The following is a 57,671-nucleotide window of genomic DNA, read 5'->3' as shown; positions in this document are numbered from 1 at the left end:
TCGCGGCAGTATTGCGGGTCTTCCCACGCTTTCAATGTGCAAAGCACCTGCGCCGCGAATGCCTCGTGAATTTCGTAGAAGTCGAAGTCCTGCAGCGTGAGGCCGGCCTGGGCGAGCATGCGTGGCGCGGCATACGCCGGCGCCATGAGCAGGCCTTCGCGTCGCGTCTCATCGGGATGAAAGAAGTCGACCGCTGCGGTTTGCGAGTACGTCAGATAAGCGAGCACCGGAATATCGTGCGCGCGTGCCCAGTCTTCGCTCGCGAGCAGCACGCACGAGGCGCCGTCCGTCAGTGGGGTCGAGTTACCCGCCGTGAGCGTGCCCGTGGCGCTGCGATCGAACACCGGTTTGAGTGCGCTCAACGTCTCCAGCGTGACGTCGGCGCGCAGGTTGTTGTCGCGTTGCAGGCCGCGAAACGGCGTCATCAGATCGAGGAAGAACCCGCGTTCATAGGCGGCGGCCAGATGTCGATGGCTCGCGAGCGTGAGTTCGTCCTGTGCGGCGCGCTCGATTTGCCAGCGCTTGGCCATCTGCTCGCAATGCTCACCCATCGACAACCCGGTGCGCGGTTCGCCGTTACGGGGTAACGCCGGCTTGAACAACATGCCGGGACGCGCCTTCGCGAGCGCACCGAGCTTGCCCCCCGCGCTGCGCTGCCGGTTGGCCTCCAGCAAAATCTTGCGCAGCGTCTCGTTCACGGCGATGGGGGCGTCCGAGGCTGTGTCGACCCCGCCGGCGATCGCCACGTCGATCTGGCCGAGCGCAATCTTGTTGCCGGTCAGGATGGCGGCTTCGAGGCCCGTGCCGCACGCCTGCTGAACATCGTAGGCGGGCGTTTGCGGGGCGAGCGTCGTCGACAGGACGGATTCGCGCGTCAGGTTGAAATCGCGCGCGTGTTTGAGCACGGCCCCCGCAGCGACTTCCCCCAGGCGCTGATCGTGCAGCGCAAACCGGTCGACGAGACCCTGAATCGCTGCGGTGAGCATGTCCTGATTCGACGCGGTGGCGTATGCCGTGTTGGCGCGTGCAAACGGGATGCGGTTGCCGCCGAGAATGGCAACGCGGCGCAAGGCGGGGGCGGGCGCGGTAGGGGTGAAGGCGCTCATGAAAGGTCCGGGTCGAGGAGAGAAGACGACACGGTCGGCGCGTGTTGCCACCGTCCGCGCAGATGGGGCACCGTGCCTGCCGCGTCGCGCAACTCGAAGGCGCCGCCGCGAGCATCGCGCCAGAGCGTGACATCCCCCGGCAGCGGCAGCGGCCTTTTGAACTCCACGAGCAGATCGAGGAACGGCACGTCGGCCGGTAACACGGCCGCGAGGCTTCGGGCGAAGCTCCACATGCCGTGAATGATGGGGTGCGGGAAGCCGAACAGTCGGGCCGTGACGGGCCAGAGATGGATCGGATTGTAATCGCCGGACACGCGCGCGTACAGGCGGCCAAGGTCGCCCGGCACATGCCATGCGGCGGTCTTCGCGAGCGACGGGTCGGCGCTCAACGCGGCGCGATACGGTGGGCCGAGCGGGTCGTGCACACCGGTGCGCAGGTATCCGCTCTCTCCCGACCATACGACCATCCCATCGCGTCGCGCCGTGGTGAGGACCGTGAAGACCTGTCCCTTGTCGTGGGCGAACAGCGAGCCGCACCGGACATCGAGATCGAGCCGCTCGCCGGGCGTGAGCGATGCGTGCTGACGAATGCGATTGTCCAGATGCACCATGCCGAGCATGGCGAACGGAAATGCGCGGTCGGTCATCAGCAACATATGCAGCGGGAAGGCAAGCAGATGCGGCCACGTTGGCGGCACCCCGTGCGCGGCGGTGAAGCCGCACAAGCGCGCGTAACGGGCGATGTCGTCTGCGTCGAGCGTGACGTTGCGTCGCGCGAACGCCAATGGCGGGAGCGGTTGCGCGCGCGCTGGTTTGCGGGACGACAGCAGTGCCCGCAGAAACAGCGGGAGCGGAGAGGGCAGGCGCGTGACGTCGATCGGGGCGAGCCCGGCGTCCGACGGCAACGCCTTGCCAAGCGGATCGCGAGGGCGGTCGTTGGGCATGGTCATGCGCCTAGCAGGCTCTGGCCGCACACGCGCACCACCTGTCCGGTCAATGCGCCCGATGCGGGGTGCGCCAGCCAGGCAATGGCCTGCGCCACGTCGACCGGCTGGCCGCCCTGGCCGAGGGAGTTCATCCGGCGCCCGGCTTCGCGAATGGCGAACGGCACGGCGGCGGTCATCTGCGTCTCAATGAAGCCCGGCGCGACGGCATTGATGCTGATGTGGCGCTCGGCGAGCACCGGCGACCAGGCTTCGATCATGCCAATCACCGCCGCCTTCGACGCCGCGTAGTTGGTCTGCCCCCGATTTCCCGCAATGCCACTGATCGACGCCACACCGACGATCCGGCTGTTGGCGCGCAGCACCCCGGCATCGAGCAGCGCCTGATTGAGGCGTTGCGGCGCACCGACATTGATGTCGAGCACGCTCTGCCATTGCGCTTCGCTCATGCGCACGAGCGTCTTGTCGCGCGTGATGCCGGCGTTGTGCACGAGGATGTCGAGGCCGCGTGGCGCGTGCGTGGCCAGATGGGCGAGCAGCGTCGCCCCCGCTTCGGGAGCCGCAATGTCGCATGTGAGCGCGCTGCCGTCGAGACGCGTCGCCACGGCCTCGAGCGCGCCTTGTGCTTGCGCGATGTCGACGCACACGACATGCGCGCCGTCGTGTGCCAGCACGGTGGCGATCGCTTCGCCGATACCGCGCGCCGCGCCGGTCACAACGGCGACCTGTCCGGCGAGCGGACGATCGTCGTGAGTCGGCGGCGTTGGGAATACCGGCGCTTGCAGGGTAATGGCCTGACCGCTCACGTAGGCGGCGCGCGGCGAGAGAAAGAAGCGCAGCGTGGAGTGCAGGGCATCCCGAGCGTGTGGCGAGACGTAGAGCAACTGCGCCGTGGCGCCGCGCTTGAGTTCCTTGGCGAGCGATCGCACAAAGCCTTCCAGCGCGCGCTGCGCCATGCTGGCCTGGGGTGTTGGCGCCAGTGTGGGCGGCAAGCCCAGCACGAGTACGCGGGCGCATTTGTCGAGGCAGGCGAGGGTGTCGTGAAAGAACATGTAGAGCGCGCTCAGGCCGTCGGTGCTGGCGATGGCGCTCGCATCGAACAACAACGCCTTGGCACGTACGCCTTCGCTGGGATTGAATCGTCCGCTCATCGTGCCCGCCTGGTTGGCGTGCGAGATCCAGTCAAGCCGCTCGGCGTGCGCAAGGCTGGGCATGCCGAGCCGATGCAGCTCGCGTGCGAGGTCCGGCAACAGCGGGGCGTCGCCCGCGCCGCCCACGACCGCGGGCCGTATGGGCATTGCGCGTGGCGACGCATCGGTGTCTGCGTCAGCGCGGCTGTCGTCGCGTGACGGCATCCGTTCGAGCGGCACGGGGCGCGGCAGCCCCAGCGCATTGGCCAGGCGGCTGCCCACGGCGGAGTTGGCGAAAGCCAGATATCGGTCGGACGTCGTCACGGCGCGGAAATCCTCAGAGTGATAGACATCAGTAGGCGGGCGGACTCACGGCGTGAGCGCTTCGTCGGCCGCTTCGTTTTGCTGGGCGTGCTGCATGTCGGCAAGGCGACCGAAGTCGGGCGGGAAGTCGTCGACGGCCACGGCCCGCGTCGCATAGTCGGCGTACTGCGCCAGCACCTGACGCTCGTCGTCGCTCACGAGATGCAGGTGCGCGGCGAGTTCCACCCACTCGGAGAATTCGGGCAGGCTTTGGGGCATCGTCGGCAGGCGGCCCTCCTTGACCGCCGTGCGCAAACGCTGTTCGATGGCGGTGACCTGCGGCGTCATCTGGAAAACGATCTCCCCGTATGCCAGACCGTCGATTTCGGGGCGCGGCGAATAGCTGCCGGTGACGAGGCGCTCGCGCGCGTCGCCCGGCGTTTGCATCAACTCGGCGACCTGGGTGGCCAACGCATCGGACGGTTTGGCATAGGGCAGGCCGAGCGGCATGAGTTTCCAGCGCATCCACCAGGCGATCGCGCGCGACGGATAGTTTGCGAGCACGCCCTCGAACGCCTCGCGTGCCTGCCAAAGCGCATCTTGCGCGGCCCAGTGCACCAGTGGCAGATCGGCGGTGGGGCGGCCTTCGTCTTCGTAACGCTTGAGCGTCGCCGTCAACAGGAACAATTGCGAGAGGATGTCGCCGAGCCGGCCCGTGAGGCGCTCGCGGCGCTTGAGCGAGCCGCCGAGTACCGCCATCGAGACGTCGGATGCGACGGCGAGCAGCGTCGATAGACGGTTCGCGGCGCGGTAGTACCCATGCAACTCCGGCGCGGCGTTCGACGGCACCGCGGAGAAGCGCGCATGCGTGATGCCGTGCAGGGCACCGCGCACGATGTTGCTCGTGACGAAGCTCAGATGGCCGAAGAGGGCGTCGTCGAAGGCGCGCACGGCCGCTGCTCGATCCGCCGTTTGCGCGGCGCTCAGCTCCTTGAGCACGTACGGATGGCAGCGGATCGCGCCCTGACCGAAGATCATCAGGCAGCGCGTCATGATGTTGGCGCCCTCCACCGTGATCGATACCGGGATCTGCTGGTAGGCGCGGGCAAGGAAGTTGTTCGGGCCCATGCAGATGCCTTTGCCCGCGACGACATCCATGCCGTCGTTCACCACTTTGCGGGCGCGTTCGGTCACGTGGTATTTCGCGATGGCGGAGATCACCGAGGGCTTCTCCCCAAGATCGACGGCGAGCGCTGCCATACGGCGTGCGGCGTCCATCGCGTAGAGGTTGCCGGCCATGCGCGCCAGCGCCTCTTGCACGCCTTCGAACCTCCCGATCGGTGTGCGGAATTGACGCCGCACCGCCGCGTAAGCCCCCGTGGCCCGCACGGCGAGCTTCGAGTAACCGACGTTCGAGGAGGGCAACGAAATCGCACGACCCGCCGCGAGACACTCCATCAGCATGCGCCAGCCTTTGCCGACCTGTGCTTGCCCGCCGATTACCCAGTCGAGCGGAATGAAGACATCCTTGCCGGCATTCGGGCCGTTCTGGAAGACGGCGTTCAGCGGCCAGTGGCGACGACCGATCACCACGCCCGGATGGTGCGTGGGAATCAGTGCGCAGGTGATGCCTGGAGCGTCGTCGTCACCGAGCAGATGGTCGGGATCGAGGGCTCGGAAGGCGAGGCCGAGCACCGTCGCGATCGGCCCCAGGGTGATGTAGCGCTTGCTCCACGTGACACGGAACCCAAGCGTTTCGCGGCCCTCGTGAACGCCTCGGCAGACGATGCCGACGTCGGGGATGGCGGCGGCGTCCGAGCCCGCGTATGGGCTCGTGAGTGCGAAGCAGGGGACTTCGTCCCCCTTCGCCAGACGCGGCAGATAGTAGTTCTTCTGGGCTTCGGTGCCGTAGTGAAGCAGCAGTTCGGCGGGGCCGAGCGAGTTCGGCACCATGACCGACACGGCGGCCGCCGAGCAACGCGAAGCCAGCTTCATCACCACTTGGGAGTGCGCATACGCGGAGAATTCGAGGCCGCCGTAGCGCTTGGGGATGATCATTCCCAGAAAGCCGGCATCCTTTGCGTATTGCCATGCCTTTGGCGGTAGGTCCTGCCAGACCTGGGTGCTTTCCCAGTCGTTGGACAGGTCGCACAGGTGCTCGACCTCGGTGTCCAGGAACGCCTGTTCTTCGGCGGACAAGGTGGGCGCGGGCAGCGCCATGAATTTTTTCCAGTCGGGGCGGCCTGAGAACAGATCGGCATCCCACCAGACGGTGCCTGCTTCGATCGCGTCTTTCTCCGTTTCGGACATCTCCGGCATGATCGTGCGGAATTTGGCGAGCAACGGTGCGGTCATCCACGCGCGACGCAGTGGGCCGATGCTCAGGACCAGTGCCGGCAAGATGAAGATGACAGCGAGTACGGCGGTCGCAACGGTCCCCGTCAGCCCGCTCGCCGCGCCTGCGCCCACCCACACCACGGCCGCCGACAACCACTGCCAGGCGTGCGCACGGTAAAAGAGCAGGGCGCTCACGCCCGCAACCCACGCAAGAATCCATAGAGCCATCATGCTGTCCTCCCTTTCGGTTCACCCTCCCGGTCCGAAGTGCCATGGCACCGGTCGGGGGCGCCTCAGCGCCGAATTGGCCTCGCCTCCCGGTCGGTTGTCGGGAGTCTGTTCAGGTTTGGGCTTCGTGTCCGATCGTCGTCGACCGGCTCGGACCTTCTCCGGCTTACGGTGATCTGTGTTCAGGCATTCGCGAGCGAGCGGTCGTCGGCGCCGGGCATTCGAGGCGTGGCATTCGCTTGCGCTGTTGACGTGAGCGGAGCGGCGACTTGTCCGGCTTCGCGTGGCGGCGTAATGTCCGCGGCCTTCGCCAGCGCGAAGACGTCGGCGAAGCTCGCCAGTTGTTCCTCGCCCGGCATCGGCGCCCTGAGCGCCGCGACCATGAGGGCGGTGAGTCGTGCCACGACCTGCAGGTCGCCCATCGCCTGGCCTTGGGCGAACGTGTCGATCAGTCGAGAGGTGTCGCTGCTTGCGAGCACGCCCGACAATGCCTGAAGCGCGAAGTGCAGACGCCAGCCCAATTCCTGGCGCGGCAACTGCGGCAACGCGCGGGCGAAGGCGTCGAAGAAACGCTCGAAGACGGGGGCGTAATGCTGCTGCAAATAGTCCCGGATGAACGGTGACGGATCGGCGTACACCCGCCCGAGCAGGCGCAGGAACGCGGGGCCGCCGATATCGCGATGATGCGAGATGGCAAGGGCGGGGATGAACATCGCCCCCAGCACGTGTTCGCACGTGAGCTGCGTTGCTGGCCACTCGGCTTCGGCGCGCGTCAGCAGCGCGAGCCGCTCGTCGTTGAGCCGGTCGAGCCGACGCGCCAGCATGGCCTGGAGCAGGGTCTCCTTGCTGCCGAAGTGATAGTTGACGGCGGCCAGGTTGACGTCGGCGCGCGACGTGATCTGGCGCAAGGACATCGCTTCGTAGCCGTATTCGATGAAAAGTTCTTCCGCGGCATCGAGGATGCGCAGCTTGGTGTCGCCGGCTTGCCGGCCGACGGAAAGGCGTGGGCTCACGAAGCACCTCCAGTGTGATGCGGCGCGAGGCCGCGCCATCGGATTGAACCGATGTTTCATTCAAACGTACGAATGAATCCTAAGCCGTAAGCGGGCTTCCCCCAAGATCTTTTTCTGGACGCGATCCTCTAAAGCGTAATGCCGGCCTGTACCGACCCGTTGCGACATGCCCGGCAGGGCGGGCGGGCGTTGGGAAGGCCCGTGAAGGCAAAATGGCCCTATTTCCCTGATATCGGGGCGGAAAGTCTGGAGGCGGGGCAATAGTTTGCTAAAATGTTCCGCTTTGTGTTCAAAACCGTTTTGGCGCTACCCCGCATGTCGGGGGCGGAGGGAAGCCGGCGTCGCAACGTCGGTTCCGGCCCAAGGTTGATTAACTGACAGGGTCCGCTTGTGGCATTCCCTCGCCGCAACACAGAACGACCCTCTGGAAGGACGAATATCCTCATGACTATCGCTGTTGAAAACCTCGGCAAGCTCGAGCGTCGCTTTACCATCGCCCTGCCCAAGCAGGAAGTCGAAAAAGAAGTTGCGGCACGTATTCAGAAGCTGTCGAAGACGGTGCGTATGCCGGGTTTCCGCCCGGGCAAGGTGCCCCTGAAGATGGTCACCCAGCAGTACGGTGGTCAGGTCGAAGCCGAAGTCGTGAGCGACAAGGTCGGCCAGCAATTCTTCGACATCAGCAAGGAACAGGATCTGCGCGTCGCGGGTCAGCCGCGCTTCGCGCCGAAGGTCGACGCTAGCGACGCCGAGTACGCATTCGACGCCACGTTCGAGATCTACCCGGAAGTCAAGATCGGTGATCTGGCCACGGCCGAGGTGAGCCGTACCACGACGGACGTCTCGGAAGCCGAGATCGACCGCACCATCGACATCCTGCGCAAGCAGCGTGTGCACTACCACGTGCGCGGCGAAGTCGGCGCCCACGGCGACGGCGGCTCGGTCGAAGCCAAGGACGGCGACCGCGTGACGGTGGACTTCGTTGGCAAGATCGACGGCGAAGCGTTCGCCGGCGGTAGCGCCGAAGACTTCGTGTTCGTGCTGGGCGAAGGCCGCATGCTGCCTGAGTTCGAGACGGCTACGCTGGGCCTGAAGGTGGGCGAGTCGAAGGACTTCGAACTCAAGTTCCCCGACGAGTATCACGGCAAGGAAGTGGCCGGTAAGACCGCCACATTCACCGTGACGCTGAAGAAGGTCGAGTGGGCGCATCTGCCTGAAGTCGACGAGGAGTTCGCCAAGTCGCTCGGTATCGCCGACGGCAGCATGGAAAAGATGCGCGCCGACATCAAGGAAAATCTGTCGCGCGAAGTGAAGCGTCGTACGCAGGCCTTGCTCAAGGATCAGGTGATGAACGCGCTGATCTCGGTGTCGGAGCTCGACGTGCCGAACGCATTGGTCGCTCAGGACCAGGAGCGCCTGGTGGCGATGGCCCGTCAGGACTTGACGCAGCGCGGCGTGCCGAACGCAGGCAACGTGCCGATCCCGGCGGAGATGTTCAAGGAGCAAGCTGAGCGTCGCGTGAAGCTGGGTCTGATTCTGGCCGAGCTGGTCAAGCAAAATGACCTGCAAGCCAAGCCGGAGCAGATCAAGGCCGAAGTCGAGGAGTTCGCGAAGAGCTACGAAGACCCGCAAGAAGTCGTCCGCTGGTACTATGGAGATCAGCAGCGCATGGCGGAAATGGAAGGTTTCGTCGTCGAGAACAACGTGGTCGAATTCGTCCTGGGTAAGGCCAAGGTGACCGACAAGCAGGTCAGTTTCGAAGAGCTGGCCGGCAACTCGCAAGCCTGATCGAACGCGACACGACCGATTGAACCGCCGCGGCCGCAAGGCCGTGGCGGTTCTTTTCCAAATGGCCCCCGGGCCTCCTCCCTGCGGCGCGCAAAACCATCTCGATAGAAGGGTCGAACCGATATGATTACCCGTTCCGAATTGCTCGCCCAACTCGCCTCCCCGACGCACAACTCCGCCCTCGAGACGCAAGGCCTTGGCCTCGTGCCGATGGTCGTCGAGCAAAGTGGTCGTGGCGAGCGCGCTTACGATATTTACTCGCGACTCCTCAAGGAGCGCATCATTTTCCTGGTGGGCGAGGTCAACGACCAGAGCGCTAACCTCGTCGTCGCCCAGTTGTTGTTCCTCGAGAGTGAAAATCCGGACAAGGAAATCTCGATGTACATCAACTCGCCGGGCGGTTCCGTCTCGGCGGGCCTGGCGATTTACGACACGATGAAGTTCGTCAAGCCGGCAGTCTCGACGCTGTGCCTGGGCATGGCGGCGAGCATGGGCGCATTCCTGCTGGCGGCCGGTGAGAAGGGCAAGCGCTTCGCGCTGCCAAACGCGCGCATCATGATTCACCAACCGCTGGGCGGCGCCCGCGGCCAGGCCTCGGACATCGAGATCCACGCCAGGGAAATCCTGCTGCTCAAGGATCGGTTGAATCGATTGTTGGCCGACAACACCGGCCAGTCGCTCGACGTCATCGCGCGCGATACCGATCGCGACAACTTCAAGTCGGCGGCCGATGCCGTCGAGTATGGGTTGATCGACCGCGTGCTCGAAAAGCGTCCCTGATTCGGTTTCGAATTCGAGGGCGCCCGACGACAAAAGGTTGGCGCGACACCCGGCGGTTTCATTGTTCAGGGCCGGGTAATCGCGCCAAGCCTTTGTCGTAAAAGGGAATTTATTGCCGATGCGGCTGGGTTACACGCTCGCGCGGCATGGCGTTACAATGGGATTCACGTATGCCGCGTTTGCCGCCCCCGGCGGGGGACGACCGGGGCGCAAATTGCTAGCAGGCTGACACACATATGGTGGATAAAAAAAGCACTTCCAACGGCGAAAAGCTGCTCTACTGCTCGTTCTGCGGAAAGAGTCAGCACGAGGTCAAGAAGCTCATCGCGGGGCCGTCGGTCTTCATCTGCGACGAGTGCATCGATCTGTGCAATGAGATTATCCGCGACGAGGCCGCTGCGGCCGAAGACGAGAGCGGCAGCGGCGGCAAGTCCGATCTGCCGTCGCCGCTGGAAATCCGCGAGAGTCTCGATCAGTATGTGATCGGTCAGGACCGCGCCAAGAAGATTCTGGCCGTGGCGGTCTACAACCATTACAAGCGACTGAAGCACCTCGGCGACAAGCGCGACGAGGTCGAACTCGCCAAGAGCAACATCCTGCTCATCGGGCCGACCGGTTCGGGCAAGACGTTGCTCGCGCAGACACTCGCCCGTCTGCTCAACGTGCCCTTCGTGATTGCCGACGCCACCACGCTGACCGAAGCCGGTTACGTGGGGGAAGACGTCGAGAACATCATTCAGAAGCTGCTGCAAAACTGCAATTACGAGATCGAGCAGGCGCAGAAGGGCATCGTCTATATTGATGAAATCGACAAGATCAGCCGCAAGTCGGACAATCCGTCGATTACGCGCGACGTGTCGGGCGAGGGCGTGCAGCAGGCGCTGCTCAAGCTGGTCGAAGGCACGATGGCGTCGGTGCCGCCGCAAGGCGGTCGCAAGCACCCGAACCAGGATTTCATCCAGGTCGACACGACGAACATCCTGTTCATCTGCGGCGGTGCGTTCGATGGTCTCGAGAAGATCATCATGAACCGTACCGAGAAGACGGGCATCGGGTTCGGCGCAACGGTCAAGACCGGTGAGGAGCGTGACGCCAGCGAGTTGCTGCGTGACGTCGAGCCGGAAGATCTGATCAAGTTTGGCCTGATTCCGGAGCTGATCGGTCGTCTGCCGGTGGTTGCCACGCTGGGCAAGCTCGATGAAGACGCGCTGGTGACCATCCTCGTCGAACCCAAGAACGCGCTGGTCAAGCAATATCAGCGCCTGTTCCTGATGGAGGGCGTGGAGCTGGAGATTCGTCCGGCCGCGATGCACGCGGTGGCGCGCAAGGCCATCAAGCGCAAGACGGGCGCGCGCGGGTTGCGCTCGATCATCGAGCAGGCGTTGCTCGAAGTGATGTACGAACTACCGTCGCTCAAGGGCGTCACCAAGGTGATCCTCGACGAAAACGCCATCAGCGGCGACGGGAAACCGCTTTTGATTTACCAGGAGTCGCCCAAGGTTGCCGGCTCCAATTGAACGGTCAACTCAGCGCTACCCGAAGCCGTTCATGGAAACATGGACGGCTTTTTTTCCTTCATACTAGTGCCGCGGGCAATGAAACCCCGAGCGGTGCAACTTACCGGCGAAAGGGCTGTTCCACTCCCCTTGTAATTCCCGTCGGCGGCCTCAATTAGCTGGAACACAACGGTATCGTTAAATATGGGGAACGAGATGTCAGGCACCCAAATCCTCCCGCCCGAAGCGATTCAACTGCCCCTGTTGCCTTTGCGCGACGTGGTCGTGTTTCCGCACATGGTGATTCCCCTTTTCGTGGGGCGTCCGAAATCGATTAAAGCGCTTGAAACCGCCATGGAAGGCGGCAAGCACATCATGCTCGTCGCCCAGAAGGCGGCGGCCAAGGATGAGCCCACGTCCAAGGATCTCTATGAGATCGGCTGCGTGGCGAACATCCTGCAAATGCTCAAATTGCCCGATGGCACCGTCAAGGTGCTCGTCGAAGGGATTCAGCGCGCCCGCACCCTGAGTGTGGACGAAGAGGAAACCCAGTTCACGTCGGAAGTGATGCCGCTCGAACCGGACGACGGCAACTCTCCGGAATCCGAGGCGCTGCGCCGCGCGATCGTGGCCCAGTTCGATCAGTATGTGAAGCTCAACAAGAAGATTCCGCCGGAGATTCTGACGTCGCTCTCAGGTATCGACGAGGCGGGTCGTCTGGCGGACACCATCGCGGCCCACCTGCCGCTCAAGCTGGAGCAGAAGCAGAACATCCTGGAAATGTTCCCGGTCATCGAGCGTCTCGAGCACCTGCTCGCGCAGCTCGAGAGCGAGATCGATATCCTTCAGGTGGAAAAGCGCATCCGTGGCCGCGTGAAGCGCCAGATGGAGAAGAGCCAGCGCGAGTACTACCTGAACGAACAGGTCAAGGCGATCCAGAAGGAGTTGGGCGAGGGTGAAGAAGGCGCGGATCTCGAAGAGCTCGAGAAGCGGATCAAGGCCGCGCATCTGCCCAAGGAAGCCAAGAAGAAGGCTGACGCCGAACTCAAGAAGCTCAAGCTGATGTCGCCGATGTCGGCCGAAGCGACCGTCGTGCGTAACTATATCGACACGCTGGTCGGTCTGCCGTGGCGCAAGAAGAGCAAGGTCAACAACGACCTGTCGAACGCCGAGAAGGTGCTCGACGAGGATCACTTCGGTCTTGAGAAGGTCAAGGAACGCATCCTTGAGTATCTTGCCGTGCAACAGCGCGTCGAGAAGGTCAAGGCACCGATCCTGTGCCTGGTGGGGCCCCCGGGTGTGGGCAAGACATCGCTCGGTCAGTCGATCGCACGTGCGACGAACCGCAAGTTCGTGCGCATGGCGTTGGGCGGCGTGCGTGATGAGGCCGAGATTCGCGGCCACCGTCGCACGTATATCGGGTCGATGCCGGGGAAAATCCTGCAGAGTCTGTCGAAGGTCGCCGTGCGCAATCCGCTGTTTCTGCTCGACGAAGTGGACAAGATGGGCATGGACTTCCGCGGGGATCCGAGTTCGGCGCTGCTCGAAGTGCTCGACCCCGAGCAGAACCACACGTTCTCGGATCACTACGTCGAGGTCGACTTCGATCTGTCGGATGTGATGTTCGTGGCCACGTCGAACTCGCTGAACATTCCGGCGCCGCTGCTCGACCGTATGGAAGTGATTCGCCTGTCGGGCTACACGGAAGACGAGAAGGTCAATATTGCCCAGCGTTATCTGCTGCCGAAGCAGAAGAAGAACAACGGGCTGAAGGAAGGCGAGATCGATCTGGCCGAAGCTGCGATTCGCGACATCATCCGCTACTACACGCGCGAAGCCGGTGTGCGTTCGCTCGAGCGCGAGATCTCGAAGATCTGCCGCAAGGTCGTGAAGATGCTGTTGCTCAAGAAGGTTGACGGTGCCTCGATCAAGGTCGACGCGGGCAATCTCGACAACTTCCTGGGCGTGCGCAAATTTGACTTCGGTCTGGCCATGAAGGAAAACCAGATCGGTCAGGTCACGGGTCTGGCGTGGACGGAGGTGGGCGGCGATCTGCTGACCATCGAAGCCGCGTTGATGCCGGGCAAGGGCAACATCATTCGTACGGGTTCGCTCGGCGACGTGATGAAGGAGTCGGTCGAAGCCGCGCGCTCCGTCGTGCGTTCGCGTGCGCGTCGCCTCGGTGTGACGGATGAGCAGTTCGAGAAGAAGGACATCCACATTCACGTGCCGGAAGGTGCGACGCCGAAGGATGGTCCGTCTGCCGGTATCGCCATGACGACGGCGCTGGTCTCGGTGCTCACTGGCATTCCGGTGCGTGCAAATGTGGCAATGACCGGTGAGATCACGCTGCGCGGTGAAGTGCTGCCGATCGGTGGTCTCAAGGAGAAGTTGCTGGCGGCTCACCGTGGCGGCATCAAGCTTGTGTTGATTCCAGAGGAGAACGTGAAGGATCTCGCAGAGATTCCCGACACGGTCAAGAACGCGCTGGAAATCATGCCGGTGCGCTGGATCGACAAGGTACTTGAGCTGGCGCTGGAGCATGCACCGACGCCGCTGCCCGAGGAAGAGGCGAAGGCCGCGCCTGTCACGCCGAATACGGATGCAAGCGGCAAGCAGGAGGTCATCAAGCACTGACGGTCATTTGTCGCGTGGCGTGCAACGGGTGATTTCGCCGTAGCACGTTTTGCGGGAAGGTGCGCAAAAAGCCCGGGGGGTTTCCCCGGGCTTTTTTTATTCAGGCGAAGGGCTCGAAAATGACGCTTGGGAAGCGCAGATTCAGGAGTGCTTCCTAAGCCGCCCAAAGGGCGCAAAACGGCTTGACATCAGGGTTTCCGGCTTGTCTAATGGCAAAGCCGACGGACCTAGCGGATCAAAGACAAGGCGCGCAAAGAGCGCCTCCGCGGCTCAATCGCCTACTATCCTTGCAAGGGGGTTACAGTGAACAAGACGGAACTGATCGATCATATCGCGGGTGAAGCAGACATCTCGAAAGCGGCTGCCGGTCGGGCACTTGAAGCATTGGTGGGTGCGGTAAAGAAATCGCTGAAGAAGGGAGACAGCGTGACGTTGGTCGGCTTCGGCACGTTCCACGTGGCCAAGCGTGCAGCCCGTACCGGACGCAATCCGCGCACGGGCGCCGCGATCAAGATCAAGGCAGCGAAGGTTCCGAAATTTCGCCCTGGCAAAGTGTTGAAAGATACGTTAAACTGATTGGCTTCCCTGTTTCGGCGGGGAGTTGCAGCAAGAACAACACTTGAATCGGGAACGGGTGCTTAGCTCAGTTGGTAGAGCGGCGCCCTTACAAGGCGTAGGTCGGGGGTTCGAGCCCCTCAGCACCCACCAGTTCCAGATCTTGGGGAGCGGTAGTTCAGTTGGTTAGAATACCGGCCTGTCACGCCGGGGGTCGCGGGTTCGAGCCCCGTCCGCTCCGCCAAATTGTGAAAAGGCGAACTTCGGTTCGCCTTTTTTGCCATATGGCGTCTTAAGACGCATCCAGACGACTATTCCGATTTCGTATGTTCGACTTCATCCGCCGTCATCAACGATTGGTTCTCATCTTCCTGACGGTGTTGATCGTGCCGTCGTTCGTGGTATTTGGCGTTCATGGCTGGCAGGAATACGCCGCAGACGCCAGCACCATCGCCAAGGTCGGCGACCAGACCGTGACGCGCCAGGAATACGACAGTGTGCTTCGCGCGCAGACCGAGCGCATGCAACAGATGTTTGGCGGCGCGGTCGATGCCAACCAGATCAACACCCCCGAAATGCGCGCCGCGGTGCTCGATAACCTGATCCAGCAGAAGCTGCTCACGCAGGAAACGCTGAAGAAGAATCTTTCGGTGCCCGATGCCCAGGTGCGTGAGGCGCTGCTCGCCATTCCGGCGATTGCCCAGTTGCGCCGTCCGGATGGTTCCATCGATGAAGCGAAGTACGCGCAATTGCTTTCCGCGCAAAACCTCACGCCACAGCGCCTTGAAGCGCAAATTCGCTTCGAGCTGGCGTCGAACCAATTGCCGTCGAGTGTGCAAGCAAGCGCCATGCTGCCAAAAACGGTGCTCGAACGCTTCGCGCAACTGCGTGCTCAACAGCGCGAGGTCTCGGTACTGACCTTCCCGGTCACCGACTACGCCGGCAAGATCGTTCCGACGCAGCCGCAGATTCAGGCGTATTACGATGCGCACAAGGCGGCCTTCCAGACGCCCGAATCGGCCGAGATCCAGTATGTCGTGCTCGACCCGAAGGCCATGCCGGCTTCGGCACAGACGCCCGCGAGCGATGACGTGCTGCGCAAGATGTACCAGGACAACCTGAAGCAATACACCACGCCTGAACAGCGCCGCGCATCGCACATCCTGATCGCGTCGCCCGCCGACGCATCGCCGGCCGATCACGCCAAGGCGAAGGCCAAGGCCGACGCTTTGCTTGCCGAGATCAAGAAGCATCCGGACGACTTTGCCAAGCTGGCCAGCGCCGATTCGGAAGACCCGGGCTCGAAGGCCAACGGCGGTGATCTGGGCTTCTTCGCACGCGACGCAATGGTCAAGCCGTTTGCCGATGCCACGTTCGCACTGAAGCACGAGGGTGACGTCAGCGATGTCGTGAAGAGCGATTTCGGTTATCACATCATCAAGCTGACCGGCATCAAGCCGGAGCAGACCAAATCGTTCGATGAAGTGAAAGCGCAGCTTGCCGATCAGTATCGACAGCAGGAATCGGCAAAGGCCTATGCGAAGTTGGCCGACCAGTTCACCAACGCCGTGTACGAACAGCCCGACAGCGTGCAGCCGGCGGCCGACAAGCTCAACCTGAAGGTGCAGACGGCCACGGTCACGCGGACGCCGAATCCGTCGCAGGCGAAGCTCCCGATCGGCAACGAGAAGCTGCTCAAGGCCGTGTTTGGCGACGAGGCGCTCAAGAACAAGCGCAATACCGAAGCGGTCGATGTCGGTCAGGGCGTACTGGTGTCGGCGCACGTGGTGAATTACCACCCGGCCGCCACGCCGCCGCTCGCGCAGATCGAGGCGCAAGTCAAAGAGAAGGTCGTGGCCGATCTGGCCGAGCAGGCCGCGAAGACGGCCGGCCAGGCCAAGCTCGAAGCGCTCAAGAAGGGGGGCGACGCCGCATTCGGCGCTGCGCAAACCGTTTCGCGAGACAACCCGGGCAAGCTGCCGGCGACGGCACTGGGCGCAATCTTCAGCGCCGATACGACCCGGTTGCCGGCGTATGTTGGTGTCGCTTTGGGCGAAGGTCAGGGCTACGCGGTGTATCGCATCGGCAAGGTCACGCAGCCGGCCGAGCAGGACGCACAGCATCTTGCCGCCGAGGCGCAGCAACTCAACCAACTGGCGGCGCAGGCCGAATGGAATGCCTGGCTGGGCGACCTGCGTGCGCGCTCGAAGGTGAAGATCGTGAACGATGTCACCAAGTCGGGTGCCTGATCCGGCGTCCGATGCCATCGCTGAATGAAACTGGAAACGCGGCCAAACGGCCGCGTTTTTTATGCGCCGGACTTCTTCGGCGTTCGTGCTTGCGCGGGGGGCGAGGGCGACTTTCCGGCGGGCTTGAGTAGCGGTTTGACCGTTGGCCAGACGTTCTGCAGGATTTGCGGGTGTGCCTTGGCCAGCGGGTGAATCTGATCCTGCTGGAACCAGTCGGGGTGTTCGATAACACCCGCCAAGAGGAACGGCACGTAGCCGGTTTTTTCCTGCTTCGCCACGAGCGAAAACATCGTGAAGAACTGCTCGCTGTAGTCGAGCCCGTAATTCGGCGGAATGCGCATGCCGACGACGATCACACGGCTGCCTGCCTTGCGTGCCGCGCCGATCATCTCGCGCAGATTGCTGCGCGTGAGATCGAGTGGAATGCCGCGCAGCGCGTCGTTGCCGCCGAGTTCCAGGATCGTGATGGCGGGATGATAGCGTTCGAGCAGCGGCGCGAGGCGCGCGCGTCCACCGCTCGTCGTGTCGCCGCTGATGCTCGCGTTCACGACGTTATAATCAAACCCGCTTTGCGTGATCGTCTGTTGCATCAGATTGACCCAGCCGGTACCGCGCGCGATGCCGTATTCGGCCGAAAGGCTGTCGCCGACGACCAAAATCGTTGGCGTCCCAGAACTTGCCGCGTTCGCCGCGGTCCCTGACAGGATGCACCCGCCTACGAGGGCGGAGGCGGCCATTTTCAAGAACTCTCTTCTAGCCATGTCGTTTTCCGAAAACGTGATTGAGGTGCGGGGGCTGGGCAAACGGTTGCGCGACGCGACCGGCGAGCTGGTCATTTTGCAGGATATCGATGTCAGTGTCGCCAAAGGTCAGAGCGTGGCCATCGTCGGCGCGTCGGGATCGGGGAAGTCTACGTTGCTAGGCCTGATGGCGGGGCTCGACACGGCAAGCGACGGCAGTATCACGCTGCTGGGCAAGTCGCTCGGCGATCTCGACGAAGAGGGCCGGGCCGCGTTGCGACGCGGTGCCGTCGGTTTCGTCTTTCAATCGTTTCAACTAATGCCGCACCTGACCGCGCTCGAGAACGTGATGCTGCCGCTCGAGCTGCTGGGTGAGACACGCGACGTGCACGATCGTGCCATCAAGTTGCTTGAGCAAGTGGGGCTGGGATCGCGCCTGGCGCATTATCCGAAGCAGCTCTCCGGCGGCGAACAGCAGCGCGTAGCGCTGGCGCGGGCTTTCGTCACCGAGCCCGCCGTGCTGTTTGCCGACGAACCGACGGGCAGTCTCGATACGGCGACGGGGGAGCGTGTCATCGACCTGATGTTCTCGCTCAACAAGGCCAGTGGTGCAACGTTGGTGCTCGTGACGCATGATCAGGCGATCGCGCAGCGTTGCGACGCAACGGTGCAACTCGCCGGTGGACGACGCATCGATGGTCCGTTAGACGCACGAGACGCGGGGTCGAAAAGGCCGCAGTGATGTCGCTGCGGCGATCGCGCGCTTCAGTGCTTGCGTGTTAGGGCGTCGCCCGCGAGGCGAATCAACGAGGTCGTCGAGGCGTCGTGCGCGTCGGGCGTGAGCAAATCCGGATCGGCGAGTTCGGGCTCGATGGCACGGCTCAGCGTCTTGCCCAGTTCAACCCCCCATTGGTCGAACGGATTGATATTCCAGATGGCGGCCTGCACGAACACCTTGTGCTCGTAGAGCGCGATCAGCGCACCCAGGCGCTCGGGCGACAGTTGGTCGATGACGAGCGTGTTGCTGGGGCGATTGCCGTTGAAACGGCGTTGTGCGCCCAGCGGTCCGCCGGCTTGTTCCGCCGTGGCCATCGAACCGCCTTGCAGCAACGCTTCGCTTTGCGCGAAGCAATTGGCGAGCAGCTTGCGGTGATGATCGAGATAGGCCGGCGCATCGTATTGCGGATTCAGGACGGCGATAAAGTCCACGGGCACCAGCGTAGTGCCCTGGTGCAACATCTGAAAGTAGGCGTGCTGACCGTTCGTGCCCGGCTCGCCCCAGAGGATCGGCGCGGTTTGCCACGCGACGGGCGCCCCGTCGATCTGCACCGACTTGCCATTGCTCTCCATGTCCAGCTGCTGCAGATACGGCGGCAGTTTCTGCAAGGCGTCGGTATACGGCGCGATGGAAATCGTCTGGGCGTCGAAGAAATTCCGGTACCAGATGCCGAGCAGGCCAAGCAGTACCGGCATGTTGGACTCGAGCGGCGCGCTGCGGAAGTGTTCATCCATGGCATGCGCACCGGCGAGCAACGCGTCGAAATGCTGCGGCCCGAGATAGAGCATGATGATGAGTCCGATCGACGACCACAGCGAATACCGCCCGCCGACCCACTCGCCAAACTCGAACACGTTCTCGCGATGAATGCCGAAGCGCATTGCTTCCTCTGCATTCGTCGAGACCGCTACGAAGTGCTTGCCGAGGGCGCTCTCAGGAATGCCCTGCGCGACAAACCAGGCGCGAATCGTGCGCGCGTTGGTCATGGTTTCGAGCGTGGTGAAGGTCTTCGAGCACACCACGACGAGTGTGGTTTCGGGGTCGAGCGAGGGCAGTGTACGCGCCAGTTCGGTGGGATCGATGTTGGCAATGAAGTGCGCGCTCAAATCTCGCCGTCCATAGACGGCAAGCGCGTCGCACACCATGCGCGGACCCAGGTCCGATCCGCCGATCCCGACATTGATGAGGTGTCGAATGGGCTTGCCCGTCGCACCGACCCAGCGCCCATCGCGTACGCTTTCACTGAACGCACGCATGCGCGAGAGGGTCTCGCGCACCCCGCGGCTGATGTCGCCGGCCGCATCGCGAAAGGTCATATCCTTCGGTGCGCGCAGCGCAACGTGCAACGCCGCGCGGTTTTCCGTGATGTTGACCGCTTCGCCGGCCCACATTGCATCGCGCTTGGCCGGCAGGCCGCATTCGCGCGCGAGTTGTGCGAGCAACGTGCGTGTTGTGCCGGTAATGCGGTTCTTCGAGTAATCGAGATACAGACCGGCCGCACGCAATGAAAATTGTTCGACGCGTGCATGGGCGCCGGTGCTCGCGAACCAGTCGCGCATGTGCTGCGCGGCAATGTCGTCGCGGTGCGTGAGCAGGGTACGCCAGGCAGGGAGTTGATCCAGACGAGTGGAAGGCGCGGATGGCTTGTACGGCATGTGCGATAAGGACATTTCGATTAAGCGGAGTATAACGGGAGTCGTCGCGAAATCACGCAGAAATGCGACGGTGGACGACCGTCTCGTGGCCCCACGTCCTGGTGAAGCGAGATGTCAGGGCGAGCCGGCCGGCGTCGTGCGCAGCGTTCGCGTGCTTCGCTTCGCGCACCCCGCCTCGTTCAGCAAGTCAGCCAGTTCGGCGCGCATGGCGGGCAAAAGTTCACTTGCCGTCAGTCCAGCGGGGCCGGCCCCTGCGGCGACGCACCGTTCCGCGGCCCGGCCGTGCAGCCAAACTGCGGCCAGTGCGGCTTGTGGCGCTGGCATGCCCTGCGCGAGCAGCGCACCGATCGCGCCCGTGAGTACGTCGCCCGTGCCCGCCGTCGCCAGCCCGGCATTGCCCGTCGTATTGATCCAGGCGTGCGTTCCGTCGTCGATGACGCTGCCTGAGCCCTTGAGCACGACCGTTGCGCCGAAGCGTTGCGCGAGCGCCCGTGCGCAAGCCAGCCGATCCGATTGAACGTGTGCGACGTCGTCACCTGCCAGGCGCGCCGCTTCGAGCGGATGCGGTGTCAGCACGGTGGGGCCGGCGCGACGGCGCACGCGCTCTGCGAGCGCGGGCGCGGCGGCCAGCAGATTGAGGGCGTCGGCATCGATGACCAGGGGCGTGTCGTCCAGGGCGAGCGCGCGCGACAGGCACGCGGCCGATGCGGCGGAGGTGCCGAGCCCGGGGCCGACGGAGACGGCCTGCATCGTCGCGAGATCGAGGTTTTCCGCAGGACGCAGCATCAGTTCGGGGTGCTGCGGATCCCAGGCGGGTGCATCGTGCGCGACGAAGCCGACATAGACACGTCCCGCGCCCGTCATCAATCCGGCACGCGCGCAAAGCAGCGGCGCTCCGATCATGCCTTCATGGCCGCCCAGCACCGCCAGCGATCCATAGCTTCCCTTGTGCGACGCATGGTGACGCTGCGGCAAATGCGCAAGGAACGCGGCCGGCGCGCTCGTCGCGATGGCCTGGCCGTCGGGGCGTGCGGACCGCACCGCGGCCAGCACCTCGTCCGTTCCCAGTGTGGCAATGAGTACCTCCCCGGCAACGTCGCGCCCCATCCCGGTGAGCAGCCCGGGGCTGGCGCCCAGCATTGCCACCGTGACGTCGGCGTGAATGACCGGTCCGTCGACGACCCCGGTGGCTGCCGCCAGCCCGCTGGGAATGTCGATGGCGAGCACCGGCGTGCCCTGTGCGTGGGCCTCGACGATGCGCTCGACGAGCGCCGCGGCGGGGCCTTCGAGAGGGCGCTTCAAGCCGATGCCGAAGAGGCCGTCGACAATCCAGGCGTACCCCGACGGGGGCGTCCGGATGGCCGGTGCAGGCTGAACGGGCACGCCGGCGGCGAGGGCGTCGGTGTGCGCCCAACGGGCGTCGTCGGTCGAAGGTCCCCCAAGTTGCCACACATCGACGAGCACGCCGCGCCGATGCAATTCGCGCGCCGCAACGTAAGCATCGCCCCCGTTGTTGCCGGGCCCGGCGAGCAACAACACCGGTTGACGGCCCACGCTCGCGAGGGCGGGCAAGCGACCGATGAGCCACTCGGCGACGGCAGCCCCGGCGCGGGCCATGAGCGTGTGGGCAGGGAGTTGGGCGGCAGCGGCCCGCTCGACGTCGCGCAACGCGTCGGGAAGCCATAAGTCGAGGGTGTCCCGCGTGCCTGCGGCAGTGGGAGACGTTGCGCACACGCTTGACGTCCCTATGGAACGGTGCAGGGAATCCGCGCTGGCAGGGGGGGCGGCAACGGCCGGAGCAGCAGGGACATCGGCGGGCAATGAATCGGACATGACAGGCAAAGCTCCCGGTTTCGAGGGGCGGCGAACGCTGCACATCGCCGCATGCCGGCATCGACAGCTTGGGCGCGGTGTGTTCTGCGGGCCATTCAGAGATTATGCCCTCAACGCAACGTTCTGCCTGCCGGTGGGAATCTGGATGCAATGTCGGCTTTCACCGACAGTGTGCCGCCGGACCGAGGCTCGCTGGTGACCGTGCGACGTTGCCACGGCCAGGCCGGACGCGGGCGGCCGCCGTCATCGGGCGTTTCGTCGCAAACTGCGCGAGTACGCCGTGACCCATTGCGTATATCAGTGCGCGTAACGAGCGAGTGTCAGACCGTTCAGATCGATTTCCGGCGTTTGTCCTGAAATGACGTCGGCGAGCACGCGACCGGAACCGCAGGCCATCGCCCAGCCGGTCGAACCATGGCCGACGTTCAGGAAGATGCCGGGCAGCGGCGTCGCGCCGAGCACGGGCGGGCCGTCGGGGAGCATCGGACGTGCGCCGACCCAGGCGCGCGCCTCCCGGTACTTGCCTGCGCCGGGGAACCAGTCCGTCGCCACTTTGTAGAGCGTGGCGATCGCACGTTCGCGCAGCACGAGTTCCGTATCGCCCAGTTCGGCCGTGCCGGCAATGCGCAGACGGTTGCCTTGCGGGGTGATGGCGGTCTTGAACGACTCGTCCATGACGGCGATGCGAGGGCTGAACAGTTCGGTCTTGACTGGCACTGTGATTGAATACCCCTTGATCGGCCAGAGCGGCAAGTCAATGCCCAGCGGACGCAGCAGCGCCGTACTGGCCACGCCGGCCGCGATCACGACGGCATCGGCTTCGAGTGTCGTGCGCTGCGCAAGCTGCGCGGTGCTGGCCGTCTCGACGGTGACCCCCGATCGGCCCACGTTCGGGCGCACCGACAGCACCGTCGTCTCGGTAGCGAGCGTGACGCCCATCTCGCGGGCGATCTGGGCGAGGCGTTTGGTAAAGAGAGGGCAGTTGCCGGTCTCGTCACGCGGCAGGTGCAGGCCACCCGCCAGTTGGGCGTCGATCGAAATCGCCGGTTCGAGCTTGCGGCACTCGTCGGCCGTGAGCAAGCGATGCGGCACTTCGTTCTCGGCGAGCATGGCGCGCGCCGGTTCGTTCATCTTGACGTCGCGTTCGGTGCGGAACAGTTGCAGATAGCCCTGCGTGTGCTCGTACTCGAAGACATGGGTCTCGCGCAGTGCATGCAGGCAGCGCTGGCTATAGAACGCGAGACGCTGCATCCGCTCGCGGTTGGCGCGGTAGCGTTCGAGTTTGCATTCGCGCAGCCAACGGGCGGCCCAGCGCCAGGTGCCGGCCGACAGGCCCGGCCGGAAGACGAGCGGACTGGCCGAGCTGAACAGGTAGCCGAGCAGTTTGCGCGGCATGCCCGGCGCTGCCCATGGCGTGACGTAGCCGGGCGCGATGACGCCGGCGTTGCCGAAGCTGCTCTCTTGCGCCACCGTGCTGTTGCGCTCGACAAGCGTGACCGTATGCCCCGCGGCGGCCAGATAGTAGGCGGTACACGTACCAATGACCCCGCCGCCGATAACGATGACCTTCATTCCCAACCGTCTGGTGTGTGGCGAACGCCCGTACGCTCGCTTGTTAGTGTCGTTTTATGCCGTGCCGCACCCGAATGCCGGTTTCGCGGCCCGTGTTGATGACGGGCGCATAGGTTACCAGAGAGACGCCCTCGCAGGGCGGGAGGCTCCCCATAATGCGTGTGGCGCACTCGGGTCTAACCCGGGGTAAGCAGGGTATAATCTCGCTTTGTCGTTCCCCCGCGTTTTGAACGCCTCGCCTTCCGTCCTTCCATGACTCACATTGCCTGCTTCGCCGGCGCCTTGGCGCTCTCCGAATTCCGCCAGCAACGTCTTCTGCAGACCCTGCAAGCCATCGACAGTTCGATCGTGCGTGTCGACGCCCGCTACGTGCATCTCGTGGCCAGCGCCGAACCGCTGTCGAGCGAAGACGTGGCCCGCGTCGCCGGTCTGCTCACCTACGGTGAGCCGGTGCGTGAAGAGCCGGTGGGCGACCAGTTGCTCGTGATCCCGCGTCTGGGCACGATTTCGCCCTGGGCGAGCAAGGCGACGGATATCGCCCGCAACTGCGGCATCGATCACGTGCGTCGTATCGAGCGCGCCGTTGAATACACGATCGGTGTGAAGTCGGGCCTGCTCGGCGGCAAGAAGTCGCTGGCGGCCGATGTCCTGGCGCGCGTCGCCGGCGTGCTGCACGACCGCATGACCGAGACGGTCGTGGCCTCGCGCCACGACGCCGAGGCGCTCTTCGTCGAGTTGCCGGCCAAGCCGCTGCAGACGATCGACGTCATCGGCGTGGGCCGCAGCGCCCTCGAAACCGCCAACCGGGATCTGGGTCTCGCGCTGGCCGACGACGAAATCGATTATCTGGTCGACGCGTTCACGAGCCTGAAGCGCAATCCGACCGATGTGGAACTGATGATGTTCGCGCAAGCCAACAGCGAGCATTGCCGTCACAAGATCTTCAATGCGCAATGGACCGTCGACGGTCAGGCGCAGGACAAGTCGCTGTTCCAGATGATCAAGAACACGCACCAACTGCACCCGCAGGGGACGGTGGTGGCGTATTCGGACAATGCTTCGGTGATGGAAGGCGCCGAAGTCGAGCGCTGGTATCCGCGTGGCGCCGACGGCCAGTATGGCCGCAGCGTTGAACTTACGCACACGCTGATGAAGGTGGAGACGCACAACCACCCGACGGCCATTTCGCCGTTCCCGGGGGCGTCGACGGGCGCGGGCGGCGAGATTCGCGACGAGGGCGCGACCGGCCGCGGCTCCACGCCGAAGTCGGGCCTGACCGGCTTCACTGTATCGAATCTGGTGCTGCCTGACGCGCGCGAATCATGGGAGAACGATCTCGACGTGGCGGTGCCGCCGTCGCTGCGCAAGCCCGACGACACCGGTGCCGACTACGGCCGCCCGGACCGCATTGCGTCGCCGTTGCAGATCATGGTCGACGGCCCGCTGGGCGGCGCCGCGTTCAACAACGAATTCGGCCGCCCGATTCTCGGCGGCTATTTCCGTACGTACGAGCAGAACGTGGCCGGCCGCGTGCGCGGCTATCACAAGCCGATCATGATCGCGGGCGGCATGGGCAACATCGCCGCGCAGCACACCCACAAACACAATCTGCCGGCCGGCACGCTGCTCATTCAGATCGGCGGACCGGGCATGCGTATCGGCATGGGCGGCGGTGCCGCCAGCTCGATGGCCACCGGCACGAACACGGCCGAGCTCGACTTCGACTCGGTGCAGCGCGGCAATCCGGAAATCGAGCGTCGTGCGCAGGAAGTGATCAATGCGTGCTGGCGTCAGGGTGAGGCCAACCCGATCCTGTCGATTCACGATGTAGGCGCGGGCGGTCTGTCGAATGCGTTCCCGGAACTGGTCGACGGCGCCGACAAGGGCGCGCGCTTCGATTTGCGTCAGGTGCAGCTCGAAGAGTCGGGCATGTCCCCGGCGGAAATCTGGAGTAACGAAGCGCAGGAGCGTTATGTCCTGGCGATCGCGCCGGACAGCTTCCCGGCCTTCCAGGCGATCTGCCAACGCGAGCGTTGCCCGGTCGCCGTGGTCGGTATCGCTACCGATGAGCGTCAACTGAAGCTGGTCGATGCGATGCATCCGGAGTCGCCGGACCCGGTCGACATGCCGATGGACGTGCTGCTCGGCAAGCCGCCGCGCATGCATCGCGACGTCACGCGCGTGGCGACGACACTCCCGCCGGTGGACGTGACGGGTCTGTCGCTCGACGACGTGGCACGTGCCGTACTGCGTCACCCGACGGTGGCCAGCAAGTCGTTCCTCATCACGATTGGCGACCGTACCGTGGGCGGCTTGACGGCGCGCGACCAGATGGTCGGCCCGTGGCAGGTGCCGGTGGCCGATTGCGCCATTTCGCTGATGGACTACACGGGCTATCGTGGCGAAGCCATGACGATGGGCGAGCGTACCCCGCTGGCCGTGATCGACGCGCCGGCGTCCGGCCGCATGGCGGTCGGCGAAGCCATCACCAACATTGCGGCGGCGCCGATTGCGTCGCTCGACCAGATCAAGCTGTCGGCTAACTGGATGGCGGCGTGCGGCACCGAAGGGGAAGACGCTGCGCTGTTCGATACGGTCAAGGCGGTCGGCATGGAACTGTGCCCGGCGCTGGGCCTCTCGATTCCCGTCGGCAAGGATTCGCTGTCGATGCGCACCAAGTGGGAAGACGCCGGCCGCAGCAAGGACGTGGTTGCGCCGGTATCGCTGATCGTCTCGGCCTTCGCGCCGATCGAGGATGTGCGCGGTCATCTCACGCCGCAACTGCGCTCGGTCGCGCAAGTGGGCGAGACGGTGCTGATCGCCATCGATCTGGGTCGCAACAAGAACCGTCTGGGCGGCAGTATCCTCGCGCAGGTCACGCAGCAGATCGGTGACGTGGCGCCGGACCTGGACGATCCGGCCGATCTCCAACGCTTCTTCGACGCCATCCAGACACTGAACCGCGACGGCAAGCTCCTGGCGTATCACGATCGTTCGGACGGCGGCCTCTTCGCGACCGTGGCGGAAATGGCTTTTGCGGGGCACGTTGGTGTGTCGCTCAATGTCGATATGCTCACGCTCGACGACGGCTTCGAATCCGATTACGGCGATGCCAAGGATTGGGCCAAGCAGACGGTGGGCCGTCGCGAAGACAAGACGCTGCGCGCGCTTTTCTCGGAAGAACTTGGCGGGGTGATCCAGGTGCGCGCCTCGGAGCGCGATGCGGTGTTGCAAATGCTGCGTGAAGCCGGATTGTCCGCCTGCTCGCACGTGATCGGCAAGCCGAACACGAATGACGTCATCGAAATCTATCGCGATGCAAAGAAAGTGTTTGGCGCGCCGCGCTCGGCGTTGCAACGCGAGTGGTCGGAAGTGAGCTGGCGCATCGCGCGTCTGCGCGATAACCCGGCCGCTGCCGATGCGGAATACGAAACCCTCAACGACACGAGCGACCCCGGTCTCTCGCCGAAGCTCACGTTCGATGCCAGCGAAGATGTTGCGGCCCCGTTCATCGCGACGGGCGTGCGTCCGAAGATGGCCATCCTGCGCGAGCAGGGCGTGAATTCGCACCTGGAAATGGCCTACGTGCTGGACAAGGCCGGCTTCGACACCTACGACGTGCACATGAGCGATCTGCTCGCCGGCCGTCACTCGCTCGAAGCGTTCAAGGGCTTCATCGCCTGCGGTGGATTCTCGTACGGCGATACGCTCGGGGCGGGCGAAGGTTGGGCCAAGACGATTCTGTTCAATCCGGCGCTGGCTGAACAGTTCGCCGGCTTTTTCAACCGTGCCGACACGTTCGCACTGGGCGTGTGCAATGGTTGCCAGATGATGAGCAACTTGTCGAACCTGATCCCGGGTGCGGCGGCTTGGCCTAAGTTCACGTACAACCAGTCGAAGTACGAGGCGCGTCTTACGCAGGTGGAAGTGCTGGATTCGCCGTCGCTGTTCTTCAAGGACATGGCCGGCTCGCAACTGCCCATCGTGATCGCGCACGGCGAGGGCTATGCCAACTTTGGTCAGCAAGGAAACATCGATCAGGCGATTGCCGCCGTGCGTTTCGTGGACCATCGGGGACAGCCGACCGAGCAGTATCCGTTCAACCCGAACGGTTCGCCGCGCGGCCTGACCGCAGTGACCACGGGCGACGGCCGCTTTACGGTCATGATGCCGCATCCGGAGCGTGTGTTCCGCACGGTGCAGATGAGCTGGGCGCCCGAGCAGTGGGGCGAAGACAGCCCGTGGATGCGCATGTTCCGCAACGCGCGTCGCTGGGTAGCTTAAGCGGCGATATTTCGCACGTCAGCGCGTGCGGAATATCACGCTGGAAACAAAAATCCCGCCGGAAGGCGGGATTTTTGTTTCAAAGCCGAACCGGTAGCCGGTAACGCTTACTGGATCTTGGCCTTTTTCTCGAGGCCGTCGATGAAGCCTTGCAGCTTCTCTTCCTGCATTTGCTGCACAAGCTGCGGCTTGACGTCGTTCAGCGCCGGGATCTGCGCGTCGCGAACGTCGTCCAGTTCGATCACGTGATAGCCGAACTGCGTTTTGACTGGCGTCTGCGAGTACTGACCCTTTTGCAGTTTTTGCAGGGCGTCGGAGAACTCGGGCACGTAGGCGTTGGCCGGTGACCAGTCGAGATCACCGCCGTTCTGTGCCGAACCCGGGTCCTTCGAGTACTGCTTGGCGAGGTCGGCGAACTTCGCGCCGCCCTTGAGCTTCGCGATGATGTCCTTGGCGGTATCTTCGCTCGGCACCAGGATGTGACGGGCGTGATATTCCTTGTCGCCGAACTGCTTCTTGAGCTTGTCATAACGCGCCTGAACTTCGGCGTCGGTGACCGGCGAGGCCTTCTGGAAGTCAGCGATCAGGGCGCGAATCAGCACGCCTTGCTCGGCCAGCTTGAGCTGCGCCTTGACGTCCGGCTTGGCGGCCAGTCCGTTGCTGACGGCCGCTTGCGCGAGGATCTCGCGCTTGACCAGCTCTTCGCGCACTTGCTGTTGCAGTTGCGGCGAGTTCGGCTGACCCTGTCGGACCATTTCGCGCACCATGGCGTCGGCACGGGCCACGGGCACCGGCGTGCCATTCACGACGGCGACGTTCTGAGCGAGAGCGGGGAGCGAGACGGCGGTCAGCGACACGGCGGCGCCGAGCGCCAGTGCCGTGCGGGCGAGTTTCAATGCCATGCTGTTTTTCCTAACGAATGACGAAGGCAAGATTAATCGACGGGGGGATACGTCGCACGGTCGCATGGTCGCATGCGAGTTACGCTTCGCCGGGGGCGAGCGCAACGATGGCGAGGGCGTGAATGCCGTTTTGCATCAAATCGGCTAGCGCATCATACACCAGGCGGTGCCGCGCCACGCGGTTACGTCCGGCAAACGCTGCAGACACGATTCTGACGTTGTAATGCCCGCCAGACGCCGCGCCGGCATGACCGGCGTGACGGGCGCTGTCGTTCTCGAGGGCGAGTTCCAGTGGGGCAAGCGCCGCGGTGAGGCGCGCTTCGATTTGCTGTTCCATGGTCATGGCAGTGACTTCCTGACGGACGTTATTCGTCCTGCTTGATGTACTTCGAGAGCCACAGGCTCTGCACGACAATGAACACGACCATCAGGCCCATGCCGCCGAAGAGCTTGAAGTTGACCCATGTATCGGTCGAGTAATGGTAGGCGATGACCAGATTCAGCGCGCCCATTGCGAGGAAGAACAGCGCCCAGCTGAAATTCACCGCCCGCCACAAGGGGTCGGGCAATGCCATCTGCTTTTCCATCATGGCGCGAATCAGATTCTTGTCGAAGATGAGTTCGGCGACGAACAGGGTGATCGAGAAGAGCCAGTAAAGCGCCGTGGGCTTCCACTTGATGAAGGTCTCGTCGTGCAGCAGCATGGTCGCGCCGCCGAACACCACGATGATGGCCAGACTCACCCACTGCATGGGCTCGACCTTGCGGTGGCGCAGCCACATCCAGAGGACCTGCGCAATCGTCGTTGCGATCGCGATGCCGGTGGCGACATAGATGCCGGCGAACTTGAAGGCGACGAAAAACAAGATGACCGGTAACAGGTCGAAAAAGAATTTCATGAAATCTCGACTTGGGGGCTTCGGGGGAATCGCCCCCGGGGCGACAGTTGCCGGGGAGCAAACCCGCATTATATTTCAAAGGCCCGTCGCGGGACGTGGTGAATCGCCAACGGCGCGGCACGCGGGCCGCCACACCGCAAGCGCTTTTCGCGGTGGGGTCGGCCGCCCGCCTTACGGCAGGATGTCGATGCGCTTGACGTCGATATCGTTGGCGCGAAGGTGATGGCGGTCGACTTCGCCGGTGATGCGTACGCGCGTCGTGTCGTTGATCTGGCGACCGGGCGGCAGGTATTTATCGTCGAGTTCAATGACGATGGTCCGGCCCGTGTCGTCGCGGAACGTATAGTGCTCATGCCGGAGCCGGTTGACGATGTAGCCCTCGATGACGGTCATGGCATCGTCGGGGGCGGCCAGTGCCTGACCGACGGTTGCGACATGCGGCATGGCCGAAGGCACGACCACGCTGCCGGTCGTCGCAGCACCGGCGGACGGACCCATGTACTGTGCGATGGCCGGTGTGGCGCTCAGGGTACCGAAGCCTGCCGCCGCCGAGATGAGCAGGGATGCGAAGCGAATATTCTGGCCGGTCATGAGCGGCGTTTCCTGTGTTCCGTTGAGGGAACGCCAGCTTAGCAGACAGGGGAATCGCGCCGGGCCGCCCGGCCGCGAGGGATGTCCCAAAGCGTTCGGCGCCCGATGCGAAATGATCGAATTCACTGGTCGGGCGCACTGGCGGGGCGCCGGCGCCATGCTTCGCTCAGTCGTCGACCGGCTTGTCGGATGGGCCACCCTTGTCCTCGAAGTCGAGCGACGCCGAGTTGATGCAATAGCGCAGTCCGGTCGGCTGCGGACCGTCTTCGAACACGTGCCCGAGGTGGGCGTCGCAATTATGGCAACGCACTTCCACGCGCACCATGCCGTGGCTGTAATCCATCACCTCGTCGATGCCGGATTTGTCGATGGGCTGTGCGTAGCTCGGCCAGCCGCAACCGGCATCGAACTTCTCCGTCGATTCGAACAGCGCCGCGCCGCAACAGATACAGCGGTAGGTGCCGTCTTGCCAATGATCCCAATAACGTCCGGTGAAGGCGCGTTCGGTCGCGGCGTGACGCGTGACCTGGTATTCAACGTCGTCGAGTTGAGCACGCCAGTCGGCGTCGCTTTTTTCCACTTTGCTCATGCGTGAGAGTCTCCTGAGGGGGGCGGCGTGAATGTTGCCGCCGCGCGTCGTCTATCGTCGGATGTGGCACAGATGGGGGCGTCGCACCGTTTTGCAATGTGTGACGACGCGTTGTCGCCCGCTGTTCACCCGTGCCGATGTCGTGCCTCGATCAAGACGAGCAACTGACCTCGAGCTGCCCGGCCCAGTCGGGCGGCAGCGCGGCGTAACGCTCGAATTCGGGCTGTTCGTCATAGGGGTGCGAGAGCACTTTGAGCAACGTGTCGACTTCCGAAAAGTCCTTTTCATTCGCCCGCCGGATCGCGACTTCGGCCAGGTGATTGCGCAGGATGTACTTCGGATTGACGAGCCGCATCGCGATTGCGCGTTTCGCATCGGCGCTCGCCTCGTGGCGCAGCCGCGCGCGGTAATCCACGGCCCAGGCATCGAAGCCGGCCCGATCGATGAACATGTCGCGCAGCGGCGTGTCGGCGGCCGGGTTCTCCAGTTCAAGCCCCGCCAGCGTGCGGAACAGGTGTGTGAAGTCGACCCGTCCCTCGTGCATCAGCTTGAACAGACGGTTGATGAGCGCTTCGTCGTCGGCGTGCGACTCGCGCAAGCCGAGCTTCGCACGCATGCGCAGATCGATTTCCTCGGCGAAACGGGTCTTGAACACGGGCAGCACCGACTGCGCCTGCTCGATCGCTGTCTCGCCCTCGCCGAACAGCGGCAACAGGGCCTGGGCGAGACAGAAAAGGTTCCAGTAAGCCACGTTCGGCTGGGCCTGATAGGCGTAGCGTCCCTGCGCGTCGGAGTGATTGCAGATGTGATGCGCGTTGAAGCCGTCGAGGAAGCCGAACGGGCCGTAATCGATCGTCAGGCCGAGAATCGACATGTTGTCGGTGTTCATCACGCCGTGACAGAAGCCCACGGCCTGCCAGTGCGCGACGAGTTCGGCCGTCGCATCGCACACGGCACTGAGCAGGGCGAGGTACGGATTGGCCTCGTCGCGGCAGTGCGGGTAGTGATGATCGATCGTGAAATCTGCCAGTTGACGCAGCGCGCCATGCTGATCGCCTGCCCAGAAATGCTCGAAATGTCCGAATCGCACGAAGCTGGGCGACAGTCGCGTGACCACGGCCGCCGTCTCGATGGTTTCGCGACGCACCGGGGCATCGGAGCCGATCACGCATAGGGCGCGCGTGGTCGGCACGCCAAGATGGAACATGGCCTCCGAGCCGAGGAACTCGCGAATCGATGAACGCAGCACGGCGCGTCCGTCGCCCATGCGCGAATAGGGCGTGAGTCCGCCGCCTTTGATCTGGATTTCCCAGCGCCCGCCGGGGCCGTCCGACTCGCCCAGCAGCAGTGCCCGGCCGTCGCCCAGTTGGCCGGCCCACACGCCGAACTGGTGGCCCGAATACACGCTGGCGAGCGGATCGCCGCCGGGCAGTGGCGTATTGCCAGCGAATGTGGCCACGAACTCGGGATCGCGTGCGACGTCGGGCGACCAGCCGAGCAGGCGCGCCGCGTCGGCGGAAAAGCCGACCAGGTAGGGCGCGGGCAACGCCTGTGGCGCGAGGCGCGTGTAGAAGTCGGGGCCGAGTGCGGCAAAACGGTTCGACAACGACAGCGGTCCGTAGGGCTTGAGTGAAGCGGAAACAGCGGCGGAGCGGTCGGTGGCCGGCATTGGAGACGTTCCTGAAGGTGAACAAACATTCTACTTGAGGTGTCCGTCGCGTGCTGTCGGCTTGCGCCCGCGCCCGCCCGCGTGCCTCTGCTGCGCCGCACAAGCGATGGACGTTGACCCGGTGCGCGCGCGCGTCAAGAATGAATCCGCGCGATTCGGTGAAGCGCGCCCAACGACGTGCTTCAGACGTGTCGACTGGCGAAGCACGAAATCACGACCGTCGTCCCCCGACGTACTCCGTCATACCGGCTGTCCCGACTTTTCTGGAGATTCGACGCATGGCAACACCGCTTCTCGGCCAGATGATGGCTGCGCCGCTCCTGATTTCCACATTGCTCACCCATGCCGCGCGTCATCACGGCGATACCGAAATCGTGTCACGTCGGATCGAAGGCGACATCCACCGTTATACCTGGCGTGACGTCGAGCACCGTTCCCGCCAGCTCGCGCAGGCGCTGCGCCGGCTGGGCGTGGGCGACGGCGAGCGCGTGGGCACCTTGGCGTGGAACGGCTATCGCCACCTCGAGCTGTACTACGCCGTTTCCGGCATGGGCAGCGTGGTGCATACGGTGAACCCGCGCCTGTTTCCGGAGCAGATCGCCTACATCGTCAATCACGCCGAAGATCGGTATGTGGCCTTCGACATCAACTTTCTTGGGCTGATCGAGACCATTGCGCCACAGTGCCCCGGCGTGCAGGGCTGGATTGCGATGACCGATCGCGCGCATCTGCCGGCATCGAGTTTGCCCCTGCTGTGCTACGAGGATCTCATTGGCGTTGAAGACGGCGGCTTCCCGTGGCCGTCGATGGACGAGAACACGGCGTCGGGGCTTTGCTATACATCGGGCACGACGGGCCACCCGAAAGGGGTGCTCTACAGTCATCGCTCGACGGTGTTGCATGCCTTCGGTGCAGCGCTCCCCGACGCGATGGCCATGTCGGCGCGTGACGCCGTGTTGCCCGTGGTGCCGATGTTTCATGTCAACGCGTGGGGGCTGCCGTATTCGAGCGCGTTGGTCGGCGCGAAGCTGGTGTTTCCCGGCAAGGATCTCGACGGCAAGTCGCTCTACGAACTCTTCGAAGCGGAGGGCGTTACGTTTTCCGCCGGCGTGCCGACGGTCTGGCTGGGATTGCTCGCGCATGTGAAATCGATCGGCGCGCGCTTCTCGACGCTCGAGCGCACGGTGATCGGGGGTTCGGCGTGCCCGCCGGCCATGTTGCACACGTTCGAGACGGACTATGGGGTGCGCGTCATCCATGCATGGGGTATGAGCGAGATGTCGCCGCTGGGCACGCTGTGCCATCTGCGCAAGCATCATCGCGACCTGCCGGCCGAGGCGCAGCAGCATATTCTCGAGAAACAGGGGACGGCGATCTACGGCGTCGACCTGAAAATCGTGGGCCCCGACGGCGAAGAACTGCCGTGGGACGGCAAGGCGTTCGGCGATCTGTACGCGCGCGGGCCGTGGGTACTGGATCGCTACTTCCGCTCGGATACCTCGCCGCTGGTCGACGGCTGGTTCCCCACGGGCGACGTGGCCACGATCGACCCCGAGGGATACGTGCAGATCACGGATCGCAGCAAGGATGTGATCAAGTCGGGGGGCGAGTGGATCAGTTCCATCGACGTGGAGAACGTCGCGATGGCGCATCCCGAGATCCACGAGGCGGCCTGCATCGCGATTCGTCACCCGAAATGGGAGGAGCGGCCGCTGCTGGTGGTCGTTCGCAAGCCCGGCTCGACGCTCACACGCGAGGACGTGCTGGCGTTCTACCAAGGCCGGGTCGTGAAATGGTGGATCCCTGACGATGTGGTCTTTGTCGACGAGATTCCCCACACGGCAACCGGCAAGATGCTCAAGCTCAAATTGCGAGAGGCGTTCCGCGATTATCAGGCGGCATCCTAGGCGCCGTGTTGCCGTCTCCGGGAGGGGGTGCGTCGGCCGAGAACCCGCTCGGAAACGTCTCACCTGGCGCGCGGATGGCGCCCGAAATCCAGCATTGACGCCGTTTTTCGGGCGATCCCGCGCCGCCGTGGTCGCTCGTCCCCTCTATAATGTCAGCCTGAATTTCCCCAGGCTGCGGCAGTCTCTGCCGCGTCGTTCGTTGGTCTTCCCGAAGGAGATGCAGTGCATCTGCTGAGTGCCACCGCCGGCCTCGTGCTTGTGAACGGCGTGAGCTATGGCTTGCTGCTGTTCATGCTGTCGAGCGGGCTCACGCTGATTTTCAGCATGCTGGGCGTGCTGAACTTCGCGCATGCCAGCTTCTACATGCTCGGGGCGTACTTTGCCTACACGTTCTCGGCAGCGGTCGGGTTCTGGCCGGCGCTGTTCGCGGCGCCGGTGATCGTTGGCCTGATCGGGGCTGCGTTCGAGCGCGGCGTGTTGCGGCGATTGCGTGCGCGCGGTGCGTTGGCGGAGTTGCTGGCGACGTTCGGGCTCGCGTATATCGTGGTGGAGCTGGTCCAACTCGCATGGGGCCGCGGTCCGGTCGATTACGGCGTACCGACGGTCTTCGAAGGCGTGCTCGTCCATGTGGCGGGCGTCGCGGTGCCCGCGTACCGGCTGTTTCTGATGGGGCTCGCGTGCGGCATTGCCCTGCTCGTGTGGGGCGTGTTTCGCGCGACGCGGGCGGGGTGGATACTGCAGGCCGCCCTATCGCAGCCAGCGATGACACAGGCCCTCGGTTACGACGTGCCTGCGCTTTACACAGGCGTTTTCGCCTGTGGCGCGGCTCTGGCGGCGCTTGCGGGGGCGGCGGGGGGCAATGTGCTGGTGACCGAGCCGGGCATGGCGGCCACGGTCGGCAGCGTGGTGTTTGTCGTGGTCGTGGTCGGCGGGCTGGGTTCGCTGGGCGGGGCGTTTGCGGCGTCGTTGCTGATCGGCCTGCTCCAGACATGGGCCGTGACGAGCGATGCGAGCCTCGCACGATGGTTGGCGCAGCGCCCTGGGGGAACCGACGGCACCGCTGGTGCTGCGGGTGCCGTCATGCAAGCGCTGGCGCCCATTTCGCAGCTCACCGTGGCGCAGCTCGCGCCAGCGGTGCCGTATCTGCTGATGGTGGCCGTGCTGTTATGGCGTCCGCGCGGGCTTTTCGGCGTGCGGGAGGGGTAATGGACAACGTGATCGCCAGTTCGCCGGCGGCGCCGCCCGTATCCTGGCGCCGCCACTTGGGCGCGTGGTCGGCCTTTGCCGCCATCCTCGGCCTGGCGCCGTGGTGCTTTCCTTCCGATGTGGCGCTTACCCTGATGACGCAGATGGGGACCGCCGCCATTTTGGCGCTGTCGTTCAATCTGCTGCTCGGTTCGACCGGCCTGTTGAGCTTTTGTCATGCGATGTATGCGGGCATTGGGGCGTATGCGGGCGTGTGGTGCATGAATCGTATCGGCGCGCACGGGCTGCCGGTGTCGATGGCCCTGGTGCCATTCGCCGGCGCGCTCGCGGCAGGCGTGGCGGGCGCTACGCTCGGTTACGTCACGACACGACGCGCGGGAATGACGTTCGCGATGATTACGCTGGGCGTGGCGGAGCTTGTCTGGGTCATGGCCGCGATGTTGCCCGAGTGGTTTGGCGGCGAGCGCGGCATTCCGGCCGACCGCACGCTCGGTGCAGCGTGGTTCGGCGTGACGTTCGCAACGCAGCGCGAGATCTACGGGCTGGTTGCCCTGTGGTTGTTCGTCTGCGCGGCCTTGATGTACGGCATCACGCGCACACCGCTGGGGTTCCTGGCGCGCGCCGTGCGCGACAACGCGGCGCGGGTCGCTTTCCTCGGGCCATCGGCATCGGCGGTGCGCTACCGCATGCAGATCCTGGCGGCGGCTTTCGCGGGGGTGGCGGGCGCGCTGGGGGCATTGAATTTCGAACTGGTCAGCGCCGACGCCTTCAGTCTTGAGCGCTCCGGCGTCGTACTCGTCTTCACGGTGCTTGGCGGCACGATGTACTTCGCGGGGCCGATATTGGGCGCCGTCGTCGGTGTGTTCGCGACGGTAATGCTGGCAACGCTGACACGCGCCTGGCAGCTCTATCTCGGGTTGGGATTCCTCGCCGTCGTGCTGTTCGCGCCGGGCGGCATCGCTGGATTGATCGCGGTACACGGGCGCGTCTGGCGCACCGGCATGGCGCGTGCGTTGTGGCGGCCCTACGCGGCGGTTTGTGTCGGTCTGTCGATGTGCGCCGGCGGGCTGATCGGCATCGTCGAAATGACTTACGGCGCGCGCCTTGCGAGCGACGCCGGGCGGGAGGCGGTGGGGGCCTTCGGCGCGTACGCCGGGCCGGAGGCTTGGGCGCTGGCAACCGTGGCGGTCGTGGCGGGGGCGGTCGTCGTCGCGCGCGCCGGGCGTTGGTTGCGCCACACGGCGGCGGGCGCCCAACGCTCGGTGGAGGACCGGCAATGACGCAAGCGGCGAGGCCAGCGGCGAGGCCAGCCCCTCCGTCTGGCGCGGCACTCAGCGTGCGAGGCGTGCGCAAATCGTTCGGGCCCACATCGGTGCTGTGCGGCGTCGATCTGACGCTCATGCCCGGCGAGCGGCTTGCCATCATCGGGCCCAACGGCGCCGGCAAGAGCACGCTGTTCGACGTCATCACGGGCAGGACACGGCCCGACGACGGGCGTGTTCTGATGAACACACGCGATGTCACCGGTCGGGCATCCCATGTCATCAGCCGGCTTGGCCTGTCGCGCAGTTTCCAGACGTCGCAGTTGTTCGGGCAAATGAGCGTCATCGATCATTTGCGTTGCGCCGGGCTCTGGCCGGAAGGTCATCGCTACACGTTCTGGCGGCGGATGCAGGGGCTGAGCGACGTCACACGGCGTAGCGAGCAGTGGTTGACGCGTCTCGGGCTGTCGGCGCGGCGCGACGTGCCGGCGGCGGCCCTGAGCTACGCGGAGCAGCGCGTGCTGGAAATCGGGCTGTGCGCCGCGTCGGCGGGCAGCGTCATGTTGCTCGACGAGCCGACGGCGGGGATGAGCCAGTCCGAGTCGGCACGGATGGTCGCGTTGATCGCCGACCTCAGCCGGGGGCGCTCGCTGTTGATGATCGAACACGACATGCAAGTGGTCTTCTCGCTGGCCGATCGGATCGCGGTGCTGGTGCGCGGTGCGATCATCGCGTGCGATACGCCCGAGCGGATTCGTGCGCATCCCGACGTGCGTACGGCGTATCTCGGGGAATTTGCGGATGCCATCGATGAGACCGCCCGTGCCGGGGAGGCGCGCGATGCTTGAGTTGATGGACGTGAGGGCCGGTTATGGCGGCAGCCGGGTGCTGCACGGGGTGACGATGCGCGTTGCGCCGGGCGAAATTGTGGCAGTGCTCGGGCGTAATGGGGCGGGGCGTTCCACGCTGGCGCGCGCGATCATGGGGCAGTTGCCGCGCGAGGGGGACATTCGCTGGCAGGGTCGATCGCTCGCGTCGCTGGCGCCGCATCAGATCGCGCGCCTCGGCATTGGCTATGTGCCGGAGACGCGTGATGTGTTCGGGCCGCTGACCGTCACGCAGAATCTATGGCTCGGGCAGCGGGCCGGGAACGGGCGTACGGTGCGACCAACGTCCGGCAACCATCGCGCACTTACGCTGGCCCAGGCGTTCGAGCGCTTCGAAGAACTGGCACCGCGACGCGATGCGCCAGCCGCATCGCTGTCCGGCGGCGAGCAGCAACTGCTTTCCCTGTGCCGGGCAATGATGGCCGGCCCCGATCTGCTGATCGTCGATGAGCCGACGGAAGGCCTCGCACCGCGCGTGGTTGCACGTATCGGCCGGATTCTGACCGATTTACGGGCAACCGGGGTCGCCATTCTGCTCATCGAGCAGAAGCTATCGCTCGCGCTCAGTTGCGCGCAGCGTGTCGCCGTGATGGGCCGGGGCGCACTTGTCTTCGAGGGCACGCCCGATATGCTGGCGCAGGCTTGCGCGATACGCCGTGAATGGCTCGAGGTGTAGCGCCTGCGCTAGAATCCACGGATCGTCTTGCCGCCGCTTGCCCATCCGCAGCGCTCCCCATGACGCACCGCGTCACCGCACATAGCCCCCAAGAATATAAGGAACGAGACAACGATGAGCACGGTTTATGAGGTTCGTGACGGCGTGGCCGTCATCACGCTGGACAATCCCCCGGTGAATGGCTTGGGACACGCCACGCGCTCCGGCATCGCCGACGGGCTCGCGAAAGCCCAGGCCGACGCTCAGGTGCGCGCTGTAGTACTGATCGGCGGTGGCAAGGCATTTTCCGGCGGGGCCGACATCCGCGAATTCAATACGCCGAAGGCAACGCAGAGCCCGCTGCTGGTCGAGGTGATCGCCGCGCTCGATGCCTGCGCGAAACCCGTTGTGGCGGCCGTGCATGCGGTGGCGATGGGGGGCGGACTCGAATTGGCGCTCGCCTGCCACTATCGCGTGGGGTTGCCCGGCGCGCAGATCGCGCTGCCCGAGGTCAAACTGGGCCTGCTGCCTGGCGCGGGAGGGACGCAGCGCCTGCCGCGTGCCATCGGTGTGGCGCGTGCGCTCGACATGGTGGTGACGGGGCGTGTGGTGAAGTCGGAATCGCTCGTCGGTACGCTCTTCTCGACAATGTTCGAAGGCAACCGCGACGACCTGCTTGCGGGCGCCATCGCCTTCGCCGGCAACATCGCCTCGCAAGGCGGCGCGTTGCCGCGATTGCGTGACGTGGCGCTCGATGACGCCGACGGCTCGGCGCAGGCCGCGATCGATGCCGCACGTGAAAAGGTGCAACGTGAGCAACCGCATTTCCCCGCGCCGCAAAAATGCGTGGCTGCCGTCGAGGCGGCGCTGCAACGCCCGTTCGATGACGGTGTGAAGTTCGAGCGCGAGTGTTTTGTGGCGTTGGTGGGTTCGCCGGAGTCGAAGGCGCTGCGTCATGCGTTTCTCGGCGAGCGCGCGGCCGGCAAGATTGCGGACGTACCGGACGACACGCCCGTGCGCAACATCGAGCGCGTGGCCGTCATTGGGGCTGGGACGATGGGCAGCGGCATCGCCATGACCTTTGCCAACGCGGGGATTCCGGTGACGCTGGTCGACACGACCGACGCGGCGCTTGCCCGCGGTATCGAAGCGATACGAGGCAACTATGCGCGTGCAGTCACGCGTGGAAAACTCACGGCGGACGACGCGCAGATGCGCCAGGCACGTATTCACGGCAGTACCGATTTCGCCTCGGTGGCCGATGCCGACCTGATTGTCGAAGCGGTGTTCGAGGAGATGGCCATCAAGCAGATCGTGTTCCGTGAGCTCGACAAAGTGGCCAAGCCGGGGGCAATCCTGGCGTCGAACACGTCGACGCTCGATCTCGATGCCCTGGCCGCGACCACGTCGCGGGCGCAGGACGTCGTCGGCATGCACTTTTTCAGCCCGGCGAACGTCATGCGCTTGCTCGAGGTCGTGCGCGGTGCGCAGACCGGCAAGGACGTGCTGGCAACGGTCATGAAGCTGGCCAAACGCATTGGGAAGCTTGCCGTGGTGGCACGCGTCTGCGACGGCTTTATCGGCAATCGCATGCTCGAGCCGTATTTCAAGCAGTCTCAGTGGATGGTCGAGCAGGGCGCGACGCCCGCGCAGATCGACGCCGCCATAGAGCGCTTCGGCTTCGCGATGGGGCCGTTCCGTACCAGCGATCTGGCCGGAAACGACGTTAGCTGGGCCATTCGCAAGCGCCGACATGCCGAACATCCCGGCATCGTCTATCCCAAGATTGCCGACGTCGTATGCGAAGCCGGACGCTTCGGCCAGAAAACGCACGCCGGTTGGTACGATTACGCCGAGGGCGATCGCTCGCCTCGTGAATCGGCCAAGGTCGGGCAGATGATCGACGACTATCGCAAGGCGAACGATATCGCGCCGCGCCCGTTCTCGGAAGACGAGATCGTCGATCGCCTCGTCTACGCGCTGGTGAACGAAGGTGCGAAGGTGTTGGCCGACGGTACGGCGGCACGCGCGTCGGACATCGACATGGTGTATCTGAACGGCTATGGCTTCCCGTTGTGGCGTGGCGGGCCGATGCACTATGCCGATGCGGTGGGGCTCGACAAGGTGCTCGCACGGGTGCGCGAGTTTGCGCAAGACGCGCACGGCGAAGATTGGATGCCGGCCGCGCGGCTTGTTGAACTGGCCGACGCCGGCAAGCGCTTCAACGGATAAGCGGGACGCGCGCGATGGGGCCGGAATGGGGCGGTCGCTGCGACGAATGAGGGGCAAACCCATGAAACCGATGGACGAAGTGCTGCTCGTGATCGACGTGCAGAACGATTTCATGCCGGGCGGCGCGTTGGCGGTTCCCCAGGGCGACGCCGTGGTGCCCGCGATCAACGCCTTGGCGGGCAAGTTCGCGCGAGTGGTGTTGACGCAGGACTGGCATCCCGCGGGGCATGTGTCGTTTGCCGAGAATCACGCGGGGCGTCGGCCGTTCGAGACGATGGTTCTGCCGTATGGCGAACAGGTCTTGTGGCCGACGCATTGCGTTCAGGACACGCCTGGCGCCGCATTGCATGCCGGGCTACGAATTCCGCATGCACAGGCGGTGGTGCGCAAGGGGTATCACGCGCACGTCGATAGTTATTCGGCGTTTCTGGAGGCGGATCGCAAGACGCCGACCGGCCTGGCGGGGTATCTGCGCGACAAGGGCGTGAGACGGGTGCATTGCGTAGGATTGGCGACGGACTTCTGCGTGGCATGGAGCGCGCTCGACGCGAAGGCGGCGGGCTTCGATGTCTGTGTGATCGAGCACGCCTGTCGTGCCATCGATCTCAATGGCTCGCTCGCCAACGCTTGGGCTTCGCTGAGCGCGGCCGGCGTGTCGCGCGAGTGAGTCGAAGGCGACTGATTGAATACCAGGCGCCGCGTATGATGCGCGGCGTCGCAAGCTGATGAAATGACGATGAACAAGCTTTACCGTAATGGCCGGTGCGGCCGGAGTGCCCGATGAGTACGCTATCGATTCGGTCTGGGTTTACCGACCATCTCGGCATCGAACTGCTGCGCGCTGAAGGAGGCGAGTCGGAACTGCGTCTCCCGCTGGCGCCTCACCATCTCAATAGCTGGGAGGTCGTGCATGGCGGCGTGACGATGGCGTTGCTCGACATTGCAATGAGCACCGCCTGTCGGAGCGTGGCGCCAGAAGGCACGGGCGTCGTGACGATCGAAATGAAGACGAGCTTCATGCAGCCTGGCGCCGGTGAGATGCGGGCGTTCGGTTGCCTGCTGCACCGCACGACGACGATGGCTTACTGCGAGGGCGAGGTGCGCGACGCCGATGGCAAGCTCGTCGCCAAGGCGATGGGCACCTTCAAGTATTTGCGTCGACTCGCGCTGGGGCGCGCCGTGCGCGAGCAGCGACGTCCGGACGAAGTGCGCGGCGACTGACGGCCGTCGACGCTTTGCGTCGCTGCCCGGCGGACCATCAATGATGTCACCGCGAGACAACGCGACTTCGAGATGTCGGGGCGTCTTGCTAACGTGGAGGAAATGCCATGACGATCAATCGTCAGATTCTGCTGGTTTCACGCCCGAAGGGCGAAGCCACGCTCGACAATTTTCACCTGGCGGCGCCCGAATTGCCGGAGATCGGTGAAGGGCAGTTGCTGGTGCGCAACTTCTATCTTTCCCTCGACCCGTACATGCGAGGGAGGATGAACGACACCAAGTCGTACGCGCCGCCGCAACCCCTCGACACGGTCATGATCGGGGCGACCGTGGGTGAGGTGATCGAGTCGCGCCATCCAGACTGGCAGCCGGGCGACGCCGTTGCCGCCATGTTCGGCTGGCAGGAATATGGCATTTCGGACGGCAGCAACCTGCGCCGTATCGACGATGCGCGCATTCCGATGAGCGCCTATCTTGGCGCAGCGGGCATGCCGGGCGTGACGGCCTGGTATGGCCTGAATCGGATCATCGCGCCGAAGGCAGGAGAGACAGTCGCGGTTAGCGCGGCCTCGGGCGCCGTGGGCAGCGTGGTCGGTCAACTGGCGAAGCGCGCCGGTTGTCGCGTGGTCGGGATTGCGGGGGGCGCCCAGAAGTGCGCCTACGTCGTGGAGACGCTTGGCTTCGATGCGTGCGTCGATTACAAGGCGGGTCATCTCGACGAAGCACTGCGCGCTGCTGCGCCGGATGGCATCGACGGCTATTTCGAGAACGTCGGCGGCGACGTGTTCGACGCGGTCATGCGCAACCTCAATGCCCACTCGCGTATTGCGCTGTGCGGCATGATCTCCGGCTACAACGGCGAGCCCATTCCGCTGAAGTACCCGGGGCTTCTGTTGACGAACCGGGTGCGGCTCGAGGGCTTCATCGTGACCGAGCATCTGGACGTCTGGCCACAGGCACTGAAGGAGCTGACCGACGCCATCGCCGCAGGTGAGTTGCGCTATCGCGAAACGATGGCGCAAGGGATCGAGAACGCGCCTGCCGCATTCCTCGGTCTGCTCAAGGGCGAGAACTTCGGCAAGCAGATCGTGAGGCTCGTGTGATAAGCGCATTGTGTATCATTTAGAAAGCACTCCTGAATTTCTTGGATGTTGTGTCTGACGTGCTTTGCACGGATCTCTGCGCCTGGCGCAATGACGGCCGCCGCTTGACGGGGCACCGTCGATGCACCGCATTATCGAGCGAGTGCGCCCTGGACGGTGAAGGTGAAATCGCGACGGCCGGACAAGTCCGTGGGCGACTGACCAGGCGTCACGGTGACTTCCGTCATGTCGACGGTGCCGTCACGATGGTAGCGAAGCAGAGTGGTGCATCGGGTCCCGTACGCGGGCGACGCGATGAATGCCGCCGATAGCGAGCGTTCCCACGCGCGTGAGACCCCCGTCTCCGGCAACGCGCTGTCGGGCGCTTCGCTGGCGTCGCGCATGATCCGCAGCAGGCTGGCGTCGTCGGCATGGTGCGTCAGTGCATGGGCGAATGCCTCGCGACGGCTGACCAGCTTGGGCCAGGGGGTGTCGAGCACGGCGTTGGACAGACCGTGGACGCCGGGCGCGATGGCCTGAGCGAGTGGCATGGCGAAGGCGGCCGGTGCCGTGCCGCCAACGTGGTGGGCGCGATTTCCCAACCAGAACAGCTTGCCCGCCGGCAAGTCTCCCGCGAGAAGATTGAAGCCGGTGTACTCGTGCGCGTGCCGTTCGATGCGCACCAGATCGTCGTCGAACGAAGTTGCATCGAGCATGGCCGAGACGAGCAGGCCGCGTGATGGCGAGTCTTTCGGCGCCATTGGCGCGCGCCCGTCGCGAAAATTCGTCAGTGCGCTGAAGCGTCCCGCACGATTGACGCCCATCCACGTTCCACCGCCGCGCAGATCTCGGCCGGCAAGGACGTCCGGGCGATCGCGCCACCAGTGCAACGGTTCGGCGGGACGCTCGAAGAACTCATCGCGATTGGCGAGCAGGACCAACGGCGTGGCGGCCTCGGGCTGCCAGGAGAAGACGATCAGGCACATGGCGGCTCGGCGTCGACAAAGCACTCGGCGTGACGCTCGCCGTCGATGCGCGCCGTCAAGCCGGCCTCGGCGGCCAACGGCGTCAGCGCCGCGACGAACGCGTCGCTGACGCCGTCGTAGCGCTCCATCCACGTTGTGGTGCCGGCGGCGGTGTCGTGGGCGGAGGCGTCGGGCCGCCATTGCAGCCGCCCCGTGACGCCGAAGCGCGCTGCCGTCAGCGCGAAAAGTTGCGCGACGGCCAGACGAGCCGCGCCGGCGTTGTGCGATGAAACGCGGTAGTAGACGTAGCAGTCCATTCTCGGGCGCCGCGGCGGCCGGGTCAGGACGCTGCCGCAGACGACGCGGGCGACTCCGTCGGGTCCACGATGTCGTACGGCAATTCGGCGAAGGTCAGCGCGGGGCCATCGGCGGCACCAAGGCGCACATCGTCGGCTTCGCGCGCGGCGAGCTTCACTTCGACGAGCGCGTCGAAGCCGCCGTTCGGTGCCGGTGCCGCGTGCACGACCATGCCGCATGGCTGGTCCGGATCGCTTGTCTCGACGAGTTCCTGACCCGGTGCGGGTTGCGTGGCATCGACGTGCGCCAGATGCAGACGCCGTTTGATGGTGCCGCGATACTGGCTGCGCGCGACAACCTCTTGGCCCGGATAGCAGCCCTTGCGGAAGTTCACGCCACCCACGACCTCCCAGTTCACCATCTGCGGAACGAACTGCTCCTGCGTCGCGCTCGTGACGCGCGCAACGCCGCTATGCACATCGAGCCATGCCGCGAGGGCCGGGGCAACGGCGACCACCCCGGGGGCTTGCGTCAGCGAGGCCCAGACCTCGGCGACACACGCCACCGGCACGCTCCAGAGGAAGCGCGAGAGCGAGCGCGCCGTGCCGGCCGCCGGCAGACGGATCAGGTGGGTCGCGTCGCCGCCGAGGGTTGCCTGGGCAACGGCCAGCGATTCTGCGGGCAGTGCGGCGAACGTGTTCGCGAGGACGGCCTCCGCCGCCGGGCCACCGACCTGCAGCAACACGTGCGTGGCAGCACCGTCAGTCAGTTTGACCTTGGCCCGCAGGACGAACATCGACAGTCGTTTCTGTACGGCAGCCTGCACCGTGGCGTCGCACGCCAGATAGATCGTGGCGTCGGCGGACGCGTCGCGCCACATCAGGAAGGTGGCGAGCAGGCGCCCCTTTGCCGAGCAGTAGCCGGCCAGGCGCGCCTGTGCGGGCGCCAGGCGTTCGACGTCGTTGGTCAGTTGGCCGTGCAGAAAGCTCGCGGCATCGGCGCCGCTCACGGCGATCAGGCCGGTGTCGCTCGCGAGCGAGACGAAGCTGCCGGTTTTCAAGGCGTCGAACTGGGCGGCGCGTGCGCTCGCGTCGGACAAGATATCGGGGGAATTCACGTCTGCCGCTTGCGGCAGGAGATCACGCCATTGGGTGGTCATAAACGAAGGTGGCTGTCAATCTGTGAGGGTTCGGCAAGTCAAAGTATTATATTGGGTCTTCCGCCAGAACGTGCGAGCTCGGTTCGACGCGCAAAACGCGTCGCTCGACGCCGTCGGCGCCACGCTGTCTGACCGAGTCCCCCGAACCCGCTGCCGTCGCTGGATGGCTTACCCTGCAATTCATGTCTTTCATCAAACGCCTGTTCGTACTGTTGATTGTCGCTGCGCTCGCGGCGGGCGGCGCATTCTATTATTGGGCGCAAGCCCCCTTGCAGTTGGGCAAGCCAACGCTCGACGTCACGATCAAACCCTACAGCTCGGTGCGCAGCGTGGCGACGCAATTGCGTACCGGCGGCGTGCCGGTACAACCGCTGTTGTTCAATCTGCTGGCTCGCGTCATGGACGTGGGGACCAAGCTCAAGTCGGGCAACTACGAGTTTGCGACCGGTATCACGCCATTCGAGGTGATGGAAAAGCTCGCGCGTGGTGATGTCAACCAGTATGTCGTGACCATCATCGAAGGTTGGACCTTCAAGAAGATGCGCGCCGAACTGGACGCGAACCCGGCGTTGCGGCACGACACGGCCGGGCTTCCCGACGCGGATCTCATGCAGCTCGTGGGCGCCGATCGTGCGGAAGCCGAGGGCATGTTCTTTCCCGATACCTACCTGTTTCCGAAAGGCACGAGCGACGTCGATATCTACAAGCGGGCCTATCGCCTGATGCAGAAGCGCCTGGACGAGGCGTGGGCCGCGCGTGCGCCGGGACTGCCCTACACGACACCTTACGAGGCGCTTATCATGGCGTCGCTCATCGAGAAGGAAACCGGGCAGGCGGTGGAGCGCGGCCAGGTCGCGGCCGTGTTCGTCAATCGGCTGCGCAAGCGTATGTTGCTGCAGACCGATCCCACGGTGATCTACGGCATGGGGGATCTGTATACGGGGCGTCTGCGCAAGCGCGACTTGCAGACGGACACGCCCTACAACACCTACACCCGCGCTGGGCTGCCGCCGACGCCGATCGCGCTACCGGGCATGGCGTCGCTTGCGGCGGCGTTGAATCCCGCGTCGACCGACGCGCTGTACTTCGTGGCGCGCGGCGACGGCACGAGCCATTTCTCGGCGAACCTCCAGGAGCACAATCGCGCCGTGGACAAATTTCAGCGAGGTGAGCAATGACGCATTCCCCCGAGGCCACGGTCGCGATGCCGGGCAAGTTCGTTACGTTCGAAGGTATCGACGGCGCCGGCAAGAGCACGCACGTCAACGCCTTTGTCGACACGCTGCGTCAGGGCCTCGCCAGTGTGGGGCGCAGCGTCGTCGCTACGCGCGAGCCGGGGGGCACCCCCTTGGGCGAAGCGTTGCGCAAGCTCGTGCTCGATGAGCCGATGGATCTCGAGACCGAGGCGCTGCTGATGTTCGCCGGACGCCGCGAGCATCTGGCCAAGGTGATCGAACCGGCGCTCGCGCGCGGCGACTGGGTCGTCTCCGATCGCTTCACCGATGCGACGTTTGCCTATCAGGGCGGCGGGCGCGGCCTGTCACGCGACAAGCTGGCGATCCTCGAACAATGGGTACAGGGCACGCGTCAACCCGATCTGACGATTCTGTTCGATCTCGATCCGGCAATTGCCGCCGCACGGCTGGCGGGCGCCCGGGCGCCGGACAAGTTCGAGCGCGAATCGGCGGCGTTTTTCACACGGGTGCGAGGCGAATACCTGCGTCGTGCCAAGGCCGCGCCAGAGCGATTCATCGTGATTGACGCCGCGCAAAGCATCGACGCGATTGCCGGGCAACTCGCGGGCGTATTCGCCCGTCTCGGGGTGCCCGGGCACGGAACGCGCTGACGCGCGATAATCCGCTGGTTCGACCGACTCGCTGCGTTGGCATTTCGCGGTCTCGCCATGTAGTTATTTCGCTGTCTCGCCCGACGCATTTATCGGCCAAGGAGCCCATATGCTGTATCCCTGGCAGTCACAGGACTGGACACGCCTGAACGACCTGCGCGCCCAGATGCCGCACGCGCTGCTGTTGCAGGCCGTGCCCGGCATCGGCGAGCTGGCGCTTGCCCGCACGTTCGCGCAGGGCCTGCTGTGCGAATCGCCGCGCGCCGACCATCTGCCATGCGGCACGTGCGGTGCGTGTCAGTGGTTCGCCAGCGGCAATCACCCGGATTTTCGTGCCATCTGCCCTGAGATATTGGCCGATAGCCTGCCCGGTGCCGACGCCCGCGCCGAAGCCGACGGCGACAAGAAAACCAAGACACCGAGCAAGGAAATCAAGATCGAACAGGTGCGCGAAGTCATCGACTTCGCGAGCCTGGGTTCGCACCGTCAGGGGCGACGCGTGGTGCTGCTCTATCCGGCGGAGGCGCTCAACGTGCATGCGGCGAACGCCCTGCTCAAGACACTCGAAGAGCCGCCCGAGGGCGTGGTCTTCCTGCTGGTGACGACGCAGCCGGACCGTCTGCTGCCGACGATTCTGTCGCGTTGCCGTCGTATGGTGTTGACCCGGCCGGACCACGCGCAGGCAACGCAATGGTTGATGAGCGACGCGCGACTCGACGCCGCCACCGCCGCCGCGGTACTGGCCGAGACCGGCGGGGCGCCGCTCGCCGCCCGCACCCTCGCCGAGCCGGACGAGCGCGCCTGGCGCGACTGGCTGATCGGTCAGCTTGCACAGGGCGCCGCGATCGACGGCTTTGCCTGTGCTGAACAACTGCACAAGGGCAATCTGCCGGGCATTCTGGAGACGCTGCAACGGTGGTGTTTCGACGTGCTCGCGCAGCGCATGGCGGGCACTGTGCGCTTTTTCCCGAGTCATGCCCAGGCGTTGCGCCGTTGCGGTGATGCGACGGACGACGTGCGCCTGCTCGGCTTCCTGCGTGAGCTGGCGCAGCAGCGTCAGGTGCAGAATCACCCGCTCAATACCCGCGTGCTGCTCGAAGCCCTTTTCCTGCAATATCAACAGTTGTTCGGTGGGCCGGCGTCGCTTTGACGCAGGGCACCGGACACCGATCGCACATCATGTTCATCGATTCGCACTGTCATATCAATTTTCCGGAACTGGCCGAGCAGATGCCCGACTTGCTCGCCCGCATGCGTGAGAACAAGGTGAGCCACGCCTTGTGTGTCTCGGTCGACCTGCCGACGCTGCCGCAAGTGCTGGACATCGCCGCACAGCACGACAACGTGTACGCCTCGGTCGGTGTCCATCCCGATTACGAGGACACGCCCGAGCCGAGCGTCGACGACCTTGTGCGTCTGGCCGCCCACCCGAAAGTCGTGGCCATTGGCGAAACCGGGCTCGACTACTACCGGCTCGAAGGCCGCAGCATCGAGGACATGGCGTGGCAGCGCGAGCGCTTTCGCACGCATATTCGAGCCGCGCGCGTCACCGGCAAGCCGCTCATCATTCACACGCGCGCGGCCGCCGAGGATACGCTGCGCCTCATGCGCGAAGAGCAGGCGGGCGAGCCCGCCGGGGTGATGCACTGCTTCACCGAGAGCTGGGAGGTCGCACAAGGCGCGCTCGATCAGAACTTCTATATCTCGTTCTCCGGCATCGTCACGTTCAAGAGCGCCCGCGATTTGCAGGACGTGGCGCGGCGCGTGCCGCTCGAGCGCATGCTGATCGAGACCGATTCGCCGTACCTCGCGCCCGTGCCCTATCGCGGCAAGCTCAATCAGCCGGGCTACGTCCGGCATGTAGCCGAATTTATCGCCGATCTGCGCGGCGAGCCGCTGCAGAAGATCGCCGATGTCACGACGGAGAATTTCTTCCGTTTGTTCGCCACGGCGAAGCGCTGAACGCTGCGACCCGTACGCCCAATTGACCGAATTGCTTTTCCGTTACTCACCGGACTACCGACAGGAGCCCCCAATGCGCAAATTTTCGATGATCCGAGCCTGGATGTTGCTCAGTGTGTTTTGTCTGACAGCGTGCGCCACGGCGGCCACGTCCAATAGCGCCCTGGTCAAGGCGGTTGTCTTCAATGACACGAAATCCATCGCCCAAGCGCTCAAGGCGGGTGTCGACCCGAATTCGACAGACGAGAAGGGTAACCCGCTGCTGGTGATCGCGATGCGCGAAAAGTCGATGGACGTTGCGCGTCTGCTCATCGACGATAAGCGCACGGATCTCGATGCGACCAATGCAGCAGGCGAGAACGCGATGATGATCGCCTCGCTGCAAGGTCTCACGCCGATGGTCAAGCTGCTCATCGACAAGGATGCCGAAGTCAACAAGAAGGGCTGGGCGCCGCTGCATTACGCCGCGACCAACGGGCACGATGACATCGTGCAGATGCTGCTGGACGCGTCGGCTTACGTCGACGCCGAGTCGCCCAACGGGACCACGCCGCTCATGATGGCCGCGCGCGGGGGGCACATCACCACGTGCAAGGTGTTGCTCGATGGCGGTGCGGATGTCCGTCTGAAGAACCAGATCGGCATGACGGCCATCGACTTTGCCAATCAAACCCACCAGAAGGAAATCGCCGACGGCTTGCAAAAACGTCTGGCGCAGGTGCAGCAGTCGCGTCCGGCGGGTAAGTAAGACCATCAGGCCGTCGCGACCTTATCGGGGCAGATCATAGCGGCGCGTCGCACGGCGCGGCGCGCCTTCTGGTGACTTTTCCCCGTCGACTCAGGCCGCTAAGGCCGCTAAGGTCGCTCAGGCCGCGGCCGGTTGCGTACGCAGTAAGGCTGGTTTAGCGGCGTTCGTCGGGGGGCGCAGGTCGGCGATGAAGCGGTTGCGCCACGTCGACAGATTGTGCTCGCGCAGTGTCGCCATCATGCTGGCGTGGCGCGTCTGGCGCTCGGAAAGTGACATGTTCAGCGCCGTGCGCAACGCTTCGGCCATGCCGTCGATGTCGTAAGGATTCACGATCAGCGCGCCGTCCAGTTCCTGCGCGGCACCCGCGAAGCACGACAGCACCAGCACGCCGGGATCCGCCGGATCCTGCGACGCCACGTATTCCTTCGCCACGAGATTCATGCCGTCGCGCAGCGGCGTGACGTAACCTACCTGCGACGCCCGGAAGAACGACATCAGAACTTCATGAGCGTAGCGTTTGTTGATATAGCGAAGCGGCGTCCAGGCCAGATCCGAGAAGCGCCCGTTGATATGCCCCGCCTCGGTTTCCAACTGTTGGCGAATTTCCCCATAGCCCGCCACGTCCGAGCGGCTGGGCGGCGCGACCTGAACGAAACTCACGGTTCCTTGCTGGTTCGGCCACAGCTCGAGCAGGCGCTCGAACGCACGAAATCTTTCGACCATCCCCTTCGAATAGTCGAGGCGATCCACGCTCATGATGAGCTTGCGGTCCTGCAGTCCCTGCTTCAGATCGAGGATGTGCTTGACCGTCGCTCGCGCGGTCGCCTGCTGCGCAATCTCGTCCGGATAGACGCCGATCGGGTAGACGCCCGTGCGCAGCGTGCGACCGAAGGCCGTGACGGTGCCGTCGTCGTGCAGGGTGGCGCCGGCGTGGCGTACCAGATAGTCGGTAAATGCCGTGCGGTCGGTTTCGGTCTGGAAGCCGACGAGGTCGTACTCGCACATCGCGCGCACCAGCGCTTCGTGTGGGGGCACGGTCATGAGGACCTGCGGAGCGGGGAACGGAATGTGTAGAAAGAAGCCGAGTCGCTGCTGAACGCCGATCTGGCGACACGCCTGCGCGAACGGCAGCAGATGGTAGTCGTGCACCCAGATCAGGTCGTCGGGCTCAAGCAGCGGCGCGAGCAGCGCGGCAAAGCGCGCATTGACGTGGCGGTAGCCGTTGTAATCGTCGCGCTGGTAGCGCGTGAGGTCGTCGCGGTAGTGGAACGTCGGCCACAGGGTCGCGTTCGAGAAGCCACGATAGTACGTGTTGTAGTCGCGTCGCGTGAGCGGCACGGTCGCGAACGTGACGTTGTTGCGGTGGGCGATCTCGGGCGTCGTGGCCGGCGCGGCGTCGATTTCCCCATTCCAGCCGAACCACATGCCGCCGGTGTCCTTGAGGGCTTCGTACACGCCGATCGCCAGTCCGCCAGCGGTTGGTTTGCCTTCGGTGATGGGGGCTACCCGATTCGATACGATGACCAGGCGACTCATGTTCCGTTCTCCGTTGAGGGTTGGCGCTGGCCGGCGGGGTGCAATGTCAGCAGCCAGGCCGTGAGGGCCTCGGGCGACGGCAGACGGTGGCGGGCACACGTCTCGCCGTCGCCGATCTTGATCGTGATGCCGCCCAGCGCATTCACCTCGGCAAACCCGGCCTCGTCGGTCAGGTCGTCGCCCGCGAAGAGCGGCGTTCGACCGGCGAACGGCGCCTCTTGCAGCAAGGTGGTGATGGCGCGGCCTTTGCTGACGTGGCGCGGACGCAGCTCGAAGACCAGCTTGCCGGGTTGCAGCACGAAGCGCTCGGCATGCAGTTCGGTCAGGGCGCGCATGGTGTCGCGCGCCACGCTCGCCAGTTCAGGGGCCCCACGGTAGTGCAGGGCCAGCGCGCTGCCCTTGTTCTCCAATAATAGGCCGGGGTGCTGGGCGACAAGCGCCTGCAGCGGCGCGATCATCGACGCAATTCGCTCCGCGTCGACGGCATAGCCCTCGGCGCGAACGCGTTCGCCGTCGGCATGGCGGATTTCCGCGCCGTGCAGGCCGGCGGCGGGCACGCGTAACGGGGCGAGCAGGCCGTCGATATCGTCGATGGCGCGCCCCGAGACGACGGCGATGGCGCCGCACGCGCGGTGGAACAGACTGGCGAGCACATTGGCCGTGTCGAGCGGCAGTCTGACCGCGTCGGGACGCGGTGCGAGCGGGGCCAACGTGCCGTCGAGGTCGAAAAAGAAGGCGACCGTGGTGACATCGACGTGGCAAGTGTCGGCCGGTGTCGTGTGGCCTGTGGCGGGCGGGGAAAACGCTAGGGGTTGCATGGCACTCCGTCGCTATCGTGCCGCAGGTCGATAGGTCATCGCCGGGGCCGAGCGGCGGGCGCAGGGGAGGGCAGACGAGACGTGACGTGCGGCGGTTCGGTGGGCGGGAGCGCGGACATCCGCGCGGAAGACATCATCCTACCCCGTCAAAAACCGACAGGAAGTCGTCCATTCAATGAAACGCTTGTCGGATGAGGCCTACAAGGTTTGGAAAGTTAAATTGGTATTGAATATGAGAATCGTTTGCAATAACATTCCACAATTGCCGTAAAGTGGACCATCGGGGACGGCGGCACGGCACACCTGCCGCGCATGCGCCGATTCCGGCGCTCGAATGTGCGCCGGACGATAACGATGATGAAAAGACTCTGGTTTCAGTTGCATTGGGGCTTTGGCATTACCGCCGGGCTGGTGTTGGCCGTCGTTGGCCTGACCGGCACGCTGCTTTCTTATGACGACGCCCTGACTCGGGCCTTCAGTCCGGGCGTGATGACCGTCGCGGTGCGCGACACGGCGCCGCTGCCCATTCCCGAGCTGCTCGCGCGCGTGCATGAGGCGGCGCCCGACCGGCGCGTTCTGCTCATGACGATGACGCACGCGCCGCAAGACGCGGTCGGCGTGCGGCTGTCCGTGGGCGATGGGCCGCGCGGCGAGACCTATTTCGTCGACCCCTACACCGGGCAGATGCTTGGCCGGTCGCAGGCCGATGCCGTCTTCCGGTTCATCATGGATATTCATCGTTTCCTCACGGTGGACGGGATCGGCAAGCAGATTACGGCGGTGGCCACGTTGCTGCTGTTCGTGCTCGCGCTGAGTGGCCTGTATCTGCGTTGGCCGCGACGGATTGGTCACTGGCGAGCCTGGTTTCATATCGATCTCAAGAAGCGCGGTCGTCCGTTCCTCTGGAACCTGCATGCGGTGATCGGCACGGTGGTGCTGGTGCCGTATCTGCTCTCCGCCACGACCGGCCTGTATTGGTCATACGATTGGTGGCGCGGCATGCTGTTCTCAATCGCGGGCGTGTCGCAACCGGTGCGCAATAAGCCGGCTACCTCGCCGAAGCGGGCCGCGCACGGTGCTGGCAAGCCGGCGGCGCTGCCGGATCTGGCCGCGACGACAAACGAAATGAGCACGGCGTGGCGCAGCTTCACCGGGCATGTGCCGGACTACACCAAGGTGTACCTGCGCCCGGCGCAGAAATCCGGTGGTCCGCTGCAGGTGACGTGGCTCGACACGTCGGCGCCGCACGAGCGGGCGTTCAACCGTCTGGAGATCGATGCGCGGTCCGGCGCGATTCGCAACGAAGACCGGTACGCCCAGAGGACGACGGGCGGCCAATGGATGACGAGCATCTACGCGTTGCATCGCGGCAGCTTTTTCGGACCGGCGGGCGTCGTTGTCATGATGCTCTCGAGCCTGATGATGCCGGTGTTTTTCGTCACCGGCTGGATGCTGTATCTCGACCGTCGCAAGAAAAAGCGTGCGCTGGCGGCATTGCGCCCGGGCGTGGCGGGGTCTGGCTCGCCGATCGCCGCGGGGGGCACGTTCGCGGACGATAGGGTGCTGATCGGCTATGCAAGTCAGAGTGGCGTGGCGGAAGATCTTGCGTGGCAGACGGCCGGCATGCTCGAAGGCGCGGGCGTCCGGGCCCAGATCCAGCCGCTGGCGCGCATCGGTCAGGCGCAACTCGGTTCGGCCCGGCGGGCGCTGTTCATCGTCAGCACGTTCGGCGATGGCGAGCCGCCCGACAGCGCGCGCCGCTTTGCGCAGCAATGGATGAATCGGGCGATGGCCCTGCCGACGTTGCGCTTCGCGATGCTCTCGTTGGGGGACAGCCATTACGACCGATTCTGCGGATTTGGCCGCAAACTCGATCGTTGGCTGCGTGCACAGGGCGGCGTGGCGGCGTTCGAGCCCATCGAAGTCGACCGCGGCGATCCGGGCGCGTGGGCGCGCTGGCAGGAACGGCTTGGCGAATGGCTCGGCCATCCTCTGGCGGCGGCGACGCCACACGGCGGCGCCCGCTTTCAGCCTTGGACGTTGGACGAGCGCGACCTGCTCAATCCCGGCAGCGCCGGTTTGCCGGCCTATCACCTGGCGTTCACCCCGCCAGCGGGCGTGCAATGGATGGCGGGCGATTGGGTCGAGGTGCAGCCGCGCCATTCGGTTGCGCGCGTGGACACCTTCCTCACGAGGAGTGTCTGGGCACGCGATGTGCGGGTGAGTGTCGCTGGACGCGAGACGACGCTGGGCGACGCGTTGCGCGAACGCCTGTTGCCCGACGCCGCGCCGCCCGCTGGCATCGATCTGCAGGATTGGCTGGCGCGTCTGGCGCCGTTGCCCGTGCGGGAGTATTCGATTGCGTCGACCTGCGACGAGGGGCGACTGTTGTTGCTCGTGCGCCAGGTTCGCCATCCCGATGGCTCGCTGGGACTGGGGTCCGGTTGGCTCACCGAGGGCGTGGCGTTGGGCGAGTCTGTTTGGATGCGCGTGCGCCCGAATCCCGGCTTTCACGGCCCGGCGGCGGGGCACGGCATGATCCTGATCGGTAACGGCACGGGATTGGCCGGACTGCGCGCGCACCTTGCCGAACGTATCGCTAACGGACAGCGGCGCAACTGGCTGATTTTCGGTGAGCGTCACGCGGCGCACGATGATTTCCACGACGCGACGTTGTGTGCGTGGCAGGCGCAGGGCGGCATTGCGCGCCTCGACCGCGTGTATTCGCGCGATCAGGCGCAACGCCGCTACGTCCAGGATCGGGTGCGCGAAGCCGCGCAGGACATCGCGGCCTGGGTGGCGCGCGGGGCGTCGATTTATGTGTGCGGCAGCCTCTCCGGCATGGCGCCCGCGGTGGATGCCGCGCTGGCCGACGCCATCGGAACGGACGTGCTGCTCGACCTGTCGGCGCAGGGGCGCTATCGCCGCGACGTCTATTAGATGTGCCGCATTTGATGTGCCCCGGCGGTGTGCTAACGTAGTGACAGGGCTCGATCTCGATCGGGCCCTTCGTCCGTTTTTTCGTTGGTTTCGCGTTGGCTTGCCCATCGTCCATCACCGTAGGAGGGGCCATGACGGCAACGTGGCAGATCGTAGTGCATGGGCTGGTGCAGGGCGTCGGCTATCGCGCCGCGTGCGTGGACGAGGCGCGCCGGATCGGACTCAACGGTTGGGTGCGCAACCGGCGCGACGGCACGGTCGAGGCCATCGCGCAGGGGGAGGCCGATCAGCTACTCGCGTTGTGCGAATGGATGCGCGAGGGGCCGCAGCACGCGCAGGTCTCGTCGTGCGACGTCGACAAGGCCTGGGTCGCGGACTCACCGATCAAAGGCTTCGAGCAGCGCGCGAGCATTTGATCGACCCGCGCGAGCCTCAGGCCGCGAGCGCCAGTCTGCCCGGGGGCGTGTCGAGCGGCGCGTCGCCCTCGCTGAGCGAGGGGGGGCGCGCGGCTTCGTGAGCCGACAGTCGGAACAGTGCGACCGACTCGCTCAGGCGCATGGCCTGCGTTTCCAGCGCCGAAGCCGCGGCGGAGGCCTCTTCCACGAGCGCAGCGTTCTGCTGCGTCATCTCGTCCATTTGCGTCACGGCCCGGTTGACCTGCTCGATGCCGCTCGACTGCTCCACACTGGCCGCCGAGATCTCGCCCATGATGTCGGTCACGCGTTTGACCGACTGAACGACGTCCACCATCGTCTCGCCCGCGCGCTCGACGAGGCGGGTGCCTGTCTCGACCCGGTTGCCCGAAGCCTCGATCAATCCCTTGATTTCCTTTGCCGCCGACGCGCTGCGTTGCGCGAGCGTGCGGACCTCGCCTGCCACCACGGCAAAGCCGCGGCCCTGCTCGCCAGCGCGGGCGGCTTCGACCGCCGCGTTGAGCGCCAGGATGTTCGTCTGAAAGGCGATGCCGTCGATGACCGTCAGGATGTCGCTGACCTTTTGCGACGCCGCGGCGATGTCGCGCATCGTCGTCACGACCTCCTGCACCACGTCGCCACCGCGCGATGCGGTCTCCGAAGCAGTGACAGCGAGTTGGCTGGCGGCTCGGGCGTTTTCGGCATTTTGTTTGACCACGGCGGTCAGCTCTTCCATGCTCGCCGCCGTTTGCTCCAGCGACGACGCTTGCGCTTCCGTACGCTGCGAGAGGTTGGCGTTGCCTTCAGCAATCTCGTGGGCGTTCGCGTATATCGCTTCCGTACTCTCTCGCACCGTGCCGACCGTGCCCGCGAGACCGTCGCGCATCCGGCCGAGGGCCCCGAACAGTTGGCCCATCTCGTTACGCGTGTGTTGCTCGACGCGCTGGCTCAGATCGCCGGCGGCCATCCGCTCGAAATGCGAGATGGCGTCGCGGATCGGACGCAGCACGGCGCGCGCGAGCATGGCGCGGCCCCACAGCGCAAGGAGCAATGCGATAGCCAGGGTTGCCCCCAAGGCGATGCGCATGACGTTGTAGCGGTGCTGCGCTGCGTCGAAGCGAGCCTGTTGCCGCGCGATCTGAATCTCCTGCAACTCGCGCATGGCCGCATCGAGCGCGGCATACGCCGGCGGGGCGACGCGCGCTTGAATCTGGTGGAATCCGGCCACATCGCCTTGTTTCAGGGCGTTGAGCGCAGGCGTGACGACCTGATCGAAAAAAGCGCGGCGCTTGGCGTCGGTTGACTTGGCCAACTCCGCTTCGTGCGCATCTTCTTTGGGACGTTTCAGATAATCGCTCCACAGAGCGTCCGACGCGGCGATGTATTGGGTGCCTCGCTTGAGGACTTTTTCCGACTCGTCCGGGTTGGCGCCCAGGCTGACGTATGACGCATAGGTGGCCATTGAGAGGCGAGTCCGCAGAATCTGTTCCCCGGTGCCCTTGAGTTCGGCCAGCGCGGGCGTGTCTTGCGTTGCCATCCTGCTTAGGGAGTCATTGCTGGATCCGAGCGCCTGAAGGCCCAGACCGCTGACGAGGACAAGTAGTGCGCCAAGCAAACCAAGGACCAGCGTCAGACTGGTCCGAATCGTAGCGTTCTTATACATAGGGATCGATAGTTTGAATGCCTGGGCCGCAGAGCGCGCGCGGCCTCCCCGCCCGTCGGCGTCTTCAGAACGGGTCATAGGGATTATCGGCAGATGAGAGGCAGAACTTGAACCGTACGGCCCGGGCGATTCCGAAAGTGCGGCGTCCGCAAGAGAAGATCGGAATTTGCGCAGTCGCAAACGCCTTGCAAAAGGCCAGACTTGAAGACTCTTACGGTTTCTTCAGTACGCCAAAACGCGCGAATCGTGATGCGGCGTCAACGACGCGATGAATCTCGACAAATTCAATTTCCCGCGCGGCGGCCGCGATGTCGGCGGGTACGCCTCTGACGAGTCAAACGCGGCAACCCCAAGCGGGCCAGAGGGATGGGGCAGGGACGGCCCATGGGCCGGCAGTACCTTTCGATTGGCACTGGTGCATGAGTTGCGCGCCCCGTTGCAGGTACTGCAAGGGCATCTGGATGCGCTTTGGGGCGAGGGCGGCAGCCTGGAGGACAGGCGCGACCTCGGTGACCCGCCCGTCGAAGCGGGCGGAATGGCGCCCAGGGAACGACTTGGCGCCATGCGCAATATGCTCGATGTCGTTGCGAGCGCGGTGGACGACGTGCTGCAACTGGGGCAGGACGCCTTCACGGAACTCCCGCTTCGCGAGGCCGCTTTCGAGGTGCGCGCGTGCCTCGACGCGGAGGTCGACGGGTTTGCTGGGGCGGCGCACACCAAAGGGCTCATGCTCGAGTGCCATATTCCCACCGAGGTGCCCGTCATGATTCAGGGGGACGCCGCCCGCTTGCGCCAGG

46 protein-coding genes and 2 tRNA genes (2 of these 48 cut by a window edge) are annotated in these 57,671 nt (G+C 64.7%); 27 read left to right on the top strand and 21 right to left on the bottom strand.

The features are described 5' to 3' along the window. From PSO31014_RS01860 to PSO31014_RS01840, 5 genes are all read right to left on the bottom strand, one after another. Nucleotides 1–1,106, bottom strand: partial view of an acetyl-CoA C-acetyltransferase gene (locus tag PSO31014_RS01860; protein ID WP_150550044.1) — the 5' portion only. Its footprint begins 214 nt before the window's first position; the window shows 1,106 of its 1,320 coding nt (coding positions 1–1,106); its start codon is at nucleotides 1,104–1,106; its stop codon lies beyond the left edge, outside the window. After that, nucleotides 1,103–2,050, bottom strand: coding sequence for a MaoC/PaaZ C-terminal domain-containing protein (locus PSO31014_RS01855; protein ID WP_150550043.1), 948 nt, complete (start codon nucleotides 2,048–2,050; stop codon nucleotides 1,103–1,105). Before PSO31014_RS01855 ends, PSO31014_RS01860 begins: the two co-directional genes overlap by 4 nt. 2 nt (nucleotides 2,051–2,052) lie before the next feature. Further along, entirely contained in the window at nucleotides 2,053–3,504 is a 1,452-nt protein-coding gene (locus PSO31014_RS01850) for a 3-oxoacyl-ACP reductase (RefSeq protein ID WP_150550042.1), read from the bottom strand. A gap of 45 nt (nucleotides 3,505–3,549) precedes the next feature. Next, nucleotides 3,550–6,048 carry an acyl-CoA dehydrogenase gene (locus PSO31014_RS01845; RefSeq protein ID WP_425494840.1) on the bottom strand — a complete coding sequence of 833 codons (2,499 nt, stop codon included), beginning with the start codon at nucleotides 6,046–6,048 and terminating at the stop codon, nucleotides 3,550–3,552. A gap of 182 nt (nucleotides 6,049–6,230) precedes the next feature. Continuing rightward, on the bottom strand, nucleotides 6,231–7,100 hold the full coding sequence (locus PSO31014_RS01840) for a TetR/AcrR family transcriptional regulator (RefSeq protein ID WP_425494839.1): 870 nt from the start codon (nucleotides 7,098–7,100) through the stop codon (nucleotides 6,231–6,233). A 405-nt stretch (nucleotides 7,101–7,505) separates the two neighbouring features. Between PSO31014_RS01840 and tig the strand changes: the two genes are divergently transcribed. From tig to PSO31014_RS01800, 8 genes are all read left to right on the top strand, one after another. Further along, complete coding sequence (gene tig, locus PSO31014_RS01835; protein WP_150550039.1) at nucleotides 7,506–8,846, top strand: trigger factor; 1,341 nt, start codon at nucleotides 7,506–7,508, stop codon at nucleotides 8,844–8,846. A gap of 126 nt (nucleotides 8,847–8,972) precedes the next feature. Further along, nucleotides 8,973–9,626 carry an ATP-dependent Clp endopeptidase proteolytic subunit ClpP gene (gene clpP, locus PSO31014_RS01830; protein ID WP_150550403.1) on the top strand — a complete coding sequence of 218 codons (654 nt, stop codon included), beginning with the start codon at nucleotides 8,973–8,975 and terminating at the stop codon, nucleotides 9,624–9,626. A gap of 236 nt (nucleotides 9,627–9,862) precedes the next feature. Then, on the top strand, nucleotides 9,863–11,143 hold the full coding sequence (gene clpX, locus PSO31014_RS01825; protein WP_017234150.1) for an ATP-dependent Clp protease ATP-binding subunit ClpX: 1,281 nt from the start codon (nucleotides 9,863–9,865) through the stop codon (nucleotides 11,141–11,143). Nucleotides 11,144–11,338: 195 nt separating this feature from the next. Then, nucleotides 11,339–13,759 (top strand): endopeptidase La, encoded by a 2,421-nt coding sequence (lon, locus tag PSO31014_RS01820; RefSeq protein ID WP_150550038.1) that lies wholly within the window; start codon nucleotides 11,339–11,341, stop codon nucleotides 13,757–13,759. A gap of 273 nt (nucleotides 13,760–14,032) precedes the next feature. Beyond that, nucleotides 14,033–14,335: an HU family DNA-binding protein gene (locus PSO31014_RS01815; protein WP_484555843.1), complete on the top strand. Its 303-nt coding sequence runs from the start codon at nucleotides 14,033–14,035 to the stop codon at nucleotides 14,333–14,335. Nucleotides 14,336–14,391: 56 nt separating this feature from the next. Further along, a tRNA-Val gene (locus PSO31014_RS01810) sits at nucleotides 14,392–14,467 on the top strand. A gap of 14 nt (nucleotides 14,468–14,481) precedes the next feature. Further along, nucleotides 14,482–14,558 (top strand) — tRNA-Asp (locus PSO31014_RS01805). Between the two features lie 82 nt (nucleotides 14,559–14,640). Next, entirely contained in the window at nucleotides 14,641–16,563 is a 1,923-nt protein-coding gene (locus PSO31014_RS01800) for a SurA N-terminal domain-containing protein (RefSeq protein ID WP_150550036.1), read from the top strand. A 59-nt stretch (nucleotides 16,564–16,622) separates the two neighbouring features. Here the strand turns inward: PSO31014_RS01800 and PSO31014_RS01795 are convergent, their stop codons facing one another. Beyond that, nucleotides 16,623–17,300 carry an arylesterase gene (locus tag PSO31014_RS01795; protein ID WP_150550035.1) on the bottom strand — a complete coding sequence of 226 codons (678 nt, stop codon included), beginning with the start codon at nucleotides 17,298–17,300 and terminating at the stop codon, nucleotides 16,623–16,625. Between the two features lie 22 nt (nucleotides 17,301–17,322). Between PSO31014_RS01795 and PSO31014_RS01790 the strand changes: the two genes are divergently transcribed. Then, entirely contained in the window at nucleotides 17,323–18,045 is a 723-nt protein-coding gene (locus PSO31014_RS01790) for an ABC transporter ATP-binding protein (protein WP_150550034.1), read from the top strand. A gap of 23 nt (nucleotides 18,046–18,068) precedes the next feature. Here the strand turns inward: PSO31014_RS01790 and pgi are convergent, their stop codons facing one another. The 3 genes from pgi to PSO31014_RS01775 all read right to left on the bottom strand — a co-directional run bounded on the left by pgi (nucleotide 18,069) and on the right by PSO31014_RS01775 (nucleotide 23,141). Beyond that, nucleotides 18,069–19,736 carry a glucose-6-phosphate isomerase gene (gene pgi, locus PSO31014_RS01785; protein ID WP_150550033.1) on the bottom strand — a complete coding sequence of 556 codons (1,668 nt, stop codon included), beginning with the start codon at nucleotides 19,734–19,736 and terminating at the stop codon, nucleotides 18,069–18,071. Nucleotides 19,737–19,850: 114 nt separating this feature from the next. Next, complete coding sequence (locus PSO31014_RS01780) at nucleotides 19,851–21,569, bottom strand: NAD(P)H-hydrate dehydratase (RefSeq protein ID WP_150550032.1); 1,719 nt, start codon at nucleotides 21,567–21,569, stop codon at nucleotides 19,851–19,853. 297 nt (nucleotides 21,570–21,866) lie between these two features. After that, nucleotides 21,867–23,141, bottom strand: coding sequence for a D-amino acid dehydrogenase (locus tag PSO31014_RS01775; RefSeq protein WP_150550031.1), 1,275 nt, complete (start codon nucleotides 23,139–23,141; stop codon nucleotides 21,867–21,869). A 252-nt stretch (nucleotides 23,142–23,393) separates the two neighbouring features. Between PSO31014_RS01775 and purL the strand changes: the two genes are divergently transcribed. After that, entirely contained in the window at nucleotides 23,394–27,425 is a 4,032-nt protein-coding gene (purL, locus tag PSO31014_RS01770) for a phosphoribosylformylglycinamidine synthase (RefSeq protein WP_150550030.1), read from the top strand. Between the two features lie 107 nt (nucleotides 27,426–27,532). On the opposite strand, the gene PSO31014_RS01765 is transcribed toward purL, so the two are convergent. The 6 genes from PSO31014_RS01765 to PSO31014_RS01740 form a co-directional block, all read right to left on the bottom strand. After that, a complete protein-coding gene (locus tag PSO31014_RS01765; RefSeq protein ID WP_150550029.1) occupies nucleotides 27,533–28,327 on the bottom strand; it encodes a peptidylprolyl isomerase in 795 nt (264 codons plus the stop codon). 79 nt (nucleotides 28,328–28,406) lie between these two features. Next, nucleotides 28,407–28,670, bottom strand: a complete 264-nt coding sequence (locus tag PSO31014_RS01760; protein ID WP_150550028.1) for a BolA family protein — start codon at nucleotides 28,668–28,670, stop codon at nucleotides 28,407–28,409. A 22-nt stretch (nucleotides 28,671–28,692) separates the two neighbouring features. Then, nucleotides 28,693–29,226, bottom strand: a complete 534-nt coding sequence (locus tag PSO31014_RS01755; protein ID WP_150550027.1) for a septation protein A — start codon at nucleotides 29,224–29,226, stop codon at nucleotides 28,693–28,695. Nucleotides 29,227–29,397: 171 nt separating this feature from the next. Beyond that, nucleotides 29,398–29,817, bottom strand: a complete 420-nt coding sequence (locus tag PSO31014_RS01750) for a YgiW/YdeI family stress tolerance OB fold protein (protein WP_174976343.1) — start codon at nucleotides 29,815–29,817, stop codon at nucleotides 29,398–29,400. A 166-nt stretch (nucleotides 29,818–29,983) separates the two neighbouring features. After that, nucleotides 29,984–30,406: a peptide-methionine (R)-S-oxide reductase MsrB gene (gene msrB, locus PSO31014_RS01745; RefSeq protein ID WP_150550025.1), complete on the bottom strand. Its 423-nt coding sequence runs from the start codon at nucleotides 30,404–30,406 to the stop codon at nucleotides 29,984–29,986. 151 nt (nucleotides 30,407–30,557) lie between these two features. After that, the gene (locus PSO31014_RS01740) at nucleotides 30,558–32,075 is read right to left on the bottom strand and encodes a protein adenylyltransferase SelO (RefSeq protein ID WP_150550024.1); all 1,518 of its coding nucleotides are present in this window, start codon (nucleotides 32,073–32,075) and stop codon (nucleotides 30,558–30,560) included. A gap of 278 nt (nucleotides 32,076–32,353) precedes the next feature. Between PSO31014_RS01740 and PSO31014_RS01735 the strand changes: the two genes are divergently transcribed. The 9 genes from PSO31014_RS01735 to PSO31014_RS01695 all read left to right on the top strand — a co-directional run bounded on the left by PSO31014_RS01735 (nucleotide 32,354) and on the right by PSO31014_RS01695 (nucleotide 42,548). Continuing rightward, nucleotides 32,354–33,982, top strand: coding sequence for a 3-(methylthio)propionyl-CoA ligase (locus PSO31014_RS01735; protein ID WP_150550023.1), 1,629 nt, complete (start codon nucleotides 32,354–32,356; stop codon nucleotides 33,980–33,982). Nucleotides 33,983–34,204: 222 nt separating this feature from the next. After that, complete coding sequence (locus tag PSO31014_RS01730) at nucleotides 34,205–35,188, top strand: branched-chain amino acid ABC transporter permease (RefSeq protein ID WP_150550022.1); 984 nt, start codon at nucleotides 34,205–34,207, stop codon at nucleotides 35,186–35,188. Beyond that, nucleotides 35,188–36,468 carry a branched-chain amino acid ABC transporter permease gene (locus PSO31014_RS01725; RefSeq protein ID WP_150550021.1) on the top strand — a complete coding sequence of 427 codons (1,281 nt, stop codon included), beginning with the start codon at nucleotides 35,188–35,190 and terminating at the stop codon, nucleotides 36,466–36,468. Before PSO31014_RS01730 ends, PSO31014_RS01725 begins: the two co-directional genes overlap by 1 nt. Further along, nucleotides 36,465–37,298, top strand: a complete 834-nt coding sequence (locus PSO31014_RS01720) for an ABC transporter ATP-binding protein (protein ID WP_150550020.1) — start codon at nucleotides 36,465–36,467, stop codon at nucleotides 37,296–37,298. The genes PSO31014_RS01725 and PSO31014_RS01720 overlap by 4 nt, the downstream gene beginning before the upstream one ends. After that, nucleotides 37,291–38,013, top strand: a complete 723-nt coding sequence (locus PSO31014_RS01715) for an ABC transporter ATP-binding protein (protein ID WP_150550019.1) — start codon at nucleotides 37,291–37,293, stop codon at nucleotides 38,011–38,013. Before PSO31014_RS01720 ends, PSO31014_RS01715 begins: the two co-directional genes overlap by 8 nt. Nucleotides 38,014–38,127: 114 nt before the next feature. Next, entirely contained in the window at nucleotides 38,128–40,224 is a 2,097-nt protein-coding gene (locus PSO31014_RS01710; protein WP_150550018.1) for a 3-hydroxyacyl-CoA dehydrogenase NAD-binding domain-containing protein, read from the top strand. Nucleotides 40,225–40,285: 61 nt separating this feature from the next. Next, nucleotides 40,286–40,891 (top strand): bifunctional nicotinamidase/pyrazinamidase, encoded by a 606-nt coding sequence (gene pncA, locus PSO31014_RS01705; RefSeq protein ID WP_150550017.1) that lies wholly within the window; start codon nucleotides 40,286–40,288, stop codon nucleotides 40,889–40,891. A gap of 113 nt (nucleotides 40,892–41,004) precedes the next feature. Beyond that, nucleotides 41,005–41,445, top strand: a complete 441-nt coding sequence (locus tag PSO31014_RS01700) for a PaaI family thioesterase (RefSeq protein ID WP_150550016.1) — start codon at nucleotides 41,005–41,007, stop codon at nucleotides 41,443–41,445. 107 nt (nucleotides 41,446–41,552) lie between these two features. Beyond that, a complete protein-coding gene (locus tag PSO31014_RS01695; RefSeq protein WP_017234793.1) occupies nucleotides 41,553–42,548 on the top strand; it encodes an NADP-dependent oxidoreductase in 996 nt (331 codons plus the stop codon). A gap of 131 nt (nucleotides 42,549–42,679) precedes the next feature. Here PSO31014_RS01695 and PSO31014_RS01690 read toward each other — a convergent pair whose 3' ends face one another. From PSO31014_RS01690 to ygfZ, 3 genes are read right to left on the bottom strand one after another with little or no spacing between them, the layout of a single operon-like run. After that, nucleotides 42,680–43,513 carry an NRDE family protein gene (locus tag PSO31014_RS01690; protein WP_150550015.1) on the bottom strand — a complete coding sequence of 278 codons (834 nt, stop codon included), beginning with the start codon at nucleotides 43,511–43,513 and terminating at the stop codon, nucleotides 42,680–42,682. Further along, nucleotides 43,504–43,809 (bottom strand): DUF4936 family protein, encoded by a 306-nt coding sequence (locus tag PSO31014_RS01685; protein WP_150550014.1) that lies wholly within the window; start codon nucleotides 43,807–43,809, stop codon nucleotides 43,504–43,506. The genes PSO31014_RS01690 and PSO31014_RS01685 overlap by 10 nt, the downstream gene beginning before the upstream one ends. A gap of 23 nt (nucleotides 43,810–43,832) precedes the next feature. Continuing rightward, the gene (gene ygfZ, locus PSO31014_RS01680) at nucleotides 43,833–44,948 is read right to left on the bottom strand and encodes a CAF17-like 4Fe-4S cluster assembly/insertion protein YgfZ (protein ID WP_174976342.1); all 1,116 of its coding nucleotides are present in this window, start codon (nucleotides 44,946–44,948) and stop codon (nucleotides 43,833–43,835) included. A 182-nt stretch (nucleotides 44,949–45,130) separates the two neighbouring features. On the opposite strand from ygfZ, the gene mltG reads away from it, so the two are divergent. The 5 genes from mltG (at nucleotide 45,131) to PSO31014_RS01655 (ending at nucleotide 49,504) form a co-directional block, all read left to right on the top strand. Continuing rightward, nucleotides 45,131–46,126: an endolytic transglycosylase MltG gene (gene mltG, locus PSO31014_RS01675; RefSeq protein ID WP_130026127.1), complete on the top strand. Its 996-nt coding sequence runs from the start codon at nucleotides 45,131–45,133 to the stop codon at nucleotides 46,124–46,126. Next, nucleotides 46,123–46,794 carry a dTMP kinase gene (tmk, locus tag PSO31014_RS01670; protein ID WP_150550013.1) on the top strand — a complete coding sequence of 224 codons (672 nt, stop codon included), beginning with the start codon at nucleotides 46,123–46,125 and terminating at the stop codon, nucleotides 46,792–46,794. The genes mltG and tmk overlap by 4 nt, the downstream gene beginning before the upstream one ends. Nucleotides 46,795–46,903: 109 nt before the next feature. Further along, nucleotides 46,904–47,944, top strand: coding sequence for a DNA polymerase III subunit delta' (gene holB, locus PSO31014_RS01665; RefSeq protein WP_150550012.1), 1,041 nt, complete (start codon nucleotides 46,904–46,906; stop codon nucleotides 47,942–47,944). A gap of 29 nt (nucleotides 47,945–47,973) precedes the next feature. Continuing rightward, complete coding sequence (locus PSO31014_RS01660; protein WP_150550011.1) at nucleotides 47,974–48,756, top strand: TatD family hydrolase; 783 nt, start codon at nucleotides 47,974–47,976, stop codon at nucleotides 48,754–48,756. 73 nt (nucleotides 48,757–48,829) lie between these two features. Next, nucleotides 48,830–49,504, top strand: coding sequence for an ankyrin repeat domain-containing protein (locus tag PSO31014_RS01655; RefSeq protein WP_150550010.1), 675 nt, complete (start codon nucleotides 48,830–48,832; stop codon nucleotides 49,502–49,504). A 117-nt stretch (nucleotides 49,505–49,621) separates the two neighbouring features. Here PSO31014_RS01655 and otsA read toward each other — a convergent pair whose 3' ends face one another. Then, nucleotides 49,622–51,040, bottom strand: a complete 1,419-nt coding sequence (gene otsA, locus PSO31014_RS01650; protein WP_150550009.1) for an alpha,alpha-trehalose-phosphate synthase (UDP-forming) — start codon at nucleotides 51,038–51,040, stop codon at nucleotides 49,622–49,624. Further along, nucleotides 51,037–51,858, bottom strand: a complete 822-nt coding sequence (gene otsB, locus PSO31014_RS01645; RefSeq protein WP_150550008.1) for a trehalose-phosphatase — start codon at nucleotides 51,856–51,858, stop codon at nucleotides 51,037–51,039. The genes otsA and otsB overlap by 4 nt, the downstream gene beginning before the upstream one ends. Nucleotides 51,859–52,212: 354 nt before the next feature. Here otsB and PSO31014_RS01640 point away from each other — a divergent pair, with 354 nt between their 5' ends. Further along, nucleotides 52,213–54,798: a PepSY domain-containing protein gene (locus tag PSO31014_RS01640; protein WP_174976341.1), complete on the top strand. Its 2,586-nt coding sequence runs from the start codon at nucleotides 52,213–52,215 to the stop codon at nucleotides 54,796–54,798. A 131-nt stretch (nucleotides 54,799–54,929) separates the two neighbouring features. Beyond that, nucleotides 54,930–55,214 carry an acylphosphatase gene (locus PSO31014_RS01635; RefSeq protein WP_150550006.1) on the top strand — a complete coding sequence of 95 codons (285 nt, stop codon included), beginning with the start codon at nucleotides 54,930–54,932 and terminating at the stop codon, nucleotides 55,212–55,214. 16 nt (nucleotides 55,215–55,230) lie between these two features. Here the strand turns inward: PSO31014_RS01635 and PSO31014_RS22805 are convergent, their stop codons facing one another. After that, complete coding sequence (locus PSO31014_RS22805; RefSeq protein WP_150550005.1) at nucleotides 55,231–56,874, bottom strand: methyl-accepting chemotaxis protein; 1,644 nt, start codon at nucleotides 56,872–56,874, stop codon at nucleotides 55,231–55,233. A 415-nt stretch (nucleotides 56,875–57,289) separates the two neighbouring features. On the opposite strand from PSO31014_RS22805, the gene PSO31014_RS01625 reads away from it, so the two are divergent. Further along, on the top strand, nucleotides 57,290–57,671 hold the beginning of the coding sequence (locus PSO31014_RS01625; protein ID WP_246176213.1) for an ATP-binding protein. The gene runs 1,154 nt beyond the window's last position; 382 of the gene's 1,536 nt are visible here — the first part of the coding sequence; the start codon lies at nucleotides 57,290–57,292; the stop codon falls past the right edge of the window.

The organism is Pandoraea soli, from assembly GCF_902459595.1.
Lineage (GTDB): Bacteria > Pseudomonadota > Gammaproteobacteria > Burkholderiales > Burkholderiaceae > Pandoraea > Pandoraea cepalis.
The sequence above is the reverse complement of the archived record's forward strand: the minus strand, read 5'-3'. Positions and strand labels throughout refer to the sequence as shown.

Excerpts from the sequence above, each read along its gene's own strand:
- PSO31014_RS22805 (WP_150550005.1), bottom strand. The coding sequence starts at position 56,874 with ATGTATAAGAACGCTACGATTCGGACCAGTCTGACGCTGGTCCTTGGT.
- tmk (WP_150550013.1), top strand. The coding sequence starts at position 46,123 with ATGACGCATTCCCCCGAGGCCACGGTCGCGATGCCGGGCAAGTTCGTT.
- PSO31014_RS01760 (WP_150550028.1), bottom strand. The coding sequence starts at position 28,670 with ATGACCATGGAACAGCAAATCGAAGCGCGCCTCACCGCGGCGCTTGCC.
- PSO31014_RS01685 (WP_150550014.1), bottom strand. The coding sequence starts at position 43,809 with ATGGACTGCTACGTCTACTACCGCGTTTCATCGCACAACGCCGGCGCG.
- purL (WP_150550030.1), top strand. The coding sequence starts at position 23,394 with ATGACTCACATTGCCTGCTTCGCCGGCGCCTTGGCGCTCTCCGAATTC.
- pgi (WP_150550033.1), bottom strand. The coding sequence starts at position 19,736 with ATGCCGTACAAGCCATCCGCGCCTTCCACTCGTCTGGATCAACTCCCT.
- PSO31014_RS01695 (WP_017234793.1), top strand. The coding sequence starts at position 41,553 with ATGACGATCAATCGTCAGATTCTGCTGGTTTCACGCCCGAAGGGCGAA.
- PSO31014_RS01640 (WP_174976341.1), top strand. The coding sequence starts at position 52,213 with ATGATGAAAAGACTCTGGTTTCAGTTGCATTGGGGCTTTGGCATTACC.
- PSO31014_RS01655 (WP_150550010.1), top strand. The coding sequence starts at position 48,830 with ATGCGCAAATTTTCGATGATCCGAGCCTGGATGTTGCTCAGTGTGTTT.
- lon (WP_150550038.1), top strand. The coding sequence starts at position 11,339 with ATGTCAGGCACCCAAATCCTCCCGCCCGAAGCGATTCAACTGCCCCTG.
- PSO31014_RS01855 (WP_150550043.1), bottom strand. The coding sequence starts at position 2,050 with ATGCCCAACGACCGCCCTCGCGATCCGCTTGGCAAGGCGTTGCCGTCG.
- holB (WP_150550012.1), top strand. The coding sequence starts at position 46,904 with ATGCTGTATCCCTGGCAGTCACAGGACTGGACACGCCTGAACGACCTG.
- PSO31014_RS01700 (WP_150550016.1), top strand. The coding sequence starts at position 41,005 with ATGAGTACGCTATCGATTCGGTCTGGGTTTACCGACCATCTCGGCATC.
- mltG (WP_130026127.1), top strand. The coding sequence starts at position 45,131 with ATGTCTTTCATCAAACGCCTGTTCGTACTGTTGATTGTCGCTGCGCTC.
- PSO31014_RS01710 (WP_150550018.1), top strand. The coding sequence starts at position 38,128 with ATGAGCACGGTTTATGAGGTTCGTGACGGCGTGGCCGTCATCACGCTG.
- PSO31014_RS01740 (WP_150550024.1), bottom strand. The coding sequence starts at position 32,075 with ATGCCGGCCACCGACCGCTCCGCCGCTGTTTCCGCTTCACTCAAGCCC.
- PSO31014_RS01845 (WP_425494840.1), bottom strand. The coding sequence starts at position 6,048 with ATGGCTCTATGGATTCTTGCGTGGGTTGCGGGCGTGAGCGCCCTGCTC.
- PSO31014_RS01800 (WP_150550036.1), top strand. The coding sequence starts at position 14,641 with ATGTTCGACTTCATCCGCCGTCATCAACGATTGGTTCTCATCTTCCTG.
- ygfZ (WP_174976342.1), bottom strand. The coding sequence starts at position 44,948 with ATGACCACCCAATGGCGTGATCTCCTGCCGCAAGCGGCAGACGTGAAT.
- tig (WP_150550039.1), top strand. The coding sequence starts at position 7,506 with ATGACTATCGCTGTTGAAAACCTCGGCAAGCTCGAGCGTCGCTTTACC.
- PSO31014_RS01690 (WP_150550015.1), bottom strand. The coding sequence starts at position 43,513 with ATGTGCCTGATCGTCTTCTCCTGGCAGCCCGAGGCCGCCACGCCGTTG.
- PSO31014_RS01635 (WP_150550006.1), top strand. The coding sequence starts at position 54,930 with ATGACGGCAACGTGGCAGATCGTAGTGCATGGGCTGGTGCAGGGCGTC.
- otsA (WP_150550009.1), bottom strand. The coding sequence starts at position 51,040 with ATGAGTCGCCTGGTCATCGTATCGAATCGGGTAGCCCCCATCACCGAA.
- msrB (WP_150550025.1), bottom strand. The coding sequence starts at position 30,406 with ATGAGCAAAGTGGAAAAAAGCGACGCCGACTGGCGTGCTCAACTCGAC.
- PSO31014_RS01840 (WP_425494839.1), bottom strand. The coding sequence starts at position 7,100 with ATGGCGCGGCCTCGCGCCGCATCACACTGGAGGTGCTTCGTGAGCCCA.
- PSO31014_RS01735 (WP_150550023.1), top strand. The coding sequence starts at position 32,354 with ATGGCAACACCGCTTCTCGGCCAGATGATGGCTGCGCCGCTCCTGATT.
- PSO31014_RS01790 (WP_150550034.1), top strand. The coding sequence starts at position 17,323 with ATGTCGTTTTCCGAAAACGTGATTGAGGTGCGGGGGCTGGGCAAACGG.
- PSO31014_RS01715 (WP_150550019.1), top strand. The coding sequence starts at position 37,291 with ATGCTTGAGTTGATGGACGTGAGGGCCGGTTATGGCGGCAGCCGGGTG.
- otsB (WP_150550008.1), bottom strand. The coding sequence starts at position 51,858 with ATGCAACCCCTAGCGTTTTCCCCGCCCGCCACAGGCCACACGACACCG.
- PSO31014_RS01725 (WP_150550021.1), top strand. The coding sequence starts at position 35,188 with ATGGACAACGTGATCGCCAGTTCGCCGGCGGCGCCGCCCGTATCCTGG.
- clpX (WP_017234150.1), top strand. The coding sequence starts at position 9,863 with ATGGTGGATAAAAAAAGCACTTCCAACGGCGAAAAGCTGCTCTACTGC.
- PSO31014_RS01780 (WP_150550032.1), bottom strand. The coding sequence starts at position 21,569 with ATGTCCGATTCATTGCCCGCCGATGTCCCTGCTGCTCCGGCCGTTGCC.
- PSO31014_RS01660 (WP_150550011.1), top strand. The coding sequence starts at position 47,974 with ATGTTCATCGATTCGCACTGTCATATCAATTTTCCGGAACTGGCCGAG.
- PSO31014_RS01795 (WP_150550035.1), bottom strand. The coding sequence starts at position 17,300 with ATGGCCGCCTCCGCCCTCGTAGGCGGGTGCATCCTGTCAGGGACCGCG.
- PSO31014_RS01720 (WP_150550020.1), top strand. The coding sequence starts at position 36,465 with ATGACGCAAGCGGCGAGGCCAGCGGCGAGGCCAGCCCCTCCGTCTGGC.
- pncA (WP_150550017.1), top strand. The coding sequence starts at position 40,286 with ATGAAACCGATGGACGAAGTGCTGCTCGTGATCGACGTGCAGAACGAT.
- PSO31014_RS01765 (WP_150550029.1), bottom strand. The coding sequence starts at position 28,327 with ATGGCATTGAAACTCGCCCGCACGGCACTGGCGCTCGGCGCCGCCGTG.
- PSO31014_RS01750 (WP_174976343.1), bottom strand. The coding sequence starts at position 29,817 with ATGACCGGCCAGAATATTCGCTTCGCATCCCTGCTCATCTCGGCGGCG.
- PSO31014_RS01775 (WP_150550031.1), bottom strand. The coding sequence starts at position 23,141 with ATGAAGGTCATCGTTATCGGCGGCGGGGTCATTGGTACGTGTACCGCC.
- PSO31014_RS01755 (WP_150550027.1), bottom strand. The coding sequence starts at position 29,226 with ATGAAATTCTTTTTCGACCTGTTACCGGTCATCTTGTTTTTCGTCGCC.